Genomic DNA, 57,671 nt, shown 5'->3' on the forward strand with positions numbered 1-57,671 from the left:
GGTCTCATTCCGAACCCGGAAGCTAAGCTCTCCAGCGCCGATGGTACTGCACTCGAAGGGGTGTGGGAGAGTAGGACGCCGCCGGAATCTACGTGAGTAAGGGGCCCCACCCCGGTGGGGCCCCTTATTTTTTTATCCGGATTTATTTACCGTGGCGACCCCTGTTCACAGGGGTTCATGGCCACTGTCGGGTGCGCCGACTTCGTTCGTCATACGGGACAATGGTGGTCGAGCCACAGGCGACTGCGTACCCGTACGACGATCACGAGGAGCAAATCCCATGTCCAATCCCCCCTCCGAGGGACGGCCGAGTCGCCGTCCCAGTGGATCGCAGTACTCGGGGGGCGGTGGCGGTGGTGATCGCCGGCCGTTCAACCGTGACGATCGCGGTGGCCGTCCGGCTTCCGGTGGTCGTGATCAGGGCGGCCGTGACGACCGTGGCGGTTCGCGTCCTCCGTTCAATCGTGACGACCGCGGCGGTAGCCGTGGTGCGGGCGCCGGTCGCCCCCAGGCCGGTGGCCGGCCGCAGTCCGGTGGTCGGGACGACCGTGGCGGTTCGCGTCCCCCCTTCAACCGTGACGACCGTTCCGGCGGCGGTTCGCGTGCGCCGTACCGCTCGGATCGTCCGGAGCGTTCCGACCGGCCCGCTCGCGACGACCGTGGCGGTTCGCGCCCCTCGTTCGGCAACCGCGACGACCGTGGTGGGCGCCCGTCGTACGGCAACCGTGACGACCGTGGTGGCTCGCGTCCTGCGTTCAACCGTGACGACCGAGGCGCCGGGCGTCCGCAGTCCGGTGGTCGGGACGACCGTGGTGGTTCGCGTCCCCCCTTCAACCGTGACGACCGTTCCGGTGGCGGCTCGCGTGCGCCGTACCGCTCGGACCGTCCGGAGCGCTCCGACCGGCCCGCTCGCGACGACCGTGATGGCTCGCGTGCGCCCTTCCGGGCGGATGGTCCCGAGCGTGACCGCGGCCAGTCGCGTACGTCCTACGGGGCACGTGGCGACCACGCGATCTCGCGGCCGAGCCGCGAGGACCGCGACGGTGGCTCGCGTCCTTCCTTCAACCGGGACGACCGTGGTGGCTCGCGTCCGTCGTACGGCAACCGCGACGACCGTGGCGGTTCGCGTCCCGCGTTCAATCGTGACGACCGTGGTGGGGATCGTCGGCCTTCGGCCGGTCGTGACGACCGGCCCGGGTTCCGCGAGGAGCGGGGCGGGGACCGTCGTCCGTCGTTCAACCGGGACGACCGTGGTGGCTCGCGTCCCCCCTTCAACCGGGACGACCGCTCCGGCGGTGGCTCGCGTCCGCCGTACCGCTCGGACCGCCCGGAGCGCTCCGACCGGCCCGCTCGCGACGACCGTGGCGGCTCGCGGCCCTCGTTCGGCAACCGCGACGACCGTGGCGGCGCCGGTGGGCGGCTGCCGTTGCGTTCGGATCGTGGGGACCGGCCGGCTCGCGACGACCGCGGCGCCGGGCGTCCGTCGTTCAACCGGGACGACCGCGGTGGCTCGCGTCCTCCCTTCAACCGTGACGACCGTGGTGGGGATCGTCGGCCTTCGGCCGGTCGTGACGACCGGCCCGGGTTCCGCGAGGAGCGGGGCGGAGACCGTCGCCCGTCGTTCAACCGCGACGACCGTGGCGGCGCCGGTGGCTCGCGTCCGCCCTATCGCTCCGACCGGCCCGAGCGCTCCGACCGGCCCGAGCGCTCCGACCGGCCCGCTCGTGAGGAGCGGGAGTTCGGGGACCGTGACTACAAGGACGGCGCCAGCAGCCGGCCGACCTACAACGGTCAGCCCGGCGCGCGGCAGCCGTTCCACGAGCGTCGTCCGGCGCCGCGTCGGGACGACCGGGGTTCGGGTCGTCCGGCGAGTGGCGGTCGCGACGACCGTGGTGGTGCCGGGCGTCCGCCGTTCAACCGGGACGACCGTGGTGGCTCGCGTCCCGCGTTCAACCGGGACGACCGTTCCGGCGGTGGCTCGCGTGCACCGTTCCGCTCGGACCGTCCGGAGCGTTCGGACCGGCCGGCGCGCGATGACCGCGGTGGCTCGCGTCCGCCGTTCCGGTCGGATCGTCCGGAGCGCTCCGACCGGCCCGGCCGCGACGATCGTGGTGGGTCGCGTCCGTCGTACGGCGATCGTGGTGACCGTGGAGGCTCGCGTCCCCCGTTCAACCGGGACGACCGTGGTGGGCGTCCCTCGTTCGGGGACCGGGATCGGGGCAACAGCCGTCCGTCGTATGGCAACCGTGACGACCGCGGTGGGTCGCGTCCCTCGTACGATCGTCGGGACGAGCCCGGCTACGTGCCGGTCGAGCGGATGTTCATCCCCGAGGACGTGCAGGCCGAGGAGCTCGGTGCGGAAGCGCGCCAAGAGCTGCGTGGACTGCCCAAGACCCTCGCGGACGAGGTCGCGCGCAACCTGGTGATGATCGGCCGTACGGTCGACGAGGACCCGGAGCTGGCCTACAAGTACGCCAAGGTCGCGCTGCGGCTCGCGTCGCGCGTCGCCGCGGTGCGGGAGGCGGCCGGGATCGCGGCGTACATGGCCGGTGCGTATGCGGAGGCGCTGTCCGAGCTGCGTGCTGCGCGGCGGATGACCGGTTCGAGCGAGCACTGGGCCGTGATGGCCGACTGCGAGCGCGGGCTGGGCCGTCCGGAGCGGGCGCTGCAGATGGCGGGCGCGGACGAGGTCAAGGAACTGGACAAGGCCGCGCAGATCGAGCTGCGGATCGTCGCGGCCGGTGCGCGTCGCGACTTGGACCAACTCGACGCGGCCGTGGTCACGTTGCAGGTGCCGGAGCTGAACTCGGCGTCGACCAATCCCTGGGTGGCGCGCCTGCGGTTCGCGTATGCCGACGCGTTGGCGGCAGTGGGCCGGGACGACGAGGCGCGCGACTGGTTCGGTCGGGCCGCCGAGGCGGACACCACCGGTGAGACCGGCGCGGCCGAGCGAGTCGCCGAGCTCGACGGTCTCGACTTCACCGACGCGCTCGACCCGGACGCGGAGGACGACGAGGACGAGAACCACATCGAGGACTCGGCGGCGGACGCGGTTGCCGATGCCGAGGATGCCTCGGATGAGGACGAGGACTTCGACGGCGACGACGACCGGGTCGAAGACGACGCGGACGACGCGGACGACGACGCTCCCGAGGCCGTCGACGCCGCGGACGCCGAGGCGCACAGCGCCGACGAGGCCGAGCCCGTCGTCGACGCGAAGGACTGATTCGGCGCCGCCCCGAGGTCGGTGGCGGTGAGGCGATGTGGGGAAGGGCCCGGCACATTCGTGCCGGGCCCTTCCTGCGTTACGGGGGTGGGAGGCGAACGCCCGTGATCGCATGCGACCGGAAGAGGTCACCCTCCGGCCCGCCGTCGCCCCCGGCTCGTCACTACTCCTGGAGGTCCAGGCTCCGCAGCACCAGTCCCGTGGCCGGCTTCGGGCCGAAGGATGTGGACTTCCGGGGCATGCGGACGTCCTGCTCGGCGAGTTCGCGGACCACCCGTTCGTCGGTGGGGCGCAGCAGGATCGCGGTGCCGCCGGTCTGGTTGGCCTGGCGGACGGCGGCGGCCGCGTCGTGGACGTAGGTGATGTTGTCCCAGTTGTCGGGGACGTGCCAGACGTGGTCGAGCAGGGCCGCGTGCAGGACGGTGGCGTCGAGGCAGCGCCACGTGCGCGGGCGGTCGGCGCGGATCGCGATGTCGAGCAGGTCCGGGTCGGGGCCGGTGAGCAGGTGGAAGCGGCGGTCGCCGACGAGCAGGAAGGCCGGGCCGACGGCCTGGTCCAGTGCCCACAGGGCGGCGGGCAGGGTGCCGTCGAGGGGACGGGCCAGGAACGCGCCGGCGCCGGCGTCGCCGTAGGTGGCCAGGGCGTCGAGGGCGTCGGCCGGACGCAGCCTGGGCAGTACGCGGTGGATCGCGCCGACCCGCAGCGGGTGGCGCACGGTGTCCACGAGCAGGACCAGGCCGCGGTCCCAGGGGCCGTCGCCGCGGCCGTCCGCGTGGGCCCGCTCGCGCATCCTGGCGTAGGCGGCCCAGCGGTGGTGGCCGTCGGCGATCAGGGCCTTGCGATGCGCGAGGTCCGCGCGGATCCCGGCGAGCGCGTGACGATCGGTGAGCCCCCACAAGCGGTGGCGTATGCCGTCCGGCGTGCGCAGGCCGACCAGGGGCGGCTGGTGGGTGGTCTGTTCGACTATGTCCGAGGCGCGCCCGCCGCCGGTGTACACCAGCAGGATCGGCTCGGGGTTGGCCGACAGTTCGCTCATCAGCGCCGCCCGGTCGGCGACCGGGCCGGGCATCACGTCCTCGTGCGGCAGGACGGCGGAGTCGAGCGAGAGCGCGCCGATCAGACCGCGCTGGATCGAGTTGTGATCGCGCTGTTCGTATACGTACAACGAGGGCAGTGGGTCGGGGCGCAACGCGCCCTCGGCCAACCAGGTGCGCAGGGTGCTGCCCGCGTGCACGGCGCTGCGCGGGAGGACCAGTCGCACGATGTTGTGCGGGTCGGCGTCCTCCAGCGCGGGCACGCCGCCGGGCTCGACCACGTCGTACGGTGGCGAGGTCACCGACGCGACGTCCCCGACGCGTTCCGGGTCGTAGCGAAGCCCGCGGAAGGGGGCCAGATCGAGCCCGTTCGGCACTGCGTCGTCCATGGCCGAATGTTACGGGCCCGAGCCCGGGCAAGATCAGGACATCCGATGTCGGCGGTTGCCGGATTTTGGTGACCGGCGCGTGGTCGAGGTGCGGGAGGGCATCATGGCGATGGCTCAGGGAGCCGACGGGGTGAACGGTGCGCCCTCGGGCGATGTGTACGACTGGTATCGACGAGGGGTGCAGCTGCTCGCGTCGGGTAATCCGGCCGCCGCCGCGCAGTTGCTGGCGCGGGCGGCGGATGCGGCGCCGGAATCGCGCAGTGTGCGTGAGGCGTTGGCGCGGGCGTGGTTCGACTCGGGCAGACACGACGAGGCGCTGCGGCACTTTCGCGCGGTGGCCGAGTCGGATCCGGCGGACGACTACGCGCAGTTCGGTTGGGGACTGTCCGCCTCGCGGCTCGGTGACTTCGAGACCGCGGTGGAGCATCTGGCGCTCGCGGTGGCGATGCGGCCGGAGACCAAGCACTACCGGACGGCGCTGGTCCAGGCGCGGGCCACGTTGCGCGCGCGGGCGGGTGCGTACGGGACGATCGGCAAGGACGGCGGGGACATGGACGACAGGAGTGACGACGCGTGAGCGAGCAGACCTCGGCAGCCGGATCGGCGGACGGATCGCCGATCGGATCGGTATCGGCGGCGACGGGCGGTTCGGACGGGGCCGCGGATGCGGGGGAGTTGGCGCGGGCGTACGACGTCGCGCTGCTCGACCTGGACGGTGTCGTGTACACGGGTGCGCGGGCCGTTCCGCACGCGGTGGAGGTGCTGGGTGAGGCGCGCGGGCGCGGGATGGGGCTCGCGTTCGTCACGAACAACGCGTCGCGTCCGCCCAAGGCGGTGGCCGAGCATCTGGTCGAGCTGGGCATCGCGGCGCAGCCGGAGGACGTGGTGACCTCGGCGCAGGCCGCGGCGCGGGTGGTGGCCGAGCGGGTGCCCGAGGGCGCGGCGGTGCTGGTGGTCGGGGGTGAGGGACTGGAGGTCGCGTTGCGCGAGCACGGGCTGCGGCCGGTGCGTTCGGCGGACGAGGAGCCGGCCGCGGTGGTGCAGGGGTTCGCGGCCGACGTGGGGTGGCAGGCGTTGACGGAGGCTTCGTACGCGGTGGCGCGCGGGGTGTTCTGGGTGGCCTCGAATGCCGATCTGACGATTCCGACCGAGCGCGGGATCGCGCCGGGCAACGGTGCGCTCGTCGGTGTGGTGCGGGCGGCGACGGGGGTCGAGCCGGTGGTCGCGGGCAAGCCCGAGTTGCCGCTGCATCGGGAGACGATCCTGCGGACCGGTGCGCGTCGGCCGCTGGTGGTGGGCGATCGGTTGGACACCGACATCGAGGGTGCGTGCAACGGGGGTGTGGACAGTTTGTTGGTGCTCACCGGCGTGACCACGGCGCAGGCGCTGCTCGCGGCCGGGGCGGGGCAGCGGCCGACGTTCGTGGCGGAGGACCTGCGGGCGTTGTTGGCCGCGCCGGTGACGGCCCGGCACGAGGGTGACGCCTGGGTGTGCGGCGGCTGGTCGGCGCGGGTGGCCGAGGGTGCGTTGGCGGTGGAGGGTTCGGGCGACCGCATCGACGGGCTGCGGGCGGCGTGTGCGGCGGCGTGGGCGGCGGATGCGCCGGTGGACACCGAGGGTGTCGCGGCGCGCCTGGGCTGGTAGCCGGGGGCGGATGCGGGGCCGGCCGGGTCGGGCGGGTTGCTCGCGGTGCCGGCGCGTCCTGGGAGCGGGTGTGCTCAGAGCAGTTTGCGCAGGACCAGCAGGTCCTTGAGCGAGGCTTCCAGCTTGACCCGGCCCTTGGCCCACGCGGCGGCGAAGTTGAGGTCGCCGGCGACGAGTGCGACCAGGTCGTCGCCGGTCATGGTGAGGCGGATCTGCGCCTTGTCGGAGCGTGGTTCGGTGTCGATGTCGTGCAGTGCGCCGTCGCGCAGTCGCCCGGAGAAGGTGACGTCGAGGTCGGTGACGCGGCAGCTGAGGCTGCGGTCGAGTTGGGCGGCCTTGCGGGTGTCGCCCTCGGCGCGGCCCATTTTGGCGGACAGTTCCTCGAGGGCCTTGCGGCACTCTTCGACGGTGGCCATGCGCGGCGTTCCTTCCGTGGGATCCGGTTGGCGACCGTACCCCACCGGCGGTTGGGCGATGCCGGTGCCGGTCGCCCTCGCGTCGCCCGTCGCGGGTTCGGGCCGGGTCCGTGCCGGCGGCGGTCGCCGGTCACGGGTCGTGGGTTCGCCGTTGTTCGTGGGTGTGGCATGTCGTTGCTTCCGGCCCTGCGCCGGTGGAGAGGGTAGCGTCGGAGCAGACCGATCATCGCCGTTCGTATCGCCGCACAGGCACGCATACGGGCGGCCCGAGCAGGAAGGCGGGTGCCGTTTATGCGAGATGTCGTGCGCAGTTACCTTCAGATCGCCAGTGGCCTGACCGAGATGACCCGGCAGCGGGTCACCGAGGTGGCCAAGGCCCTGGTCGAGCGCAGCGGTCTGGACCTGGAGCAGGTGCCCGATCAGGCCCAGGCGTTGCCGCAGTACGTGCAGCAGGTCGCCGAGGAGCTGTACGAGACCGGCAAGGCGAACCGGGACCTGCTCGTGGGTGTGGTGCGCGGCGAGGTGGACAAGGCGTTGTCCCGGTCGAAGCCGTGGACCAAGGACCTGGTCAAGGCCGAGGAGGAGATCGCTCGGTTGAAGAGCCGGGTGACCGACCTGGAGCACCGCCTGGCGCGCGCGTCCACGCCGCGCACGGCGCGTCCGGCGGCGGGTCCGGGTGCGGGTGCGGGGTCGGCGGGTCGGCCGGCCACGCCCCCTGCCGCGTCGCGCGCCGGTGCGCCGGCGGATGCGCCGATCGCCCGGCCCGCCGTCGACGCCGAGGCGCCGGCCGCGAAGAAGGCTGCCGCGAAGCCGCCGGCCGCGAAGAAGGCCGCCGCGAAGAAGACCCCCGCGTCCCGGCCCGCTGCGGCGTCGACGCCTGCGGCCGCTGCGCGCAAGCCCGCGCGCAAGACGAACGGCACCGCCGCCACGAAGAAGGCGGCGCCGGCCAAGAAGGCCATCCGCAAGCCCACCGCGCCGACCGCGGACGCGGACGGGCAGTCGTGAGTTCGAGCGTGACCGAGGAGGCGGGCGAGGCGAGCGCGGATCCGGCGCCGAGCGCGGGCGGCGGTGCGCCCGAGGAGGTCGGCGTGCCGTCGGCGATCCCGGTGATCGGCCCGCTCGACGTCGAACCGCCCGCGCCCTCCGGCGACGCGCATGTGGACGCGGTACTCGCCACCCTGAGCCGTGTGGGTGACCTGCCCACCGAGGCGCACGGGTCGGTGTACGAGGATGTGCACCGAGGATTGCGGGACACCCTGGCGGAACTGGACCGGTAGGGCGAGACCGGACCGGTGGGTCCGGATCCACGACCCCGGGCGAGGGACGCACACACGCGGGGCGGGTCCTCGTCGACGACTTCGGCACAACCAAGGAACGGCAGGCACGACCGGTGGCACGACGCAGGCTCGACGCCGAGCTGGTGCGCAGGGGACTCGCTCGCTCCCGGGACCACGCGAGCGAACTGATCGCGGCCGGGCGGGTGACGGTGGGCGGCCAGACCGCGACCAAGGCGGCCACCCAGGTCGACGCGGGAGCGGCCGTGGTGGTCGCGGCCGACGAGGGTGATCCGGACTACGTCTCGCGCGGCGGGCACAAGCTCGCCGGCGCGCTCGCCGCGTTCACCCCGCTCGGCCTCACCGTCGAGGGGCGGCGCTGCATCGATGCGGGCGCCTCCACCGGCGGCTTCACCGACGTGCTGCTGCGCGCGGGTGCGGCGCATGTGGTCGCGGTGGACGTGGGCTACGGGCAGCTGGCCTGGGCGCTGCGCAGCGACGACCGGGTGACGGTGCGGGACCGGACCAACGTGCGTGAGCTGACGCCGGATCAGGTGGGGCCGGCGGCCGACCTCGTGGTGGGTGACCTGTCCTTCATCTCGCTCGGGCTGGTGCTGCCCGCGCTGGTGCGCTGTTCGGCGCCGGACGCGGATCTGGTGATGATGGTCAAGCCGCAGTTCGAGGTCGGGCGCGAGCGGCTCGGCGCGGGTGGGGTGGTGCGCGATCCCGCGCTGCGGGCCGAGGCGGTGCGTACGGTGGCGGAGCAGGCCGCCAAGACGGGCCTGGGTGTGCTCGGGGTGACCGCGTCGCCGCTGCCGGGGCCGTCGGGCAACGTCGAGTACTTCCTGTGGATGCGGGCCGGTGCGCCGGATCTGGACCCCGCCGACGTCGATCGGGCGGTCGCCGAGGGGCCTCGGTGAGCGGCGTGCACGATAGCGTCACGGCGTACGGGTACGGCTGCGGTCGATCTGATGCGGACGAGGGGATACGGGCATGAGCGATCGCACGGTACTGGTGGTGACGCACACCGGCCGACCTGCGGCACTGCGGAGCGCACGGCTGGTGGTGGAACGGCTGATCGCGGCCGGCCTGGGTGTGCGGGTGCTCGAACACGAGGCGGACGACCTGGCCCTGCCGGGCGCGGTCGTGGTGTCCGTGGAGCCGGACGCGGCCAAGGGTTGCGAGTTGGCGATCGTGCTCGGCGGCGACGGCACGCTGCTGCGCGGCGCGGAGTTGGTGCGCGATGCGGCGGTGCCGATGCTCGGGGTCAACCTGGGCCGGGTCGGCTTCCTGGCCGAGGCCGAGCGCGAGGACCTCAACGATGTGGTGGAGCGGGTCGTGACGCGCGACTACGACGTCGAGGAGCGGATGACGCTCGACGTGGTGGTCCGGGTCAACGGCGAGATCGTGCACACCAACTGGGCGCTGAACGAGGCCGCGATCGAGAAGGCCTCGCGCGAGCGCATGCTCGAACTGGTCGCCGAGGTGGACGGCCGGCCGCTGTCCCGCTGGGGCTGCGACGGGGTGGTGTGTGCGACGCCGACCGGCTCGACCGCGTACGCGTTCTCCGGTGGCGGGCCGATCGTGTGGCCCGAGGTGGAGGCGCTGATCATGGTGCCGATCAGCGCGCACGCGCTGTTCGCGCGCCCGGTGGTGGTCTCGCCGAACTCGGTGCTCGCGCTCGAACTGGCTGCGGAGACGCCGCCCGGTGCGCTGTGGTGCGACGGTCGGCGGACCGTACAGCTGCCCGCGGGCGCGCGGGTGGAGGTGCGGCGCGGCACCCAGCCGGTGCGGTTGGCGCGGTTGCACCGGGCGCCGTTCACGGATCGACTGGTGGCCAAGTTCGCGTTGCCGGTCAAGGGCTGGCGCGGGCGCAAGTAGGCCGCCGCACGGGCTCCGGATCGGCGTCGCGGTCGTGCGATGGTGTGCTGAACACATGGTGGACACACGCCGTTGAACTGCGTTCTTCGCGCGGAGTCCCCACGACCTCGTAGTGTCGTCCCGTGCTCGAAGAGATGCGGATACAGGGTCTGGGTGTCATCGAAGACGCCGTAGTCGAGCTCGCGCCGGGCTTCACCGTGGTCACGGGCGAGACCGGCGCCGGCAAGACGATGGTGGTGACCGGACTGGGCTTGCTGTTCGGTGGGCGAGCCGATGCCGGGCTGGTGCGCAACGGGACGGGGAAGGCCCTGGTGGAGGGTCGGCTCAGCGTGCCGGCGGACTCGCCCGCGGGGCGTCGCGCCGCCGAGGCGGGCGCCGAGGTGGACGACGGCGAACTGCTCCTGGCGCGGACCGTCTCGGCCGAGGGTCGCTCGCGCGCGCATGTGGGCGGGCGGGCGGCGCCGATCGGGCTGCTGACCGACCTGGCCGACGACCTGATCGCGGTGCACGGCCAGACCGACCAGCAGCGGCTGCTGCGCCCGGCCCGCCAGCGCGGCGCGCTGGACCGGTATGCCGGCGAGGCGGTGTCGGCGCCGTTGAAGGCGTACGGCGGGGTCTACCGACGGCTGCGCGAGGTGAGCGCGGAACTGACCGAGATCACCACCCGGGCGCGCGAACGCGCGCAGGAGGCCGATCTGTTGCGATTCGGCCTGACCGAGATCGAGCAGGTCGTGCCGCAGCCCGGCGAGGATGCCGAACTCGCCGCGGAAACCCTGCGACTGGGCCACGCCGACGCGCTGCGCACCGCGGCGACCACGGCGCACGAGGCGCTGCTGGGCGACCCGGAGACCGGTACGGACGCGGTGGACGCCTCGACGCTGCTGGGCGCCGCACACCGCGCGGTGGAGGCGGTACGCGCACACGACCCGGCGCTCGCGGCGTTGGCCGATCGGCTCGGCGAGGTCGGGTATCTGGTGTCCGACGTGGCGGGCGAGCTGGCGTCCTATGCGGCCGGCGTGGACGCGGACCCGGTCCGGCTCGCGGCGGCGGAGGAGCGGCGGGCGGCGCTGTCCGCGTTGACCCGCAAGTACGGCGAGTCGATCGACGAGGTGCTGGCCTGGGCCGAGCGCTCGGCCGCGCGCTTGGCCGAGCTGGACGGCGACGACGACCGCACCGAGGAGCTGACCGCCGAACGGGACGCGCTGCGGGGCGAGTTGGCAACGCTGGCGAGTGAGGTGTCGGCGGCCCGGCACGCCGCGGCGGAGCGCTTCGCGGCGGCGGTCACCGGCGAGCTGACCGCGCTGGCGATGCCGTACGCGCGCGTGGGCGTGGCGATCTCCGGCGTGGACGACCCGGACGGCCTGCCGGTGGGCGATCGTGTCCTGGCCTACGGCCCGATGGGGGTGGACGAGGTCGAACTGCAACTGTCCCCGCACCCGGGCGCACCGCCACGCCCCCTGGCCAAGGGCGCCTCCGGCGGTGAACTCTCCCGCGTGATGCTCGCGGTCGAGGTGGTCTTCGCCGGCGCCGACCCGGTCCCCACCTTCGTCTTCGACGAGGTCGACCAGGGCGTCGGCGGCAAGGCCGCGGTCGAGGTCGGCCGCCGCCTTGCCCGCCTGGCCCGGGTGGCCCAGGTGATCGTGGTGACCCACCTTCCCCAGGTCGCGGCCTTCGCCGACCGCCACCTGGTGGTCGAAAAGTCCAGCGACGGCACGGTCACCCGCTCCGGCGTGGTCTCCCTCGACGACGCCGCCCGGGTCCGTGAACTCTCCCGCATGTTGGCGGGCCTGGAGGACTCCGAACTGGGCCGAGCCCACGCGGAGGAACTCCTGGCCACGGCCGCGGGGGCCAAGCGCGAAGACTGACATGCTCGTGGCCGCATGGCCCTGATGGGATTCGGGGGTTGGGCGGGGGCGTCGGGGTCGCGTCTCGGTCGGCCGGGTTGTGCACCCACCCGCTCCACCCGTCGCGTTCGGCGCGGAGGCTGCGGTTTCACAGGCACCGAGACGACCTGCTCCGGCCCCGAGGCCCAGGTGTGGTGGGCCGGCGCCGAGCAGGTGAGTTGGCTGCGGTGTGGAGTCTGGCTTCGTCCGGGTCACGGGGTCGCGGGGTGGCCGCGCTCTCTGGCTGGGTCGTGGCGCGTCGGCGCCTGCGACGCGGCTGAGCTTTCGTAGCCGAGGCGGGTGTTCCGCCTTCGCGCCTTCGGTGTCGCCGCCTGCCGTTGGCCGGGTTGGCTGCGATGAGGGATCGGGCCTCGCCTGGGTCGCCGAGTCGGGCTGCGGTTCGGCGCGTCAGCGCCCACGACCCGCGTGGCCCCCGGTGATCGACGCGCGCAGCGCGGAGAGCGGCGGAGCCGCAAAGTGTGGACGGTGTGGCCCGGAGCGAAGCGGAGGGACACACCGTCCCGACGACGCCCGACAAGAAGCCCGACAAGAAGCAACGTTGCGCCCTCGACTCTGGTCCACCGCGTCGCCGCGCCCGCGACCCCGATCGGTCGGACTCTTCGTGCCGCGACCCCGGCCACCTGGGCCCGCAGCCCCTGCGACCCCGGCCACCCGGGCCTGCTGCGCCCGCGACCCGGCCGGGCCGGGCCCGCAGCCTCTGCGGCCCCGGTGGGCTGGGCCTGCCACGCCCCCGAGCCGGCCGCCCGGCCCCGCAGCCCCCGCGACCGCGGCCGATGATGAGCGCCCCACGTCGTGTGCCCCGACCGCCGCCCCACTTGCCAAATCGCGCCATGTCGTTCTGTCCGCTTGTCGGCAGGGGCTCGGGTTGCTCTACTGGGTCCCGCGTGTACTTCTGCTCCTCCGCACGGTTCGGGTCCAGCCCAGAAACCAACCCAGGAGACAGGTATGTCCAAACGCGCCAGGTCAGCCAAGTTCGCTGCGCTCGCCACCGCCGGCGCACTCGCCGCCCTGACCGCATTCGTCGGCAGCGCCTCCGCCGGCGGGCCGTCGACGTCCCCGTACAACTGCGTGGACACCAGGGGTGGAGCGTTCACCGCGAAGGTGACGTACTCCACCGGTGGCGGTGTGCTGAAGGTGAGCATCGCCCGGACGATCCCGGTCGGCTTCCCCGCCAACTCGATCAACACCACCGTGCTCTTCAACGGGCCCAGTGGCGGCGTCGTCTACGACGGCGCGATCAACCCGCCCTACCCGGCGTCCTCGCCGGTGCTCAACCTCGGCGCGATCCCGAAGGTCAGCGGCACCATCTCGCCCGGCCAACCGCTGAACGCGGTGCTCACCGGCACTCCGCCGTCCCCGAGCAACTGGAGCCTGCGGGTGCTGTTCCCGGGCGGGTCGTGGCCCAGCTGGTACTGCGTCACCCGCACCCCGCTCACCCCGCCCCTGACCTACAACTGACCGACCCCGGACCGGGGCGGCGGCCCCGAGTCCGCCGCCGCCCCGCTTCACCCGGCCGGGCCATCCGACGGGCGCCGATCGGCCCGGCCGGCAGGCGCGGCAGGCCGTGCCCGCCGGCTCAGCAGGTCGCGTCCGGGGTGTCCGTCAGGCCGTAGTAGATGCGAGGTGCGCCGTCCAGGCGCAGTTCCACTCGCCCATGCACCGGCGTCAACAACCGCTCGCGCCCGATGCAGTCCACCTCGCGGACCGTTGCCGCGGCGTTTCGTCCTCCGCCGTGATGCCCCCGCACCGGCCGCCTCGCCGTTGAGGCGTCGGTCGCGGGCGCCGCCGCAACCGTCAGCGATGTCTTCGTCCGCCACCCGTCCACCCACGGTTCCGGCGCGGCGAACCAGCCCGAGTCGCCCGGGTGGTCGGGGTTGAGCACGTAGCCGTCCTTGCGGCTCCACAGGATCGAGATCGGCCCCTGCGGCGAGGAGAACAGCAGGCCGTGCAGGTCCGGGTCGGCCATGGTCAACCGGCGGACGAACACCGCCCGATCCAACACTCGGGCCGCCGTCGCGTAGGCCAGCGCCGACGGCTTGGCGCCGAGGTCGCGGTGCATCAGGCCGTAGTGGTACTCGGAGTTGGCCGGGTCGGCCCACTGCGGCTTGCCCAGCACGCTGTCGTGCAGCTGGTACCAGTTCACGCAGCGCACCCCCTCGGCCTTGGCCAACGCCAGGGTCAGCAGCACGTTCTCCGCGGCATGCCGATAGGTGTCGTGCCACCAGCTGTTCGGCTTGGTGCACGCGTAGGCCTCGGTCAGCCACAGCTCCTTGGCCCCGTACTCGGCGATCACCTCGCGGGCCTTGTGCAGGCCGCCGAGGAAGTTCCAGTACGTGCCGTGATCACCCATCGTCCAGTCGGCGGGCGCCGGGGCGTAATCGGGGGTGAAGTTGCCCCGGCCCGGATGGAAGGCGAAGCCGTCGATCAGGTCCCAGCCGCCCGCGTCGCGGAAGTTCCTGGTCCACACGTGATCCATCCCGGCCAGGCCGGCATTGAGCACCTTGGTCCGGGCCCCGGCCGCCGTCAGCCGATCGCGCACCGGGTGCAGGCCGTCGCGCACGTAGGCGGACGCGGTCTGCCCGCTCATCCACGGCTTGTTGATCTCGTTGGCCACCTCGAACCAGTCCGCGTCGGCCGCGATCGCCTTGGCCGTATTGGTGTCCGCCCACGCGGCGACCTGGGCGGTGGTGCCGCCGAGCGGGATGCCGGCCAGTTCGATGTTGTGCGCGAGGCCGGCCGCGTCCAGCGTGGCCGGCGGCAGGCCCGGGCCGCCGTCGTAGGAGATCCGCACCCGCTTGATGCCGAGCCGCCGCATCAGGCCCAGTACGGCGGGGGTGTCCGGCTCGAGCAGCCACGGGTAGTTGGCGATGCCGAACATGCTGTCGGCGCCCGCCTGGTACGTGAACGGGGGCAACACCGCGAGGTTGGTCCGGGCGAACGCCTCGTCCGTCCCGGACGTCGCGCTCACCTCGGTGAACACGATGCCCTGCGGTGGCGAGGTGACGGTGAAGGTCTGGGTCCAGGTGCCGCCGGCCGCGATCGTGCCGGTGACCGCGCCGCTGCCCAGCACCCGGCCGTCGAAGTCGCGCGCCCACCAGGACACCCGTACGGTCCGTTCGGCGGTGCCGCCGTTGGCGACCTCGGCGTGCAGCGGCATCGGGACGCCGCCCTGGTCCCACAGGGAGAACGGCCGGTCGGTCCACACCTCGACGCCCAGCGGGCGGGACGATCCGGTGGTGCCGGCCGCCGCGGGCCGCATCGAGCCGAGCACGAGATCGGCCTCGGTCACCGCGCCGTCGGTGGTCGCGGTGCCGGGGGCGTGGATCCAGGTCGCGTTGGTCCAGGCGGGGGTGGTGCCGGCGAGCCGGAAGTACGCGTTCGTGTCGGCCCAGGTCTCCCGGTAGACCACGCCGGCGTTGGTCTCGTACGGGATGCCGCCGCCCGCGTCCCGGTTCCACGTGGTCAGCGCGACCAGGCGCTCCGGCGCGGTGGGCGCGAGCACGGTGCGCCCGAACATGAAGCCGGCCGGGATCAGCCCGGTCGAGCCGCCCACCTCCCAGCGCAGATGCGCGCGGTGCGGGGTGACGTCGAAGGTGCCTCGGACGGTGATCCCGTTCGCGGCGGCGGGCAGCGTGTACTCGACCCGGATCGCCGGTCTGCCGTCCGCGAGCGTGATCGCCGACGGCGTGCCGCCGGTGGTCTGCTGGATGCCGGCCACGGTGTCCTTGGCCATGAATCGGGTCAGCCGGATTCGTTCGACGCCGGCGCCGTCGCGGACCGAGACGTAGCCGTCGGCGCCCGCGGTCAGGCTGATGCCCGGTGCGGAGACGGTCACCGGGGCGGCCTGGCCGGCCGCGAAGGCGGTTCCGGACAGCGCCGCGCCGGCCGCGCCGACCGCGACCGCCCCGGCCAGGAAGCCGCGTCGACGCAGACCGGCGTCGGATCCGGGACGGCCCGGCCGGGTGGCGGCGGAGGCGGCGGCATGGGCGCCGCGCCGGCCGTCGGCGCGGTCCTCGGATCGGTGCGCGGTGTGGACGTCGGCCTGGTCACCCGGCTGGTCAACGGCCCGGTCGTCGGCGTGGTCGTCGGGCGTGCGGTGGGCGGACATGAGGATCCCTTTCCCGAGCGACAGGGTTCACCTAATGCGGATTAGAGCGAAGGTGTACTCCGATCCTCGACACGAGTCAAGGCCGCCGTATGTCTGATTCGCCGGGCCGCGAAACCTGTCGGCCACGCTCTTGACACATCTTCCTAATGCGAATTAGATACGACCTCATCGCACTCGGACGCAGATCGGCGTCCGGAATGGCAGGCACTTCCGGAGCACCTCCGGATCCACTGCCGACAGCCGTGGCAACAGCCGCGGCAACTTCCGCGACTTCCGTAGCAACGTCCGGACCGCAGCATCAGGATCCAGGGAGGTACCCGTGGCCGAGTCAGTCCCGGTCAGCACGCACCGGCGTCGGCGCCGTCGGGCGGTGGCAGGGGCCGGGGCGCTCGCGCTCGCCCTCGTCGCCGGCACGGCCGGTTGTTCGTCCGGCGAGTCCGGCAAGTCCGGCGGTGCCGGCTCCTCCGGCAGGACCACGATCACCGTCGCGGGCATGCCCGCGACCACGGCACCCAAGACGCGGCAACAATTCCTGGACGCGGTCGCGGCGTTCGAGAAGGCCAACCCGAACATCAAGCTCAAGCCGACCGACACCCAGTGGGACGCGCGCACGTTCGCCGCCCGGCTGGCCGGCGGCAGCGCCGAGACGGTGCTGACCGTGCCGCTGACCGAACCGCCCGGCCTGATCGCGCGCAAGCAGATCACCGACCTGAGTGCCGAGGTCAAGGGCCTGCCGCACTCGGGCGACCTGGATCCGCGCGCGCTGGCCCCGGCCACCGCCGCCGACGGCAAGGTCTACGGGCTGCCGGTCACCGAGTACGCGCTCGGCCTGGTCTACAACCGCGACCTGTTTACCAAGGCCGGCCTGGACCCGGACAAGCCGCCCGCCACGTGGGACGAGGTGCGCACCGCCGCCAAGAAGATCTCCGCCACCGGCGCCACCGGCTACACCCAGATGACGGTCAAGAACACCGGCGGCTGGATCCTGACCGCGATGACCTACGCCTACGGCGGCTCGATGGAGAAGAAGGTCGGCGACAAGTACGCGCCGTCACTGCTCGACGGCCCGGCCGAGAAAGCGCTCGGGCAACTGTCCGCGATGCGCTGGCAGGACGACTCGATGGGCAACAACCACCTGCGTACCCAGCAGGACGCCGAACGCGACTTCGCCGCGGGCAAGATCGGCATGATGATCAGCACTGTCAACAGCTACAACCGCTACATCACCCAGTACTCCGGCAAGCCCGCCGACTTCGGCATGGCCGCCCTCCCGCAGCAGAACGGTGGCCGCGCCACCCTGCTCGGCGGCCTGATGGCCGTGGTCAGCGCCAAGGCCACGCCGGCGCAGCGGGCCGCGGCGGTGAAGTGGATCGACTACTTCTACCTCAAGCCCGCCTACGACCCGGCCGCGGCCGAGGAACTCGCGCTCGCCCAGGCCGCGGACAAGCTCGCGGTCGGCCTGCCCACACTGCCGTTCTACTCCGCCGCGGTGTCCGACCCGGTCAACACGGCGATCAACAAGCACGCCAACATCCCGGCCGCGAATTTCGCGCCCTACGTCACCGGCGTGGGCAAGCTGGACTACCAGGTGGAGCCGCCCGTCGCCGCGCAGGACCTGTACGGGGCGCTGGACACCGTGGTGCAGGCCGTGTTGACCCGCAAGGACGCCGACCCGCACGACGAGTTGGCCAAGGCGGCCGACCGGCTGGGGCCGGTCTTCGAGAAGGCGCAGGCACAGTGAGCGGCCGGCGCCGCGGCGAGGTCGCGCCGTGAGTACGCCGACCATTCCCCGGGAGAGTTCGCCGGCCGTCGCACCGGCGCCCGCCGGGAAGCGCCCTCCGGGGGCGAACCGTCTGCGCGGCGGCTCCCGGCATGTGGTGCCGGCGCTGTTCCTGCTGCCGACCGTGCTGGTGTTCGGCCTGTTCTCCTGGTGGCCGATCATCCGCAGCCTGGTGCTCAGCTTCCAGCAGACCAACCTGGTCGAGCCGGCGACCTGGGTCGGCCTGCAGAACTACCGGACCCTGCTCGACGATCCGCTGCTCGGCACGGCGGTGTGGAACACGGTGGTGTTCACCGGCCTGGCACTGCTGATCGGTTTCCCGCTGCCGCTGTTCCTGGCCGTGCTGATGTCCGAACTGCGGCGCGGCGGCGGGCTGATGAGGGTGCTGGTCTACCTGCCGGTGGTGGTGCCGCCGGTGGTGGCGGTGCTGATGTGGAAGTGGTTCTACGACCCGGACACGGGATTGTTCAACGAGGTGCTCGGCAAGGTCGGCCTGGGCCCGTACCCGTGGTTGCAGTCCGCCGACACCGCGATGACGAGCCTGGTGGTGGAGGCGACCTGGGCGGGTGCGGGCGGTGCGGTGCTGATCTATCTGGCCGCGCTCGCGAGTGTGCCGACCGAGTTGTACGAGGCCGCCGAACTGGACGGAGCCTCGGTCCGGCGCCGGTTGTGGCACGTCACGTTGCCGCACATGCGCTCGATCCTGCTGATCATGATGCTGCTCCAGGTGATCAACACCTTCCAGGTCTTCACCGAGCCGTTCGTGCTCACCGACGGCGGCCCGGAGGATTCCACGGTCACCGTGCTGCTGCTCATCTACCGCTACGCGTTCGTCGGTGGCGACTACGGCAGCGCCGCCGCGCTGAGCGTGAGCCTGGCCGCGGTGCTCGCGGTCCTGTCGGCGATCTATCTGCGGCTCACCCGCACATGGGGGACCACATGAGTACCAGTGTCAGGGGGACGCGATGAGTACCGGCGTCAGGGAGAAGACATGAGTACCGGCCCCAGGGGCGTGATGTCCGAGGCGGAACGCCGCCGCCCGCTCACCCGGATCGGCCTGGGCACCACGCAACTGTTGCTGATCGCGGCGCTGGTGATCGAGGGCGCGGGGCCCATCTACTGGGTGTTCAAGGGCTCGATCTCCTCCACCCAGGAGTCCCTGCGGCACCCGCTGGCGCTGTGGCCGGAGGAGGCGCACTGGTCGAACATCTCCACCGCGTGGACGAGCCTGGACCTCGGCCGCTATCTGATGAACACCGTGGTGCTGGTGGGCGGTTCGTGGTTCGTGCAGTTGTTCGTCGCGGTGACCGGCGCCTACGCGCTGTCCGTGCTGCGGCCGTTCTACGGGAAGTACGTCTACGCCGCGGTGCTGGCCACGTTGTTCCTGCCGGGCACGGTGTCGATGGTCTCGCTCTACCTGACCATCCAGGACCTGCCGCCGACCGGGGGTTCGATCGCGAACACGCCGATGGCGGTCTGGCTCCCGGCCGGTGCGCACGCCTTCAACGTGCTGCTGATGAAGCAGTTCTTCGACGGCATTCCGAAGGAACTCCTGGAGGCGGCACGCCTGGACGGCGCCGGTCCGTGGCGGATCCTCACCCGTATCGTGCTGCCCATGTCCCGGCCGATCCTGGCCGTGGTGTCGCTGCTGGCGGTGATGAACGCCTGGAAGGACTTCCTCTGGCCGATGATCGCCATCACCGACACGGACAAGCAGCCGCTGGCGGTGGCGTTGCCGCGACTCGCGGACACCTCGGACCAGAGCCTGCTGATCGCGGGCATGCTGATCGCGATCATCCCGCCGGTCGTGGTGTTCCTGGTCTTCCAGCGGCAGATCGTGCGCGGGATCGCCTTCACGGGGCTCAAATGAGCGGGGTTCGCACGGACGACGAGGAGCGTGGCTTCGATGCCGTTGCCGCCGAGACTCGGATGACCCGGGTCCTGGTGACCGGGGCCGCGGGGCGGCTGGGGACCGCCGTGTCGGCCGAACTGGCCGATCGGGGCGTGCCGGTGACCGCCCTGGTCGTCGCGTCGGCGGCCGAGGATGTCGGGCGGTTGCGGGCCGACCGGGTGGTGGTCGGCGACGCGCGCGACCCCGAGGCCGTGGTGGATGCGCTCGACGGGGTCGATGCGGTGATCCACCTGGCCGCGCTCGCCTCGCCCGAAGTGGCCGCGCCCGAGGTGGTCTTCGCCACGAATACGCAGGCCACGTTCGTGGTGCTGAACGAGGCGGGGCGGGCGGGGGTGCGGCGTGCGGTGCTGGCGAGCAGCCTGTCGGTGACCGGCCTGCCGTTCGCCCGTTCCACGCCTCGGCCGCAGCCGGCGTACCTGCCCCTGGACACCGCGTTGCCGCCGTGCATCGAGGATCCGTACGCGCTGTCCAAGCAGGTCGACGAGGCCACCGCCGCGATGATGCACCGGCGGCACGGGATGACGGCGGTGGCGCTGCGCCTCCCGTTCCTCGGCGACCCGGACCGACTGGCCGGGCACGCCGCGCGGTTGGCCGGGAATCCGGCGCTCGGCGCGCCGGAGGTGTGGAGCTACCTCGACCTGCGCGACGCGGCACGGGCGTGCGTACTGGGCCTGACCGCGCCCGGGGTGACGGGTGCGCCGGTGTTGTTCGTGGCGGCGCCGGACACCCTGATGGCGGCATCCACCGGCGACCTGCTCGCCGGGCATCTCCCGGACGTGCCCTGCCGTGCGGTGTTCCCGGCCCGTTCGGTCCCGATCGACCTGACCCCCGCGCGGCGACTCCTCGGCTTCACCGCCCGGCATCCGTACCCCCAGGAGCGACCCTGATGACCACGTCCGAGAGGACTCCGGCCGATCGCGCGGCCCCGGCGGCGGCGCTCGCGCCACCGGCCGGTCCGGCCGCGCCCGCGGCGATGCCCGAGACGCAGGCTCCCTGGCCGGCCCGGGACGCCTTGCGCATCACCGCGGTGCGGGCGATCGTCACCGCGCCCGGGGGTGTTCCGCTCGTCGTGGTGCGGATCGACACGTCCGAGCCGGGGCTGTACGGGCTCGGCTGCGCCACCTTCACCCAGCGGTTCCACGCGGTCGTCTCGGCCGTCGAGGAGCACCTCGCGCCGATGGTGATCGGTCGGCATCCGGGTGACATCGAGGACATCTTCCGGATGTTGCACTTCTCCTCCTACTGGCGCGGCGGCCCGGTGCACAACAACGCGCTGTCCGGGATCGACCAGGCGCTGTGGGACATCGCCGGCAAACGACTGGGCGTGCCGGTCTACGAGTTGCTCGGCGGTCGGGTGCGCGGCGGCGCGGCGGTGTACACCGGCGCCCGCGGCGGCGACATCGAGGAGTCGATCGAGCGGGTGGCCGCGCTGGCCGAACAGGGCTATCGCTACGTGCGGTTGCAGAGCGGCGGGCCCGGCTTGGGCACCTATGGCGCCGACGGTACGCCGGGTGGCCACCCGGGCGCCCCCTACCCGGACGGCTGGGACGTCGGCCACTACCTGCGCACCGCGCCGCGCCTGTTCGAGCGCGCCCGCGAGGTGCTCGGCGAGGAACTCGGGCTGCTGCACGACGCGCACAACCGGCTCACCCCGAAGGAGGCGGTGGGACTGGCCCGTTCGCTGGAGCCGTACCGGCTGTTCTTCCTGGAGGACCCGCTGGCACCGGAGCACTTCGACCGGTTGCCCGAGGTGCGCGCCGCCGCGCCGATGCCGATTGCGTCGGGGGAGTTGCTCACCTCGATGACCGACGCGACGCGTCTGATCACCTCCGGCGGCGTCGACTACCTGCGGGTGCACGTCTCGGCGGTGGGCGGGCTGACGCCGGCCCGGAAGCTGGCCACGCTGTGCGAGCTGACCGGCGTACGGACCGCGTGGCACGGACCGCCGGACGTGTCGCCGGTGGGCGCGGCGGTCAACGTCACGCTGGATGTGACCAGCGCGGCGTTCGGCATCCAGGAACAGCACGTCTACCCCGAGCGGGTGCACGAGGTGTTTCCCGGCACACTGCGCACGGTGGGCGGCTACATCACCCCTTCGGATCGGCCCGGTTGGGGCGTCGATCTGGACGAGGCGATGGCGGCGAGGTACCCACCGCAGACCCACCTGCACGAGCGGTGGGCCGCCCGGGTACGGCGGCCGGACGGGGGGCTGGAGGCACCGTGAGGTGGGTGGGCGCGGTGGACTCGACGGGTGCGGGGCGTTCGGTGGATTCGGCGGGGGCGGTTGAGCCCGGTGGATTACGCACCGTGACCGGATATACTGGATCGATAGATCTGATGCGCATTAGGAACCTGTTGTCAGGTATTTGGAGGAGTACATGAAGCCGATCGGCGGGCCCGGGCGGCCGGCTGGTTCCCGGGCGAACCGGCCCCGCCAGGCGGACATCGCCCGCCTGGCCGGCGTCTCGCAGCCGACGGTGTCCCTGATCCTCAGCGGCGGTTCGGCGGCGGTCGGGATCGCCGACGAGACCCGGCGCAAGGTGATGGCCGCCGCCGAGCAACTCGGCTACATGCCCGACCCGATAGCGAAGCGCCTCGCGGCCGGCCAGAACAACCTGCTCGGCCTGTACACGTTCACCGCGACCTTCCCCACCGAAATGTCGCACGCCTACCACCCGTTCCTGGTCGGCATCGAGCAGGAGTCCGCTGCCCAGGGCTACGACCTGCTGATGTTCATCGCTTCGAGCGTGACCGGCGAACGGCCGCACGCCGAGGTGCTCAACCGGGTCCGGCTGGCGGACGGTTGCCTGTTCATGGGTCGGCATCTGCCGATCCGGGAGATGGACCGGCTGCTGGCCACCGACCTGCCGGTGGTCTATCTGGGCCGACACGACGACTTCGGCGACCGACTGCCGTACGTCGGCGCGGACTACGTGACGGCGACGGCGGAGGTCGTACGTCACCTGGCCGAGCTGGGCCACCACCGGATCCTCTACGTCCGCGAACTCGACGACGCGATCAGCGCGGTCGACCGCGAGGCGGGGTTCCGCCGCGGCATGGCCGAGTGCGGCCTGCCGGTCGAGCCGTCCACCGTGGTGCGCACGGACGGCTCGGACCTGACCGCCGAGCGGTTGCGGGGCTGGTACGAGCAGGGCGTCACCGCGATCGTCACCGAGGCGACCGACACCGACGCCGCGCATCGGGCGGTGCTGGCCGCTGCCTCGAAGGCCGGCTACCGGTTTCCCGAGGACCTGTCGCTGGCCACTTTGGGCGCACCCGAACACGCCGTGCCCGGGCCGGCGTTCCTGTCCGGCTTCTCGGTCCCGCGACGGGAGATGGGCGCGGCGGCGGTCCGCCTGCTCACCGGCCTGATCGCGGGGGATCCGAACCTGGCGAGGCACCAGTTGATGAGTTGCGAGGCGGTGCCGGGGCAGACGGCGGGGGCGGTGCGGTGAGACCGGCCTGACGGCCCGACCGGCGGGCGGCCGGGTGGTCGATCGATTCGCCGCCGGCTCCTGCTCTCCTGCCTCGATTCATTGTGCTTCGGCATGATTTGCGACGGACCGCAGCGACTTCCCAGTTTTCGGCGCGACTTGCCCGGCTTCGTGGCTCGCCATTGTTCCGGGGGCCACAGGCCGGATTCCGTTCCACCGGCTTCACCGCTTCGAACCGCGTCACCCGGCCGCGACCGAGGGTCGGGCTGCCTGTGCCGCTGTGCGGCCCGGCTCCGTAGTACGTCCCACCATCACCGCGTTCACGGAAGGCTTCACCATGTCCGAAATCAGCACCGAGGTCCTCATCGTCGGCGGCGGGCTCGGCGGAGTCGCCGCCGCGCTGGCCGCGTGCCGTGCGGGCCGAACGGTCGTACTGACGGAGGAGACCGACTGGATCGGCGGGCAACTCACCGCGCAGGCGGTGCCGCCGGACGAGCATCCCTGGATCGAGAGTTACGGCGCCCCGGCGAGCTATCGCGAACTGCGCACCGCGATCCGCGACCACTACCGGACCTGGTATCCGCTGACCGGAGCGGCCCGGGCCCGGCGCGAACTGAACCCCGGCGCCGGCTATGTGAGCAAGCTGTGCCACGAACCGCGGGCCGCGCTGGCCGTGTTGCAGGCGCTGCTCGCGCCGCACCTGGCGTCCGGGCGGCTGCGAATACTTCTGGAGCACGTGCCCGCCGAGGTGTTCGCGGACGGCGACCGGGTCCGCGCGGTCACCCTGTGGGGCGTGCGCACGGAGGAGTCGCACACGATCAGCGCGGCGTACGTGCTGGACGCGACCGAGACCGGCGAGTTGCTCCCGCTGGCCAAGGCCGAGTACGTCACCGGCGCCGAGTCCCGGGACGAGCACGACGAGCCGAACGCGCCCGCGTGGCCCGAGCCGTTGAACATGCAGGGCATCACCTACTGCTTCGCCGTGTCGTACCACGAGGGCGAGAACCACGTGATCGACAGGCCCGCCGACTACGAGTTCTGGCGGTCGTACCGGCCGGACTTCTGGCCCGGCCCGCTGCTCGGCTTCCTCGCGCCGGATCCGCGCACCCTGGAACCGGAGGTGCGTACGTTCGACCCGCGGCCGACCGGTGACCCGCTCGCGGTGAACGCCGACCAGAGCGCCAACGCGGGCGGCGACGATCTGTGGTTGTTCCGCCGGATCCTGGCCAAGGGGCTGTTCGAGCCGGGCGCGGTGGACTCGGACATCACGCTGGTGAATTGGCCGCTGAACGACTACTGGCTGCGACCGATCATCGAGGTGGGCGCGGACGAGGCCGCCGCCGCGCATCGCGAGGCCAAGCAGCTGTCGTTGTCGGTGCTGTACTGGCTCCAGACCGAGGCGCCGCGGCCGGACGGCGGCACCGGGTATCCGGGACTGCGGCTGCGGCACGACGTGGTCGGTACCGCGGACGGGCTGGCCAAGTCCGCGTACGTGCGCGAGTCGCGGCGGATCCGCGCGGTGACCACGGTGACCGAACACCACGTCTCCCGGGACATCCTGGGCACGCACGGGATCCACCACTTCCCGGACTCGGTGGGCGTGGGCGCCTATCGGATCGACCTGCACCCCTCGACCGGCGGCGACAACTACATCGACGTGGCCAGCGTGCCGTTCGAGATCCCGCTCGGCGCGCTCCTGCCGATCCGGATGCGCAACCTGCTGCCGGCGGCGAAGAACATCGGTACGACGCACATCTCCAACGGCTGCTACCGGCTGCACCCGGTGGAATGGAACATCGGCGAGGTGGTCGGCCACCTCGCGGCCTACTGCCTCGAGCGGGGCGTCGAGCCGCATGCGGTCCGGGAAGACGCGGCGTTGTTCGACGAGTTCGCCGCGGAGTTGGAGGCGATCGGGGTGGAGCGCCACTGGCCGGCGCCGGCGGGGTATTGATCGTTCGGGCGCCGAGCAGGCCGGGTCCGCCCCCGAGGCTCACCCCCGGGGCGGACCGGTCCGTCGGGACGCCCGGGCAGTGACCGGCTGCCCGGGTTCGGTGTGCCGGACGCGGCGGGTGTCGGGCGTCGGGTCGACCTCACGGAGGAAGGGTCAGCCGAGGTAGCCGAGTGCGCCGACGGCGCCCAGGCCGCCGGCGGCCATGAAGAGTGGCATCAGGACCTTGACCTCGACCTTGGCCCCGGCACGGAAGCGCATGGACTTGGGTGGGCCCAGGGGGTACCAGCGCTTGCGGCCGATCGGTATGGGCCACAGGATCGGGCAGCCGGAAACGGTGAGCGCGTCGCCGATGCAGTGGGTGAGCGCGCCGAGCGCGATCGGGAGGCCGACCCACCAGTACTCCCGACCCGGCTCGGTGAAGAACCAATTCGAGCCGTTCCCGGGCCGGTTCAGGATCTCGACGAGCATCCAGGTGCTCGTACCGCCGAGCAGCCAGACCAGGATGTCGCTGTGCAGGCGGGCCTGGCGCCACAGCAGGCCCTCGATGGCGAGCACCATGTGGACGAACAGCACGCCGAGTACGCCCCAACGGCCGCCGTAGGCGCAGATCGCGGACGCGCCCACGCCGACGAGCAGGGCCCACACCCAGGTGTGGGTGAGCGTGCGGTGGCCGCCGTTGCGGCGGGGGTCGCCCTTCTTGCGGGTGGCCCGGTAGGTGGCGGTGGCCAGGGCGTCGACCAGGCCGCAGAGGATCAGGGATATCGGCCCGAACGAGCGGGAGACGGTGGCCGCCTTGTGATCCAGGTCCGGGCCGAGCGCGGCGCCCGCGCAGATCAGTCCGCCGACCACCAGGACGGGCCAGGGCATCGGTCGGCCATAGGCCTCCGCGGCGGCACCGGCGGCCATCCACGCGCATGCTCCGGACAGGGAATGGGCCGGCCCCATCATGTGGTCGTGCTCCTCTGGTGAACCCGGGCGAACCCCGAGCCCGCACAGTGGCCGCAGCTTAGCGCCGATGATCACGGCAGCGGTGAACACCGCGGGGAACCGCGGCGTTTGCTGCGCCGAACCGTGAAGAGCACGACCTCTCGCTCGGATCGGCAGAGGCGCACCTGCGCGTTGACGGGTGTCGGTCGACCCCGCCTCGCCTTTCGCCCTATGTCACTTCCCCGACGACGGCCCTGCCCTCGGCCGCGGCGGCGACGTAGAAGCGGGCGATCTCCAGGAAGCGGGTCCAGCCTTCGTCGGCGAGACCTGCGGCGACGTGCGCAACCTCCTCCGGAGTCAGGACGAAGGGCGCCGCGCGGCCCGGGCCGGACGCCTCCACGGCCGCGCATCCGTTGCCGATCGCCCGGGCCAAGGCCGGATACACGTTCATCCATTCGGCCGTGCCCTCCTCGACTTCGGCCCGGCCCTCGGCGATGCCACAGAGGACGCGGTAGTCCTCGCCGTGCGCGTCGTCCCGCCTGCGGGCATCGCGCAACTCGCCCACCGGATCGGAACTTTCCCGTGCCTCGTTCGGCAGTGCGGGCTCGATCTTCACCAGCGTCAACCACATGGACACGGCTTCCACGCCTCTCGATTGCGGGTGCGTCCCTCGGCCCCGTTCAGGTGTACGGAAAGTACCGGCCGGCGCCGACAGGCCCCGCCCGCACCGGGCTTCGAAAGCGGTCCCGCCGGTGCCCGTCTCGGCTGTTCCGGCGCCGCCCGACACCCGGCTCGTCGCCCGGCCCGGGGTTGACCTCAAGCGCGCTTCACGTTGCAGGGTGGTGCGGATCCTGGCGTCGAGATCGAGGAGTTTCCGTGACCGCTTCCCCCTACCACCCGCTGCCCCGGGTCCGCCGATCCGATGTGGGCACGATCCTGGTCAGCCCCTGGATCGTGCATACGCCGGAACGTCAGCGCGCCGCAGTGGACGCGACCATCGCCGAGTGGGAGGGCGTTCCGTGGCCCACCGGGTTTCTCACCCTCAACTGTTTCGTGAGCACCGACGGTGAGCGCGTGCTGAACTACGCCCAGTGGACCGGTGACGACGAGCACCGGGCCTTCGTCCGGACCGCGCGCCCGAAGCTGGTTCGCGGCATCGACGAGGTGGTACCCGGCATCGAGCGTCCGGGCGTGATCCGCTATCGCCTGGCCGGCAGCGCGATCCACCCCGACCTCCCGGCACCGGCCGTCTTGATCGTGATCGACGACATCGAGGCGGACGACGCACGGGCCGCCCGCGAGTGGGCCGAACTCGTGCTCGGGACAGCGGTGCGCGAGCAGGTCCCGGGCCGCATCGCCACTCATGTGCACATCGACCTGGACGGCACCCGGGGAATGGCCTACACCGAGTGGACCGACGAACAGGCGTACACCGCGTACCCGGCCGCCGCCGAGCCGGTCGACGTCCTGCCCCCGGGCGTGCGGCACCTCGACACTCGTTCGTACCACCTCCGCAAGAGCCTGCGCCGCCCGTCCCGACCCGACGGGTGACTACCCCCAGCCGTCGGCCCGCCCCCGACCCGTCGTCGCGAATCCGCTCTCGTACGCCGCGATCACCGCCTGGGTGCGGTCGCGGACACCGAGCTTGGCGAGTACGCGGGCCACGTGCGTCTTGACCGTTTCCGGGCCCAGCGCGGTGCGTTCGGCGATCTCGGTGTTGGCCAGGCCTGCGGTGATCAGGCGCAGGATTTCCTGCTCGCGCGGGGTGAGTCGGGCGATTCGGGTGCGGAGTTCCGCGTTGTGGGTGCGTTCCGGGCAGTGGGCGAGAGCCAAGTCCCGGATCGCGGCGGGGAAGAGCAGCGAGTCGCCCCGGGCCACGGTACGGATCGCGTGGACCATGTCGTCCGCGCGTGCCCGCTTCAGCAGGAAGCCGTGTGCGCCCGCGCGCAGCGCGTCGTAGACGTACTCGTCGTTCTCGAAGGTGGTGACCACCAGCACCTTCGGCGGATCCGGCGAGTCGCGCAACACCCGCGCGGTGGCCTCGATGCCGTTCAAATCCGGCATCCTGACGTCCATCAGCACCACGTCGGGCCGCAGTTCGCGGACCCGCTCGACCGCCTCCGCGCCGGTGGCCGCCTCGCCGACCACGCTCAGGTCGGGTTCCGCGGCGACGATCGCGTGCAGGCCGGCCCGGACCAGGCTCTCGTCGTCGGCGATCAACACGCGGACCGGACGGGTGCTCACGAGTGTCCCTCCAGGGGTATGCGGGCGGCCAGCTGCCAGCGGCCGTCGTGCGGGCCGGCGGTGAAGGTGCCGCGCAGTACGGTGACGCGCTCGGCGGCGCCGCGCAGGCCGCGTCCGCCGCCGGGTCGGGTGGCCCGGGAAGCGCCGGTGGGATTGCTCAGGTCGATCGCCAATCGGCCGTCGACGACCGCGATGCGGAGCCGGATCGGGACCTCGCCGGCGTGCCGCAATACGTTCGCCAAGCCCTCCTGGACGATGCGGTACGCCTCGCGCGAGACCAGTCGCGGCAGGCCGTCGGGTCCGCCTACCGGGTCGAGTTCGAGGTCGAGGTCGACCTCGGCGCCGGCCGCGCGGGTGCGGGCGATCAGATCGGTCAGGTCGGTCAGGGACGGTACCGGTGCGCTGCCGGGGTCGGATTCCTCGCGCAACAGGCCCAGTACGTGGTCGAGTTCGGCGACCGCATCGCGGGCGGTGTCCTCGATCGCGGCCAACGCCCGGGCGGCGAAGACCGGATCACGGTCGAGGAGCCGACCCGCGGCGGCCGCCTGGATGCCCACCGCACTGAGCGCGTGGCCGACCGAGTCGTGCAGGTCCCGGGCGATCCGGGCGCGTTCGGCGAGGCGTTCGGCGCGTTGCTCGGCGAGGGCGAGGCGGTCGGCGGGGGTCGGGCCGAGCAGGGTCGGGGCGAGCCGGGCCAACCAGGAGCCCGCGGCGACGGATACGGGCAGCGGAAGCAGCAGCAGCGCCAGGCCGACCGGCATCCAGGCGATCGGGAGCGCGTTTGCCGGTTCGGCCCACGGAAACACCTCGGCGAGCGCCGGGGCCGACGGCAGTACCAGCAACACCACACCCGCGGGCGGCGCGGCGAGCGACGTACCGGCGACCACACCGCCCAGGAGCGCGTGCAACGTGAACCACGCGGAGGACCGCCGCCGTGCCGACGCACCGATCGCCGGAACGCCGAGCACCTCGCCGTCCGGTGCGCACAACACCCGCGCGGCGCCACCCTCCAGAGTGCGGACGAACGGAACCAGGCCGGCCACGGCCACGAACGGCAGCGCCAACGCCAGCGCGAGGAACTGCGAGGTGAGCGGCTCCGCCGGGGTGTCCCGAAGCAGCCCGGTAGCCGTGAGCACGGTGAGCGCGGCGAGATGAAAGGGCGTCAACAACGCACCCCCCAACACCAGGTGCACCCACCGCAACCGAGCCCGCCGCCCGAGCAGCCGCCCCCCGAGCCCGCCGATCACCCGGTCCACACACCGACCGCACACCCGCCCGAACGCGACCCGCGATCCCGTTCCGGCCGGTCGGCGGTGTGTTCGGCCGGCGGCGGAGTCAGGTCGCGAGGCGGGGTACCGGTGTGTCGGGCGTATTCGGACAGGAAGAACCAGCCGATGGTCAGAGCCAGTACGCCGGTGATCATTTCGGCAGTGTAGACAACATGGAGCAGCGCAGAGGTCCGCTCCGCCAACGTGCTCTCGGGCGCGGCTGCGGTGCTGATCAGCCCCATCCAGCCGCCCCACCCGAAGGCGCTGCCGGACCCGAACCAGGCCATCGCCAACGGACCCCGGACCCGCCCACCACCGATCCGGTACACCAGCACGATCAGGCCCACCGCGCCGATCAGGGCGAGCCCACCCTGTACGCCGTCCATGAACCGCCCGGTCGCGTTGCGCTCGGCGACCCAGCGGCCACTCATGCCGAGGTCCGAACCCAGCGCCCACGTCATCCGCAGCACGCCCGCGACGCCGAGGAGCACGGCGGCGGCCGTACCGAGGAACCGCTGCGCGTCGCGCGTCCCGGCCGGATCCGGCAGCGCCCGAACCCGGATTCGCAACAGCACACCCCAACGTTCGTGGACGTACAGCCCGAAGGCCCCCGACAACACCGCGCCTTCCACGATGAAGCCGCCGTAGACGATCGCGTACACCCAGGGCCGGAGAAGGTCGTCGCCCGCGAACGGATTGTCGGTGGCCCCGATCGCCGCGCCCAGCAGGTTGAGCGGCACGGCCGACATGATCACCACGAGCAGCCCCGAGGCCACCCACAGTGGCAGCGTGATCAACCAGGCCCGGATTCGGGTCTCGCGCGGCCGGCTGAGCAGGTACGCGATCAGCGCCGCGATCGCGTCCATCCCGAAGGTGAGCGCGTTCGCGACCACCCACTGCGTGCGATTCAACTCGTCGGGGTGCACGACCCCCACGTCGACCCCGACCACCCAGAGCAGCTTCAACAACAAATACGGCGAACAAGCGAGCAGCGCCACCCACGCCAACCGCCGCCGCAGCGCACCTGCGGCCGCCGCGTCCGGGGCATCCGCGTGCGAGTCGGTGGCCGCCGAGGGGTGTGGAGCGGGGAGGTCGGTGTCGGCGCGGGTCGGGTCGGTCGTCGAGGCGTGTGGATCGGCGGGGTTCCCGGGGTCGGTGGTTTCCATGCGGACCAGCCTTGCGGCGACCCGCCCCCGGGCGCGTCGCCGCAGACGCTGATTCCGATCCCCCGGATGGGGGACGTCCCCTCGCCGGCACCCCCGCCGGCTTCGGAACGGGTCGAGCATCCGGCCGGGCTCGCGGGTTGCCGCTGCGTCTTGGTCGACCGGGTTGTGTACCCCCCGCTCCACCCGTTGCGTTCGGTGCGTTCGGTACGGAGGTCGGGGTTTCAGGGGCGTCGAGTGGCCTGTCCCGGCCCCGCGGCCCCGGTGGGTTGGCGCCGGTGCGCGATCGGGCTTTTCCCTCTCGCCGCCCCCGTGGCTTCGGTTTCGCCGTTCCGCTCCGCTCGCGGCCCGTGCCGTGCGCGCCGTTGCGCCGCACCCCGCATGTAACAGCCGCGCTCCGGTTTCACCCCTCCTCGCCCCTCCGACACACCCCCACCCCACCCCCGCCCTCACGACCCGGCCCGGCCCCCGCCCCCGGCCGCTGCGCATTCGGCCGCCTCCCGGCGCGTCAGCGCCCACGACTTGATCGTCGACCAGTGATCGACGAGCGCGCGAGGAGAGCGGCCGGAGGCCGCCGAGAAATATCGCGCATGGCAGGATTGCGCCGGTGAGGATTCCCGCGCTTCGTCGTCGACGGCATACCGAGGTCACCGGTTCGTTTGCCCGGGTCGATCGGCGTACCAAGGACCTCACCAAGCGGCTTCGGCCCGGGGACATCGCCATCATCAACCACGGCGACCTCGACCGGGTCGCCGCCGAGGCGCTGGTCAAGTGCCGACCGGCCGCCGTCGTCAACGCCGCCGAGAGCATCAGCGGGCGCTACCCCAACATCGGGCCGCAGCTGCTCGTGGAGGCAGGCGTACCGCTCCTGGACGCCGTCGGCGGGAGCGTGCTCGACCGGATCCGCGAGGGTGAGCTGGTCCGGGTCGAGGACAACGTGCTCTATCGCGGCGACGACCCGATCGCCGTCGGCACCCTGCTCGACGCGGAATCGGTCGCGGCGGCGATGGAGAAGGCCCGGGCCGGGCTGTCCGAGCAGATCGAGGCGTTCGCCGAGAACACCCTCAAGTACATCCGCGAGGAGCGCGAACTGCTCCTCGACGGCGTCGGCGTCCCCGAGATCCGGACCCGGATCGACGGCCGTCAGGTGCTCATCGTGGTCCGCGGCTACCACTACCGCGAGGACATCGCCGCGCTGCGGCCGTACATCCGCGAGTACCGCCCGGTGATGATCGGCGTGGACGGCGGCGCCGACGCGCTGCTTCAGGCCGGCTACAAGCCCGACATGATCGTCGGCGACATGGACTCGGTGTCCGATCAGGCACTGCGCTGCGGCGCGGAGATCATCGTGCACGCGTACCGCGACGGGCGCGCCCCCGGGATGGAACGCCTCGACGAGCTCGGTGTGGACGGGATCGCCTTTCCCGCCACCGGGACCAGCGAGGACATCGCGATGCTGCTCGCCGACGACGGCGGGGCGAGCCTGATCGTCGCGGTCGGTACGCACCTCACGCTCGTCGAGTTCCTGGACAAGGGCCGGGCCGGCATGGCGAGCACCTTCCTCACGCGGCTGCGGGTGGGCGGCAAGCTCGTGGACGCCAAGGGCGTCAGCCGTCTGTACCGCAGCCGCATCTCCACGACTTCGCTGCTCATGTTGTGCCTCGCCGCGCTGGTCACCATCGCGGTCACCGTGCGGGTCACCCCGCTCGGGCGCGCGTACTTCCACGTGTTCGGGGCACAGTGGGACGCCTTCGTCTACTGGCTCCAGGGACTGTTCAGTTGATCGACTTCAGATATCACGTCGTCTCCATCATCGCGGTCTTCCTGGCCCTGTCGGTCGGGCTCGTACTCGGCGCGTCCTTCCTCAAGGAGGCAGCCGTCACCGGGCTCGACACGCAGGTCCAGGACCTGGCCCGGAACAACGAAGGGCTGCGTCGCGAACTGGATCGGGCAAACGCCGGTACCCGGTACCTGAACGGCATCATGAACACCGTCGGACCCGAGCTGGTCAAGGGCAAGCTCGCCGGCCACAAGGCGGTCGTGGTCGCGCTGCCCGGCGCGGACACCAAGCTGACCGACAGCATGGTCAAGCTGCTCGACAGCGCGTCCGCGACGGTCACCGGCCAGGTGGGGATCAAGGGCGCGTGGACCGACCCCAAGCGCGAGACCGAACTGGTCACCGCGCTCGGTGCCAACGCCGCCGCCTTCCCGACCGGGTCGGCGACCGATCGGGCGGCGCGGGTGCTGGCGGGCGCGATCACCGAGACGCTGCCGCCGGCGCAGACCGGTACGCCCGGCGGGTCCTCGACCCAGCCGCCCGCGAGCGGCACGCCGGCCGGCACGCCGCCCACCGGCACGCCCGCGTCGGGCACGCTGCCGACCGGTGCCGGGACCACGTCCGCGCCGCCGAGCGGCCAGACGCCGGGGCAGGGCACCCCGGGACAGGGCACACCCGGTCAGAACACCAACCAGAACAACGGCACCACCACCCCCGCGACGCACAACACGCAAGCCGCGACCGAGACCTTGACCAAGCTCAAGGAGGCCGGCTTCGTCGACGTCAAGGACAACCCCGCCACCGGCGCCGACCTGGTCGTGATCGTCGCGCCGTCCGGGGCCACCGGCGGGGAGGATCCGGGTCGGATCAACAACATCCATCTTTCGCTCGCGCGCGCCCTGGACACCGGCGACGACGGTACGGTCATGGCCGGTGCCGCGTCCGCCGCGCAGGAGAACGGCGTGATCTGGGCGCTGCGCCGTAACGATCAAACCGCCAAGGCCGTTTCCACCGTGGACACCGCCGACACGCCCGTGGGTCAGGTCGCGGTCGTGTGGTCCCTGGTGGTCGAGGACAAGCAGGGTACTTCCGGCCAATACGGGACGACGGGCACCACCGACGGTCCGTTGCCGGAGCTGCCGAAGAAGGAGACGTCGTGACGAAGGCCGCTGCCCCCGCCCGTGTCGCGGACCGTGCCGGGGCCCCGGTCGCGGCTCGGCGCTGCCGGCCGGGCCGCCTGGCGACCGCGCTGGCCGCGACAGGTGCGGCCCGAGCCGCGTATGCCGCGCTGACCCGCCGCCCGCCGGGCGAGGCCGCGCTGTGGGAGCGGCGCAACCACCGCGGCGAGGTGCTGACCCTGCTCGAAGGGCCCGCGACCGCGGTCGGCACGGCCGTCGCCGCCGCGTGCGCTCCGGGGGTGCCCGGTCGGTGGCGGGCGGCCGGCGTGCTGGCGGCGGTCGCGGGGGCCGGGTTCGGCACGTACGACGACATGGCCGGGTCGAGTGATCGGCGCGGGTTCAAGGGCCACCTCGGTGCGCTCGCGAAGGGCGAACTGACCAGCGGTGGCGTCAAGATCGTCGGACTCGGCGTGGCCGGCCTCGCGGCGGGCGCGCTCGTGCAGCGGCGGCCGCTGGACAAGCTGCTCGCGGGTGTGGTGGTCGCGGGTACGGCCAACCTGATCAACCTGTTCGACCTGCGGCCGGGTCGCGCGGCCAAGGCGGTCCTGATCGCGGGCGCGCCGCGGCTGCTCCGGGGCGGCCCGGCGGCGGCCCTCGCGGCGGCCCCGGTCGGCGCGGCGGCGGCGCTGCTGCCGGAGGACCTGGCCGAGAAGTCGATGCTCGGCGACGCGGGCGCGAACGCGCTGGGCGCGGCCCTGGGCGTGGCCCTCGCGGCCGGCTCCGGGCGCAAGGGGCTGTTGGCCAAGGTGCTCGTACTCGGCGCGTTCACCGCGGCCAGCGAGAAGGTCAGCTTCACCAAGGTCATCGCCGGCAACCGGCCGCTGAACACGATCGACATGCTCGGCCGCCGTCCGCCCGCCGCGACCCCGGCGCCCGGCCGGCCGGCCGCCGAGGGAGCCGTCGCACCGGCATGACCGGCAACGACCGATGGCCCGTGGGCGCGCGACGGGGTGGGCCGACGAGCGGTACGCGAGGCGTGCCGAGCCGGCGGGCCGCCCCGACCGACCCGATCGGCCCTTCGCTACCGACAGGTCCGGTCGACGGGTGACGGCCACACGAGGCGGCCCGCGCCGATCGAACGGCAGCGAGGCGGATGGCACGCCGGCCGAGACCGGGTCCGCGGGCGCGCCCCTCGACACCGGATCCGCCGCCGCGCCGGTCGGGACCGGCTCCCGTGCGTCCCGCGACGCCCTGCCCGCGGAGACCGGCCCCGACGCGGCGCCGGGCGCGACCGGGTCCCAGGGTGCGTCCCCCGACGCCGGGCCCGATGCCGCACCCCCCGGCGCCACCCGGGCCCGTGGTGTCGTCCGGGGCATCGCCGGTGCCGCCGCGTTGATGGCCGTGGTCACCGTGTTCGCCCGACTGGCCGGGTTCGGGCGGCAGTTGGTGTTCTCCGGGACGGTGGGCGACACCGTTCTGGGCACCGCGTACAGCACGGTGAACTCGGTGCCCAACATCGTCTTCGAGATCGTCGCCGGCGGGGCGCTGGCGAGCGTGGTGGTGCCGGTGCTGGCCGGGCCGGTGGCCAAGGGTGCGCGCGAGGACGCCGGGCGGATCGCGTCCGCGCTGCTGACCTGGGTCGTCCTGGTGCTGACCCCGATCGTGCTGCTCGGCGCGCTGCTCGCCCGCCCGATCGCCGAACTGCTTTTGGCCGGCAAGGCGGACGGCCCCGGCGTCGCGGACGTCGCGTCCCGGATGTTGCTCGTGTTCGTGCCGCAGGTGCTGCTGTACGGGATCGCCGTGGTCGCCGGCGGCATCCTCCAGGCCCATCACCGGTTCCTGGCCGGGACGCTCGCGCCGCTCGTGTCCAGCCTGGTCGTGGCCGGCAGCTACCTGCTCTTCGCGAACCGGTACGACGTCGATCTGGACGACATGGCCACCCTGCCGCGCGGCGCCGAACTGACCCTGTCGCTCGGCACCACCGCCGGCGTCCTGGCCCTCGCGCTGGTCACCGTCGTGCCGCTGCGCTCGACCGGCCTGCGGCTGCGCCCCGCGCTGCGCTTCCCGGACGGTGTGGCCCACCGGGTACGCACCCTCGCGCTGGCCGGCGTCGCGACGCTGATCGCCCAGCAGGCCGCGACGATCGCGGTGATCCTGCTCGCCAACGGGCGCGGCACGCACGGATCACTGGTCGTCTACCAGACCACGTGGATGGTCTACCTGCTCCCGTACGCGGTGCTCGCGGTGCCGATCGCCACCGCCGCCTTCCCGCGCCTGAGCGCGCACGCGCACGACGGCGACCGGGACGCGTTCGCGGACGCGGTCGCCGCAACCACCCGCACCGTGCTCCTGGTCGGCGCGGCGGGCACCGCGCTGCTGCTGGCCGCCGCCGCGCCGCTGGGGCGGTTCTTCGCGCTGTTCATGGCCGGCTCCACCGAGCCCGAACAGATGGCCTGGGCGCTGGCCGCGTTCGCGCCGGGACTGATCGGGTACGCGCTGATCGCGCACCTGGGCCGCGCGCTGAACGCCTCCGGCCACGGTCGCGCCGCCGCCGGTTGTGTGGTGGCCGGATGGGGGGTGGTCGTGGTCGCCGACGTCGCGCTCGCCTTCGCGCTGCCCGCCCGCTGGACGGTGGCCGCGCTCGGCCTGGGCAACTCGATCGGGATGACCGTGGCCGGGGCGCTGCTGGCCTACGCCGTGGTCCGGACGGCCGGCCCGCGGGCACTGGCCGGCGCGACGATGGCCAAGCCGGCGGCCTGGGCGGTGGTGGCCGCGTTCGCCGGCGGGGCGGCCGGGTTCGGGGCGTCGCGGGCATTCGGGACCGGCGGCATCGTCTTCACGTTGATCATCGCGGCGGTTGCCGCCATCGTGGGCACCCTGGTGTTCGCGGGAGTCGTATCCGTGACCGTCGGCGAGGCTGTCAGGGCCACGCTGCGCGGGCGGCGGGCGGCCGAATCGGAAGGGGAGCAGCGACGTGGACACGACGACTGAGTCGCGAGAGCGCACCGAGCCGGCCCGGCTGCGGGCCGTCCTTGTCCTGGCCACGTCCACCGGCGGGATCGGCGCGCACGTGCGCTCGCTGGCCGCCGGCCTGGTCGGGCGCGGGGTCGCGGTGACCGTGTGCGGACCGGCCTCGACCGAGGAGCACTTCGACTTCGCGGGCACCGGCGCGCGATTTCGGGCGGTCGAGATCGGCTCGGCCCCCCGGCCCACCGATCGGGCGGCGCTGCGTGAACTGCGCGCGGCCTGCGCGCCCGCGCACGTGGTGCACGCGCACGGACTGCGCGCCGGATTGGCGGCGGGCAACGCCCTCGGCCGACATCGGGTACGGCGCAGGCCGCTGGTGCTCACCCTGCACAACGCGGTCCTGGTCGGCGGTGCGAAGGGTGCGCTGACCCGGGTGCTGGAGGGCCGGGCGGTGCGGGCCGCCGACGTCGTCCTGGGCGCCTCGACCGATCTGGTCGACCGGGCCAGGCGGATCGGCGCGCGGGATGCCCGGCTCGGGCCGGTATCGGCCCCGCCGCTGCCGCCGGCCGAGCGGGACCGGGCCGCGGTGCGGGCGGAGTTCGACGCGGGCGACCGGCCGCTGCTGGTGGCCGTGGGCAGGTTGGCCCCGCAGAAGGACTACCCGGTGCTCCTGGACGCCGCGCGGCAGTGGCTGGACGAACAACCGGTGCCGCTGCTCGTGATCGCCGGAGACGGGCCGCTGCGGGAAGCGCTCCGGGACCGGATCGACGCCGAGTCGTTGCCGGTTCGCCTGCTGGGCCATCGTTCGGACGTGGCCGACCTGCTCGGTGCGGCCGATCTCGCGGTCCTGCCCAGCCGTTGGGAGGCCCGGGCGCTGGTCGCCCAGGAGGCACTGCGCACCGGCGTGGCACTGGTCGCCACACACGTCGGCGGCATCCCGGAACTGGTCGGCGACGCGGCCGTACTGGTCCCGCCCGGTCGGCCGGACGAGCTCGCCGCGGCGGTCCGCGACCTGCTCGCCGACCCCGACCGGCGCGCCGAACTCGTGGAGGCGGGCCGGGTCCAGGCCGCGACCTGGCCCGACGAGCGGGAGACCATCGCCCAGGTCCTGAGCATCTACGAGGAACTCGGCCCGGTGTGACGCCGGGCCCCTCGTGGGGCCAGCACGCGCCACCACACCCGCTCCCGCACCCGGCCGGTCGTGGCCCGCCGGGTAGCCCGGGGCCCGGCGGCCCCGCGCGAGCGTGACCGCGGGGGCCGCGTGCCGGACGCCGGGCCGATCGGCGGCGCGAACCACCGACCGTCCCGCAGTTGCTCGCGCCCGGGGTGAGCGGGCGCCGCCGCCGACCCGGACGGGAACCCCACGTCCGGGAGGAACGCCCCGGCGGTGGCGTAGGTGAACGGGCGCCTCGCCGGCCCGCGGCGGCAGCGGCAGACGACGCGACGGGCGGCGAGCCGATCTGCTCGCCGCCCGTCGCCGTGGTCGTGGAACGTTCGCGGTTCACGGTGTCGGGAGACACCACCCGGAACCGGTGCGCACACCTGCACAGCGCGCCCACCGAACCCGCCCCGTCCGCGCCTCCCGCCCGCGCGATGTCCCGTCGCCGCGACGCCGCCCGTTGCCGCGAGACCCGGTCCGCGCCGCGTCGCCGTGATCAGTCCTGCTCGGCCGCCTCGGTGCGCATCGTCGCGGTCAGCCGCAGGGCCGTGTCGATCAACGGCACGTGGCTGAACGCCTGCGGGAAGTTGCCCACCTGGCGCTGGAGCCGCGGATCCCACTCCTCGGCGAGCAGGCCCAGGTCGTTGCGCAGCGCGAGGAGGCGTTCGAACAGCTCGCGGGCCTCCTCCACCCGGCCGATCATCGCCAGGTCGTCGGCGAGCCAGAACGAGCAGGCCAGGAAGGCGCCTTCGTCGCCCGGCAGGCCGTCCAGGCCGACGCTGGTGCCGTTGGTGGGGTAGCGGCGGACGAAGCCGTCCTCGGTCAACTCGCGCTGGATCGCCTCGATCGTGCCGATCACCCGCTTGTCCTCCGGCGGCAGGAAGCCCACCTGCGGGATCAGCAGCAGCGACGCGTCCAACTCGGTCGAGCCGTAGTACTGGGTGAAGGTGTTGCGGTCCGCGTCGTACCCGTACGCGCACACCTCGCGGTGGATCTCCTCGCGCACCCCCTTGAGGTGTTCGAGCATCTTCCCGGTGTCCGAGTCCATCGGCTCGTCCACCAGCATCTTGATGGTGCGGTCCACCGCGACCCAGGCCATCACCTTGGAGTGCACGAAGTGCCGGCGCGGCCCGCGGACCTCCCAGATGCCCTCGTCCGGGTCGCGCCAGTGCTGCTCCATGTAGTCCATCAGCTTGAGCTGGAGCGCGTGTGCGTGGTCGTTGCCCTCCATACCGGAGACCCGGCCCAGGTGCAGCGCGTCGACCACCTCGCCGTAGACGTCGAGCTGGAACTGCTCGGCGGCGGCGTTGCCGATCCGGACCGGGTGCGAGCCCTCGTAGCCCGGCAGCCAGGTCGCCTCGTACTCGGTCAGTCGGCGCTCGCCGCCCACGCCGTACATGATCTGCAGGTTCTCCGGGTCGCCCGCGACCGCCCGCAGCAGCCACTCGCGCCAGGCCTTCGCCTCGTCCACGAAGCCGGTCTTGAGCAGCGCGCCCAGCGTCATCGCCGCGTCCCGCAGCCACGTGTAGCGGTAGTCCCAGTTACGCACCCCGCCCACGTCCTCGGGCAGCGACGTGGTGGGCGCCGCGACGATCCCGCCGGTCGGCGCGTAGGTGAGCGCCTTGAGCGTGATCAGCGAGCGCACCACCGGCTCGCGCCACGGGCCCCGGTAGGTGCAGCGGGTCATCCAGTCGGTCCAGAACGCCTCGGTGTCCGCCAGCGCCGCGAGCGCGTCGGTGGGCAGCGGGCCCTCGACGTGCGAGGGGTGCCACGTGAGGGTGAAGGTGACCCGGTCGCCCTCGCCGAGGGTGACGTCCGAGTAGGTGGTCAATCCGCGCCCGTAGGTCTCGGTGTCACTGGCGAACCACACCGCGTCCGGGCCGGCCACCGCGACGGTGCGCCCGTCCGCCTCGCGGCGCACCCACGGCACGACCTTGCCGTAGTGGAACCGCATGCGCAGCTCCGAGCGGACCGGAACCCGGCCCGATACGCCCTCCACGATCCGCACCACGACCGGCGCGCCGACCAGTGCGTCCGCCGGAGGCATGAAATCGATCACTCGAACGGTCCCCCGCGGGGTCTCCCATTCCGATTCGAGGATCAGCGAGTCGCCGCGATACCGGCGGCGTGTCGCGGGACCGCCGGAGAGCGGCGCGACCCGCCATGAGCCGTGTTCCTCGCTGCCGAGCAGGCCCGCGAACACGGCGGGGGAATCGAAGCGGGGGAGGCAGAGCCAATCCATGGAACCGTCGCGGCCCACGAGAGCGGCGGTCTGCATGTCCCCGATGAGGGCGTAGTCCTCGATGCGGCTGGTCACGGGCAACGCTTTCCGTTCCTGGTCGTCCTGATGATGCCGGTCGTCCCGTCGTGCGTACCGGGTTCGGCTGAGGGGCCGGCCCGCACGAGCCTTGGCTCGCACGTGCTGTGTTCGTGTGCGTACCGCGCTCGCCGATCGACGTGTTCTGATCGACGGTTGATCGATTCATTCCAGAGTGCACCACGCGCGCGTGATCGACCGCCCAATCGGTGGTCGAATCGACCGGTGCTCCCGAAATGTCGTCCCGTCGGGATCCGGGGGACGCGCACCCGTCGCGCGCGTGGTTTCCGCTGCGCGCAGGTGTCGGCGAACGGAGAGAGGCTCGTGCACCGCCTGCGTAGCATAGTGCGCCGCGGGCGCTGAAACGTGCCTGCTTTCGCCGACCCGATCGTTGACTCTGCGTCGAATCCGACTCGGCCGATCCGACGGCATGTGCCCGGAATCTCCCGTGCGTTGTCACTCTGGGCAATCGCCGTATGGTGTCGCAGTTGTTCCGCACCGGGTGCGGGACCTCGACCCCGGACGCTGTTAGGCTGGTATCCCGTGGACTTGGTGGGACTGTTCCGGGCCCGCATCGGCCCAGCAGCGTCCCCTTCGAAATCCCCTCGATCGCAACCACGGGAGCCCCTCCTTGGCAGTGCCTCAGACGCCCAGTCGCACCCGGCAGGCGAAGCACCTTTTCGTCACCGGAGGCGTCGCCTCCTCGCTCGGCAAGGGGCTCACCGCGTCGAGCCTCGGAGCGCTCCTCAAGGCGCGCGGCCTGCGGGTCACGATGCAAAAGCTCGACCCCTACCTGAACGTCGACCCCGGGACGATGAACCCGTTCCAGCACGGCGAGGTGTTCGTCACCAACGACGGCGCCGAGACCGACCTGGACGTCGGCCACTACGAGCGCTTCCTCGACGTCGACCTGCACGGCTCGGCCAACGTGACGACCGGTCAGGTCTACTCGACGGTCATCGCCAAGGAGCGTCGCGGCGAGTACCTCGGTGACACCGTGCAGGTCATCCCGCACATCACCAACGAGATCAAGTCGCGGATCCGGGCCATGGCCGTGGACGACGTGGACATCGTGATCACCGAGGTCGGCGGCACCGTCGGCGACATCGAGTCGCTGCCCTTCCTCGAATCGATCCGCCAGGTCCGGCACGAGGTCGGCCGGGACAACGTGTTCTTCCTGCACGTCTCGCTGCTGCCGTACATCGGCCCCTCGGGCGAGCTGAAGACCAAGCCGACCCAGCACTCGGTCGCCGCGCTGCGCAGCATCGGCATCCAGCCGGACGCGATCGTGCTGCGGGCGGACCGGGCCGTGCCGCAGGACATCAAGCGCAAGATCTCGCTGATGTGCGACGTGGACGAGGAGGCCGTGGTCGCGGCCATCGACGCCCCGTCGATCTACGACATCCCCAAGGTCCTGCACTCCGAGGGCCTGGACGCGTACGTGGTGCGCCGGCTCGGGCTGAACTTCCGGGACGTGGACTGGACCCAGTGGGACGACCTGCTGCGCCGGGTGCACCAGCCCGAGCGCGAGGTCACCGTCGCGCTGGTCGGCAAGTACATCGACCTGCCCGACGCCTACCTCTCGGTCACCGAGGCGATTCGCGCGGGCGGCTTCGCGAACAACGTGCGGACCCGGATCAAGTGGGTGACGTCGGACAACACCGCGACGCCCGAGGGCGCCGCGCGCGAGCTCGGCGACTGTGACGCGGTGCTGATTCCCGGCGGATTCGGCGACCGCGGCGTCGAGGGCAAGGTGCAGGCGATCGCGTACGCCCGCGAGCACCGGATCCCGACCCTGGGCATCTGTCTGGGCCTGCAGTGCATGGTGATCGAGGCCGCGCGCAACCTGGCGGGCCTGGCCGGGGCGAACTCGCTCGAATTCGACCCCGAGGCCGCGCACCCGGTGGTGGCGACCATGGCCGACCAGCTCGACATCGTCGCGGGCCAGGGCGACCTGGGCGGCACGATGCGGCTCGGCCTGTACACGGCCGACCTGGCCGAGGGCTCGATCGCCCGCGAGGTGTACGGCGCGGCGCAGTCCGAGGAGCGGCACCGGCACCGCTACGAGGTCAACAACGCGTACCGCGGGCAGTTGGAGCAGACCGGCCTGGTCTTCTCCGGCCTCTCGCCCGACGGCCGTCTGGTGGAGTACGTGGAACTGCCGCGCGAGCAGCACCCGTACTTCATCGCCACCCAGGCCCACCCGGAACTGAAGTCCCGCCCGACCCGCCCGCACCCGCTCTTCGCGGGCCTGGTCGCGGCCGCGGTCAGCCGCATCAAGGGCGAGCACCGCGTCCCGGAGACCACCTCCTGACGCATCGCCGGCACCCGACCGACAAGCCGCCGGTCCGATAGACCGACACCTTCGAGGAGCCACCCACCCGATCATCCGGGCGGGTGGCTCCTCGGCGTCGGGTCGGGACGGCCGCTACTTCAATGCACTCACGAAGCGCGCCCAGGGAGCCTCACCGAAGCCCAGCACCGGGCCCGCGCCCACCTTCGAGTCCCGCGCGCGAACGACCTCGCGATCGGGCGCGACCTCGACGCAGTCACTGTCCTGGGTGCTGTGGCGGCTCTTCCTCCACGCCGGACGTGCTTCAGAACTCACGGCCACTCCACTTCGTGACGTATTGCCGGATCATGGCGACGGATTCTCCCGGGGCCAGTCCCGCGCCCATCAGTCTGTCGATCAGTGGTTGGCCGCGCCGAATATGGGACGGCTCGTCGGTTGCCGGAAAGGGGCCTGCGGCACCGGCGTTGATGATCACGCTCGGCTCTTCGTCGGGGTAGTCGAACTTCGTGAACCCGGATCCCAGGATGGCGACGGCAGCGGATCCGAACGGGATCACGACGAGGTGGACGTTGGGCAACTCGGCCAGTACCAGAAGGTGTTGAAGCTGTTCGCGCATCACCCGCTCGCCGCCGACGTCGATTCGGAGAGCCGGTTCGGTGATGAACGCGGTCATCCGCAAGGGCGGTCGCGGCGCGGCTCCGGGTGCCTTTGGCCGCGGAGGGCGTGGGTGATGGTGGGCTGTTCGGTGCCGCGTTCGATGTGTGTGCTGCGCTGGTCGAAGGGCCTTCGGAGGCATCGTGACGACACCCGTGGCGACGGATGGGTGCAGGGCGATGCACCGACCGATCCGGAGGGGCCCGGAAACCATCGGCACGCGTCCGGGTGCGGGCTGTGCCCAGGCTTCGGCTTGTCGGAGCCGGGTGGGGTGATCCGGGAGCATTAGGCTGACGGATGGGGACGGCGGTATCCGGCCGGCGGCTGTTGAAGGGGAGCGCATCGTGAACGACCCGGGCACTCGGGCGAGGATCGTCGACACCGCCGAGGCGTGGCCCGTCGCGGAGAGCGAGACGCCGTTCAAGGGGCGGGTCTGGTCGATGCGCAGCGACATGGTCGAGATGCCGGACGGCAGCAGTGCGCGGCGCGACTACCTGGACCATCCCGGGTCGGTGGGTGTGCTCGCGCTGGACGAGCAGGGCCGGCTGTTGGTGCTGCGCCAGTATCGCCACCCGGTGCGGCACAAGTTGTGGGAGATCCCGGCCGGACTGTTGGACGTGCCGGGGGAGAACCCGCTGCACGCCGCCCAACGGGAGTTGTTCGAGGAGGCCCACCACGAGGCCGGCACCTGGAACGTGCTGGTGGACCTCTATACGACGCCCGGTTCGTCGGACGAGGCGATCCGGGTGTTCCTCGCCCGCGGGTTGGCCGAGTCGCAGGCCGAGCGGTTCGCGGTCGAGCACGAGGAGGTCGGGATGGAACTGGCCTGGTTGCCGCTGGACGAGGCGCTCGCCGGGATCCTCGCGGGCGAACTGCACAACCCGATACTGGTTTCGGGCGCCCTCGCGCTCTCGGCCGCGTTGGCCGGCGACGGGCTGGACGCGCTCCGGCCGGCGGATGCGCCCTGGCCCGCTCGGCCCTACTGACGGGCTGCGGTCGCGTCGGGGCCGTGTCCGGCGGATCCCGGTGGGCCGGGGACTCCTGTGCCCACCCCCTCGTCGCCTCGGGGGCGCATGGCTGCGGAATTGGCGCTTCGGGGTTGGCGAGTCGGACCTCCCGAGCCGGTGCGTGGCCGTAATCTGCGCGATGGGTGTGGGTGAGACAGGGGGCGTCTGCGGTGGCGGTGACCGGGGAGTCCGGGGTCGGGTGCGCGACGGCCGAGGGGTTGGTCCCCGGAATGCGCGCGCCGGCCGAGGCGTTGCCCGCGATCGTGGACCAACTGCCGCCCGGAGGGCCCGACTTCGTCGGGCGCGCCGACGAACTCGACACCCTTTACGGCTGGGTGACCGGACCCGGCGCGGCGATCCCGGCGCAGCTCGCGCCGACCGACCCCGAGCATCCGGGCACCACCCGCACGGTGTGGCTGCCCCGGGACCGGGTGGTCGCGATCACCGGACCGGTCGGCGTGGGCCGTACCGAGTTCGCCGTCCGGCTCGCCCACCGACTGGCCCCGCACTTCCCGGACGGCCGGCTGTACGCCCGGCTCACCGGGCCGCGCGGTGAGCTGATCCCGCCCGGCGACGTGCTCGAGTCGTTGTTGTACGCGCTGGGCACGGTGGCCATACCCTCCGCGCACGAGGAGCGGATCCGGCTCTTTCGGGAGCATCTGGACGGGAAACGTTTCCTGATCCTGCTGGAGGACGTGACCGGGACCGCACAGCTGCGTCCGCTGCTCCCGGAAAGCCCCACCACGCTCGTGGTGATCACCTCGGTGTCCCCGCTCACCGGCCTGGGCCGGGCCGCGGCCGTGCGCACCTGTGCGCTGGACATGCTGGACGGGCGCGCCTCGGCCGAACTGCTCGGCAACCTGGCCGGACACACCCGGGTCGCGTGCGATCCACGCGCCGCGGACGAGCTGGCCGCCCTGTGCGACTTCCACCCGGCCGCGCTGCGGATGGCCGGCGCCTGGTTGCGGGCCCGGCCGCGCTACGCGATGGCCGACGTGGGTCGCCGGTTGCGGGCCGAGCGGTTGCGGTTGCGCGAGCAGGCCGGCGACGACCTCGCGGTGCGGGCGTGCTTCTCGCTGATCCACCGCGAACTGGTGCCCTCCGCCGCGCGGCTGCTGCGGCTGCTCGCGCTGGTGCCCGGGCGCGAGTTCGGCGCGGACGCCGCCGCCGCGCTCGCCGACTGCGGACCCGACGCGGCCACCCGGTCGCTGATCGAGCTGCGCGAGCTGCACCTGTTGGAACAGGGCTCGGTGCCCGGCCGTTTCCGCTTCCACGACCTGGTGCGCGGTTATGTACAGGAACGCCTGGACGCGGAGGAGCGGCCCGGCGAGCGGCGCAACGCACGGGTGCGCCTGCTCGACCGGTACGTGCGGCTGGCCCGCTCGGCCGAGCGGATCATCGTCGGCGCGGACGGCCCGGACCCGGGTGCCGATGTGCGCTTCGAGTCCGCCGACGAGGCCCGCGCGTGGTTGCGCGACGAGCGGCCGGAACTGCTGGCCGCCGCCCGGGTCGCCGCGGCCGCCGGCCTGGACGCGGCCACCCGCCGGCTGGTCTCGGTGCTGACCCGGCTGCTGGATCGCCGGGCGCACTGGAGCGACGTGCGCGAACTGCACGAACTCGCGCTGACCACCGCCCGCCGGGCCGGCTCCGGCCGGCAGGAGGCGGTCGCCCTGCTCAACCTGGGCAACCTGCACGTCGCGCGCCAGGAACTGGAGGAGGCGCTGTCCTGCTACCGCGCGGCCCTGGAGGTCTCCCGCGGACTGGGCGACCCGGCGGGCGAGGGCCGGGCGATGGTCAACCTCGGCAACGCCTACGCCGACCTGGGCGACCTGCAGCGTGCCGCGGACTGGTACGACCGCTCGCTGCTGCTGCGCCGCACCATCGGCGACGCGGCGGGCCAGGCGCGGGTGTTGTCCCACCTGGGCCGGCTGCACGCGCGGATGGGCCGATTCGAACAGTCGGTCCGCGACCACCGGGCGGCTCTGGGGGTGCGCCGCCGGATCGGCAACCCCGCCGACATCGGCCGGGTGCTGACCGACATCGCCGCCGTGCTCGGCGAGGCGGGGCGTGCGCAGGAGGCGCTCGCGGTCTACCGGGACGCGATGGAGGCGTTTCGGGCGGCGGGCGACGAGCGCCTGGAGGCACTCGCCCTGTTGCAGAGCGCCGAGCTGGCGCTCGAAGCCGGCGACGTGCGGGACGCCCGCTCGCGCCGCCGGGAGGCATTGGCCCTGCTCGTGGACGCGGGCGCGCCGGAAGCGGACGAGGTTCGCCGCTTTCTGGGTGACGAATAGCGCTGCCGCGGGTACTCGCTCTCGCCCCTTATCTCGGGCGCAACCTACGAAATAGACAAGCGGTAGCCCACTCACTGCCACTTTGTAAGGTTGGCGGGGCGTTCCAACCGCACTAAGCTAGGGACACCACGAGGTACGGCGTGCATTCGCATGCTCGGGCTCGCTGGTGCCCAACCCTCTGTCGACAGGACTTGATAGCCGTGAAGGTCGGTATCCCCCGCGAGGTCAAGAACCACGAGTACCGCGTGGCGATCACGCCCGCCGGCGTGCACGAGCTCGTGCGCAACGGTCACGAGGTCTACATCGAGCACGACGCGGGCGTCGGCTCCTCCATCCCGAACGAGGAGTACGTGGCCGCGGGGGCGACCATACTCCCCACGGCGGACGACGTCTGGGCGACCGGCGACCTGATCCTGAAGGTCAAGGAGCCGATCGCGTCGGAGTTCGGACGGCTGCGCAAGGACCAGACGCTCTTCACCTACCTGCACCTCGCCGCGGGTAAGGAGTGCACCGAGGCCCTGCTCAACGCCGGTACCACGTCCATCGCGTACGAGACGGTGCAGCTGCCCAACGGCGCGCTGCCGCTGCTCGCTCCGATGTCCGAGGTGGCCGGTCGGCTCGCGCCGCAGGTCGGCTCGTACCACCTGATGGCGCAGGGCGGCGGTCGCGGCACCCTGATGGGTGGCGTCTCCGGTGTCTACGCCGCGAAGGTCGTCGTGATCGGCGCCGGCGTCTCGGGCATGAACGCGGCGGCGATCGCCCTGGGCATGCAGGCCGAGGTGCTGCTGCTGGACCGCAACATCCAGGCGCTGCGCGACGCGGACCGGATCTACCAGGGTCACCTGCAGACCGTCGCGTCGAACACGTACGAGATCGAGAAGGCCGTGCTGGACGCGGACCTGGTCATCGGCGCGGTGCTGATCCCGGGCGCCAAGGCCCCGAAGCTGATCACCAACGAGCTGGTGTCGCGGATGAAGCCGGGCTCCGTGCTCGTCGACATCGCGATCGACCAGGGCGGCTGCTTCGAGGACTCGCACGCCACGACGCACGACGACCCGGTGTACAAGGTGCACAACTCGATCTTCTACTGCGTCGCGAACATGCCGGGCGCGGTGCCGCACACCTCGACCTACGCGCTCACCAACGCGACGCTGCCGTACATCGTGCAGCTTGCGAACCGGGGCTGGCGCGATGCGGCCAAGGCCGACCGGGCGCTGGCGCTCGGTCTGTCGACGCACGAGGGTCTGCTCACCAACGCCGCGGTCGGCGAGGCACTTGGCCTGCCGGCTGTGTCGTTGGACGACATCCTGGGCTGACGCCTGGCCTCACGTGCTTGGCCTCACGCGCCGGCCGGGCTGGAGCGGTTGGCCTGAGCTACTTGGCCTCAAGCGCCGGCCGGGCTGGATTTGCTCGGCTGGTGCTTGAGGGCTGCGGGTCTCGGGTGTCCTCAAGCGCCGGACGGGCTGGATTGGTTCGCTCGGACTTGGGGGGTTGCGGGTCTCGCTCGGGTGTCCTCAAGCGCCGGGCGGGCTGGGTTGGCTCGGCCGGTGCTTGGGGGTTGCGGGTCTCGGGTGTCCTCAAGCGCCGGACGGGCTGGGTTGGCTTGCGCGGGCGTGAGGGCTGTGGCTCTCGGGTGTCCTCAAGCGCCGGACGGGCTGGGTTGGTTCGCTCGGACTTGGGGGTTGCGGGTCTCGCTGAGGTTGCGGGTCTCGTTCGGGTCTCCTCAAGCGCCGGACGGGCCGGGTTGGCTTGGCCGGGTGTGAGGGCTGCGGGGCTCGGGTTTTCTCGGGCGCGGGCGGGCCGGGTCGGCTTGGTCGGGCGTGATGGTCGGCGTTTGCGTAGGGCGTTGCATGCCGTACACCCCCAATGGCGTGGGTGTGCGGCATGTGGTGTTTTGGGGGGCAGAATGGGGCCGTGGATGCGGTGGTCGGGGCCTATCTGGCCCATGTGACGGGTGAGCGTGGGGTGGCGCGGAACACGCTGCTTGCCTATCGGCGGGATCTTCGACGTTACCTCTCTTATCTGCATGCGCGCGGGGTGCGCGCACTCGCGGAGGTGCGGGGCGAGGACGTGACCGCGTTCGTGGACGGGTTGCGGGCCGCGGGGCCGGCCGAGGCGTCGGTCGCCCGGGCCGTGGTCGCGGTGCGCGGGCTGCACCGGTTCGCGCTGCGCGAGGGGTTCGTCGCGGTCGACGTCGCGCACGACGTGCGTCCGGGCGCGCCGCCGCCGCGCCGCGCCGACGCGCTGTCGGTCGAGCGGGTCGAGGCGCTGTTCGCCGCCGCCTCGACGGGTGCCGGACCGTACGGGCCACGTGACCGGGCGCTGCTCGAACTGCTGTACGGCACCGGCGCGCGGGTGTCGGAGGCCGTCGGCGCGGACCTGGACGACCTGGACCTGGCCGCCCGGACCATCCGCCTGGCCGGCCCGGGTGGTCGCCGGCGGGTGGTGCCGCTCGGTGCGTCCGTCCTGGACGCGCTCGATGTGTATCTGGTCCGGGCCCGCCCCGAACTCGCCGCCGCCGGGTGCGGCGGCACCGCCGTCTTTCTCAACGCGCGAGGCGGCGGATTGTCACGGCAGAGCGGCTGGGTCGTGCTCAGGAAGGCCGCCGCGCGGGCGGCGCTGCCGGACCCCATCTCCCCGCATACGCTGCGGCGTTCGTTCGCCACGCATTTGCTCGACGGTGGGGCCGATGTCCGGGTCGTCCAGGAACTCCTGGGTCATTCCTCGGTGTCCACGACCCGGGTCTACGGGCGCGAAACCCCCGACGGACCTCGTCAGGTGTACGCAGGATCCCACCCTCGGGCGCTTGACTAGATCGCCTCACATGTTGCATGCGTCGGGCGGTTCGCCTTGCTGCGACCGTCCGCAACGCCATAGAGTCGCGATCCGTCGGCAAGGATTCAGGCTGACGAAGCAAGAAATGACCTGGTCGGCAAGGAGGTAAGACGACTTGTGAACGAGTCGACATTTGCTCCCGGGGGTGCCCAGCCAGGGGCGGCGCCGGGCCGTGCAGCGCCGACTACCTCTTCCTACGGGCCCGCCGACGGCCCGCAGGACCAGCAGGGGACGCGCACGGAAAGCGCCGTCCAGGCGGGCCAGACGGCCCCGGCCGGTCAGGCCGGGCAAGACGGGCTCGATGGTCCGGACGCGCACGAGTACGCCTACGATATGTACTACTACGACGACGAGTTGCGCTACGCCGAGGAACTGCGTGGCGGACCGTTCGACCCCGACGCGGACTACGAACCGGATCCGGAGTACGCCGCGACTCTCGCCCCCGACGCCGCCACGCAACGGCGTGAGCGGGTCGGCCCCACCGGCCGCGCCCTCCCGTACTTCCCGATTCCGGCGCCCGTGAGCGAACACGGCCCGGCGAAGATCATCGCGATGTGCAACCAGAAGGGCGGCGTCGGCAAGACCACGTCGACCATCAACCTGGGTGCCGCGCTTGCCGAGTACGGTCGACGAGTGCTGCTCGTGGACTTCGACCCCCAGGGCGCACTGTCGGTGGGCCTGGGCGTCAACCCCATGGAACTCGAACTCACGGTCTACAACCTGCTGATGGAAAGTCATCTCAGCGCGGACGACGTCCTGCTGAAGACGATCATCCCCGGCATGGACCTGCTGCCCAGCAACATCGACTTGTCGGCGGCGGAGGTGCAGCTGGTCACCGAGGTGGCCCGGGAGACCACGCTCTCGCGCGCGATCCGGCCGCTGGTCAACGACTACGACTACATCATCATCGACTGCCAGCCCTCGCTCGGTCTGCTCACGGTCAACGCGCTCACCGCGGCGAACAGCGTCATCGTGCCGCTGGAGTGCGAGTTCTTCGCACTGCGCGGGGTCGCGCTGCTGACCGAGACGATCGAGAAGGTGCACGAGCGGCTCAACCCCGACCTCGTGCTCGACGGCATCCTGGCGACGATGTACGACGTGCGCACCGTGCACGGCCGGGAGGTGCTGGCCCGCGTCACCGAGGCGTTCGGCGACCAGGTCTTCCACACCGTGATCGGACGCACCGTCAGGTTCCCCGAGACCACCGTCGCGGGCGAACCGATCACCACGTACGCCTCCAACTCGGTGGGCGCAGCCGCCTATCGCCAACTGGCCAGGGAGGTGCTCGCCCGGTGTCGCGCCGAGTGAGTCTCCCGGGTGCCGACGAGCTGTTCCGGACCACCGGTGGTGCCATGCTGCGGCAACAGCAGCAGAGCGCCGGCGGGGATTCGGCAGAGCCGCGCGGCACCGTACCCGCGCAGGTACCGCCGGTCGGAGCAGGTTCCGACAGCACCGAACGACACGAGTCGTCCGGTGCGGACGGCGGTCCCGGCGAGGCCGAACAGCACGCCGTGCAACATCCCGTGCCCGGCCGCCGCGAGGCGCCCACGCCGTCGGGGGCGTCCTCGATGTCCGCCGCCGCCGCGGGTGTCGACCCGAACGCGCGCCCGGCACACCGCCGTACCCGTGCGCAGCGCCGCCCGAGCGGGCGCGAGCGACACGACGAGAAGATCACGGTCTACGTGTCCGCCGAGGAACTGATGGACCTCGAACACGCACGCCTCAGCCTGCGCGGCGACTACGGCCTGGCCGTGGACCGCGGTCGGATAGTGCGCGAGGCGGTCGCGGTGGTCCTGGCCGACCTGGAGGCGCGCGGTGAGGCGAGCATTCTCGTCCGTCGCCTGCGTGGCTCTTAAGCGACATTCGAGCGAACCCCGCTTCGCGAAGTCTCGACGGACCCGCCGGTCCCCTGAGTGGCCCAATTCGGACCACCGCCCGGCGGGTCCGTGCCGTTTCCCGCAGTCGCGGCCCGCACCATTGAGCGCACCATGTCCAACACCAACGGTCCCGCCCCCTCCCGACGCACACTCGGGCGCGGCCCGGGTCGGCCCGCCGCTGTCGAGGGGCCGCCCGCATCGGCTGAGCAGGCGGTGCCGGAGCCGGTTTCGCAGCCCGACCCGCGGGCCGCTCCCGCGCCCGGCCCCGGCCCGAGCCCGGTGCCCGCTTCCGACCCGGCTCCCGGCCCCGGGCTCCCGGCGGACGACGGCACCGGCTTCCGGGTCAACCTGGCCAACTTCGAGGGCCCGTTCGATCTGCTCCTGGGCCTGATCGCCAAACACAAGCTGGATGTCACCGAGGTTGCGCTGTCCCGGGTCACCGACGAGTTCATCGCCCACATCCGGGCCCAGGGCCCGGACTGGGACCTGGGTCAGGCCACCGAGTTCCTGCTGATCGCGGCGACCCTGCTCGACCTGAAGACGGCCCGGCTGCTGCCGGTCGCCGAGGTCGAGGACGAGGAGGACCTGGCCCTGCTGGAGGCCCGGGACATACTGTTCGCGCGGCTGCTCCAGTACCGGGCGTACAAGCAGATCGCGGGCATCCTGGAGGACCGCTGGGCCGAGGAGTCCCGCCGTCACCCGCGCGAGGTGCCGCTGGAGCCGCGCTACCAGGGGCTGCTGCCCGAGGTGGTGATCACCACGTCCCTGGACCGGTTCGCCCGGCTGGCGGCCAGGGCGATGACCCCCAAGGCGCCGCGGATCGTCTCGATCGAGCACATCCACGTGCAGCGGGTGAGCGTGCGCGAGCAGGCGGCGATAGTGGTCGAGCGGCTGCGGCGCACCGGCAGCGCGACGTTCGCCGAGCTGGCCGAGGACGCGCCGGACACGCTGCACGTGATCGCCCGGTTCCTGGTGCTGCTCGAACTCTTTCGCGAGTTGGCGGTGGGGTTCGACCAGGTCGAGGCGCTGGGTGAGCTGACCGTGCGCTGGACGGCCGGGACGGACGAGGACGTGGTGGTCGGTGTCGAGTTCGACGAGTTCGACACGGTGCCGCGCGAGGGCGAGGAGGACGCGTGAGCGGCGACGAGGGATTCTGGATCGAGCCGGCCGACGAGACCGGGCCGGAGCCGGCGGCCGGGCCCGCCCCGACGCCGCGGTCCGAGCGGGCGACGCCCGTCGAGGCCGCCGTGCCCGCTCCGCGGGCCGCCCGGGGCAAGACCCCACCGCCCGCCCTGCCGGTGTCGGACAGTCCGCTCCCGGCCGCGCTGGAGGCCATCCTGATGGTGGTCCAGGAGCCGGTCTCCGAACATCTGCTCGCCGAGGTGCTCGATCACCCGCTTCCCGACGTGCTGGCCACGCTGCGCACGCTGGCGCTGGAGTACACCGCCCAGGGGCGCGGCTTCGACCTGCGCGAGGTGGCCGGCGGCTGGCGGTTCTACAGCCGCCCAGAGCACGCCGCCGCCGTCGAGCGCTTCGTGCTGGACGGGCAGCAGTCCAAGCTGACCCAGGCCGCGCTGGAGACGCTCGCCGTGGTCGCCTACCGCCAGCCGGTCAGCCGCGGTCGGATCTCCTCGGTGCGCGGCGTCAACTGCGACGGCGTGATGCGCACGCTGCTGGCCCGCGGGCTGGTGGAGGAGTACGGCATCGAATACGAGACCCAGGCCACGCTCTACCGCACCACCGAGTTCTTCCTGGAGCGGATGGGCCTGCGCTCGCTCGACGAGTTGCCGGAATTGGCCCCTTTCCTGCCCGAGATCGAGGCACTGGAGGCGGAGGGCGAGGGGCCTTTGGACGGCTTCCCGCACCGCGCGGCGTCCCCGGTTGCGCGGACCGGGGATACTGGGAGGGATACCGGGGCGGTGCACGCCGACCCCGACGACGGCGAGACGACAACGGAAGTTTGATGGCACCCACCAACAGGCAAGGCTCCGGCGGCAACGACCGAGGCAACGAACGCTCGGTGAACAAGCGCGGGGGCACCGGGCGCGGCAGCAACACTCCGCAGCCCCGCCGGGTCGCCGACGACAATCGTCGAGGCGGCGCGGGTGGGCAGCCGAAGTCGGGCGCGGCGGGTGGCAAGGACCGCCGCCCGTCGGCGAGCACCGGTCGCCCGGACCGCCGTCCGACCACGATGCGCTCCACCGAGCGCAACGAGCGCGAGAAGCAGGAGGGCGTCCGCCTGCAGAAGGTGATGGCGGACGCGGGCATCGGCAGCCGCCGGCACTGCGAGAACCTGATCGAGGCGGGCCGGGTCCAGGTCAACGACGAGCGGGTCACCGAGCAGGGCAAGCGGGTCGACCCGGACACGGTGGAGATCAAGGTCGACGGGATGCGCATCCCGACCCGCCCGGCGGAGACCTACATCGCGTTCAACAAGCCGACCGGCGTGGTGTCCACCATGTTCGACCCGGACGGCCGGTTCACCATCGCGGACTACATCACCGAGTTCGAGCAGCGCCTGTTCCACGTCGGCCGGCTGGACACCGAGACCGAGGGCCTGATCCTGCTCACCAACCACGGTGAACTCTCCAACCGGCTCACCCACCCCCGGTACGAGGTGCGCAAGACCTACCTCGCCTCGATCCAGGGCCCGATCCCGCGCGACCTGGGCAAGAAGCTCAAGGCCGGGGTCGAACTGGAGGACGGCGTCGCGCGCGCCGACAGCTTCCGGATCGTGGACAGCGTCGGCAACAACTTCCTCGTCGAGGTGGTGTTGCACGAGGGCCGCAAGCACATCGTCCGGCGGATGCTGGCCGAGCTGGGCTTCCCGGTCGAGCGGCTGGTGCGCACGCAGTTCGGTCCGATCCAGCTGGGCGACCAGAAGCCGGGCCGCACCCGCCGGTTGTCCAACGACGAGATCGGCCTGCTCTTCCGCCAGGTCGACCTGTAGGCCGGACACGGCCAGGGGCGTACTCGGGGGCAACCCCGTCGCATTCGGCATCGGCAGCCAACTGCCTTGACGGCCGCAGTGGTTCCACTTACGGGTGGAACCGTTGCGGCCGTTGTTCGTATCCGGCCGATTCGGTTCCGTCGGACTGCCCGATGGTGCATCGTGGAAGCCCGCACGGGGGTGCCCGGGCCCAGGCCGCATAACGGTTCGGAACCGAGCGTGTGCCAGTGATCGCGATCGGTGCCCACAACCCCCCACGTTGCTGCTAGAACGTTGCCGAATACCCGAGGTGTGCCTCGCGCCCGCGGGGCCGACAGCAGGGGGGACACCACTTTGGTGCTGCCTGTCCGCCGGGGAGCGCCACGGCCGGCGCCCTCCACACGGCGTCCACGACGGTTGGCCACCGCGGCTCTGCTCGGCGCGCTCGCACTGGCGCTGACGCCCGGCACGGCCGGGGCGGCGGACCCGACGGTGGGCGATCCGAGCCTCAAGGTCGCGCCGATCTCCTACGCGATCCTGGTCGACGAGTCCGGCAGCCTCAAGGGTGCCGACCTGGACCGGGAGAAGGACGCCGCGGCGCTGGCCGCGATCGGCGAACTCTCGCCCGACTCGCGCGTGGGGGTGGTCGGCTTCGGCAGCGGCGCCGGCGTGAAACCGGCGGTGGACGTGGTCTGCCCGATGACCGCGGTGTCCGATCCGGCGGCGGCCAAGTGTGCCGAGAGGCTGCACGCGCGCACCGACCAGGAGGGCAACAACACCGACATCCCGGCCGCGATCCGGCAGGGCGTGAGCATGCTGGCGGCGAGTCCCGCCGGGCAGCCCAGGGTCCTGTTCGTGCTGACCGACGGCGCGATGGCGGTCTCGCCCGGCGAGGGCTACGGCAACGACGCCGCACGGATCCCGGGCGAGCTGGACAAGAGCCTGACCGCCGCGTTGGCCCAGGCCAAGGCGGCGGGCGTGCAGATCTGGCCCCTGGGTTTCGGCAGCGCGATCGACGCGGCGCAACTGTCCCGGATGGCGGACGGCGGCGCGCCGTCGATGTGCTCGCAACGGCCCGAGGACAAGCCCGCGGCGGTCACGGTCAAGGACTCCGGCGAGGTCGTGCAGACCCTGCGCAAGGCGTTCGGGACCGCGCGCTGCGCCGGTGTCACCCAGACCGACTCGACCGAGGTGAACGGCGAGGCCGACCTGAACGTGACGATCCCGGCGATCGCCACCGACGTGGTCATCCAGGTGCAGAAGGCCAACGAGCGGATCGAGACCACGTTCTTCGATCCGGACGGCAAGCGGGTCGACAACGCGCCCGGCACCGAACAGCGCGGGCAGGGCTCGCGGACCGAGACGTTGCGGATCACCGATCCCGTGGCGGGCAAGTGGCGGATCCACCTCAAGGCGCCGGACGGCTTCTCCGGGCCGGTCAGCGCGGCCGCGCTGTGGCAGGGCGTGGTCAAGTCCTACGTCCAGCTCAACCCGCCCCAGCCGAGCGCGGGCGAGCCGGTCAAGTTCAGCGTCTTCCTGCAGTCCCGGGAGAAGAACCTGACCGATCCGGCCGCGCTCAAGGGCGTCACCGTCTCCGGACACGTCGAGGGCCCCGGCCTCAAGGCGGACATCCCGCTCCGGCCCGGCGCCAAGGGCGAGTTCTTCAGCGACTACCGGATCCCGGGCGGCATCACCGGCCAGGTCAGCTTCACCGGCACCATCAGCGCACCGGGCGTGGCCGGCACCCGGGAGGTCAAGACGGTCACCCTCGGCGGGGGACCGGCCGCGGTCTCGGCCGAGATCAAGTGGGGCGACGCCACCATCGAACCCGGCGGCAGCGTCGCGGGCACCGTGTCCTGGAAGGTGAACGACACCAGGCCGCACACCCTGCGGGTGGTCGCCGACTTCCCGGCCGGCACCGGGCTGCGGATCACCGGCGCCGAGCAGCGGGTGACGGCCGGGTCCGACGAGTTCGGGTTCGAGCTCGCGTTCGGCAAGGACATCGCCAAGGGCGACCACACCGGCCGGGTCCGGGTGCTGGACACCGGTGACGGCGACAAGGTGCTCTTCGAGACCACCCGCACCGTCACCGTCGAACCGCCGCCCGGGTTCTGGGACGAGTACCTGTGGCTGGTGATCGGGGGCATCGTGCTGATCGCACTGCTGCTCGGGCTGCTCGGCTACCTCGCCAAGCGGCGCAAGCGGGCACGCCGGATCGGACCGATCGCGCTGCGCCTGTACCGCGACGGGCAGCCGATCGGCGTGGAGACCCGGCCACTGGACGAGCGCGCCGAGGCGATGTGGTTCCGGTTGGACACCACCGGCTTCCCGCCCCAGTTGATTCCGCTGTACCAGCACGAGCCCGGAACCGCGTGGATCGTGCGGCGGACCGCGGCGACCGGCACGATGGACGTGGAGACGCCGCTCGGCGCACACCTGCACCTGGACACGGGTCGGCCGACCGAGATCGAGCCCGGGCTCGCGCTCGGCTTCACGGACGACCGGGTCCGGAACGGGCCGCCCGACGGGGCGAGTTCCGGGTCGGGTGAGCCCTACGGCCCGTACGGCTCCGCCGCGCCCGCGACCGCGCCCCCGCGGCCGTACGGCGAGGATGCCTACGGATCCGACCGGCCGTACAACCCGTACGGCCCGTACGGTTCGGGACCCGCCGCGGATCCCGGGCCGGGCGCGGGCCCCGACGACACCACGTTCGGCTACGGCCCCCCGCGCTAGTGCTGTTGCGGTACCGGCCGGGATGCGGGGTCCCGGCACCTGAACTCGCACGTCACGCACTTTTCGAGGAGGGCCCGTGGCAGCGCAAGGCCGCAGGGGCATGTCCATCCACCAGTCCATGCTGTTCGTGGGGCTGGGCGGTACCGGATGTCTGATCGGAGCCGAACTCGAACGACGGCTGCGCGAGGAACTGTGCGGTGCCGACGGCACCGGCCTGATGCAGCGGCTCGGCGGCCAACTGGCTCCGTACCAACTGCCCAACTGCATCCAGTTCGTCTACGCCGACCTGAACGAGAACGAGTTGCAGCGCCAGCGGCTGCGGGCCGCGCCGCCCGCGCACCGGGCCGCCGCGGACCGCAACGCACACCTGACCACCCAGCTGGTGCCGCCGCTGAACACCTATCCCGAGGTGGCCCGTTCGCTGCGGATCAACGCGGCGGAGGAGACCATCCCGTGGTTGCCCGCCCGGGAGGGCGAGCCGCGGGTGACGCCGCTGCGGCGCGGCGCGGGGCAGTTGCCCACCGTCGGGCGCGCGGCCCTGTTCGAGACCTTCCGGCACGGACTCGCGCCCGCGATGGACCCGTTGCGTCGCGCGGTCGGCCTGATCAGCAACGGCAACGACCACCTGATGGCGCTCAGCGGCAGCCAGAACAACCGCAACACGTGCGACGTGTTCGTCGCCTTCTCGATCGCCGGCGGCACCGGGTGCGGGATCTTCTACGACTACCTGCACCTGATCGGCGAGGCCTTCTCGCAGGGCTACGACGGCATCAAGATCTACCCGCTGGTGCTGATGCCGTCCGCCTTCGACGAGGAACGCGGCGGCGGACGCCCCGCGGTGCTCAACGCCGGCCGGGCGCTCCTGGACCTGTTCCAACTGGTCGACGACCAGAACGGGCAGTACGCCCAGGAGGAACTCGACACCGGCCTCGGCGCGCCGGCGGGCAACCTGGCCGTGCGCTATCCCGGCCTGGAGTCCACCCGGCTCAAGGCGGGCACCGTCCAGACCGGCTTCCTGTTCAGCCGCACCAGCGGAATCGAGCGCGAGGACCTGCACCGCTCGGTGGTCTCCCTGGTCATGTCGCTGATCGGCACCGGACTCAACCCGGGCGGGCCCGAGTTGGAGAACGCGGTCATCCAGGGCGACCTGTACCAGTCG

At 72.3% G+C, this 57,671-nt stretch carries 45 protein-coding genes and 1 rRNA gene (1 of these 46 running past the window's edge); 35 read left to right on the plus strand and 11 right to left on the minus strand.

Annotated elements, in window-relative coordinates:
• Both rrf and ACIBM5_RS43010 read left to right on the plus strand, forming a co-directional pair.
• A 5S ribosomal RNA gene (gene rrf, locus ACIBM5_RS43005) occupies nucleotides 1-87 on the plus strand; the annotation flags it as partial.
• 2,230 nt (nucleotides 88-2,317) lie between these two features.
• Nucleotides 2,318-3,226: a hypothetical protein gene (locus tag ACIBM5_RS43010; RefSeq protein ID WP_396012140.1), complete on the plus strand. Its 909-nt coding sequence runs from the start codon at nucleotides 2,318-2,320 to the stop codon at nucleotides 3,224-3,226.
• Between the two features lie 163 nt (nucleotides 3,227-3,389).
• Here ACIBM5_RS43010 and ACIBM5_RS43015 read toward each other — a convergent pair whose 3' ends face one another.
• Nucleotides 3,390-4,649 carry a DUF1015 family protein gene (locus ACIBM5_RS43015; RefSeq protein ID WP_396012141.1) on the minus strand — a complete coding sequence of 420 codons (1,260 nt, stop codon included), beginning with the start codon at nucleotides 4,647-4,649 and terminating at the stop codon, nucleotides 3,390-3,392.
• A gap of 103 nt (nucleotides 4,650-4,752) precedes the next feature.
• Here ACIBM5_RS43015 and ACIBM5_RS43020 point away from each other — a divergent pair, with 103 nt between their 5' ends.
• Both ACIBM5_RS43020 and ACIBM5_RS43025 read left to right on the plus strand, forming a co-directional pair.
• Nucleotides 4,753-5,226, plus strand: a complete 474-nt coding sequence (locus ACIBM5_RS43020; RefSeq protein ID WP_391586880.1) for a tetratricopeptide repeat protein — start codon at nucleotides 4,753-4,755, stop codon at nucleotides 5,224-5,226.
• Nucleotides 5,227-5,267: 41 nt separating this feature from the next.
• Nucleotides 5,268-6,293, plus strand: a complete 1,026-nt coding sequence (locus tag ACIBM5_RS43025) for an HAD-IIA family hydrolase (protein WP_396012183.1) — start codon at nucleotides 5,268-5,270, stop codon at nucleotides 6,291-6,293.
• A gap of 74 nt (nucleotides 6,294-6,367) precedes the next feature.
• On the opposite strand, the gene ACIBM5_RS43030 is transcribed toward ACIBM5_RS43025, so the two are convergent.
• Nucleotides 6,368-6,709: an alkyl sulfatase C-terminal domain-containing protein gene (locus ACIBM5_RS43030; RefSeq protein ID WP_396012142.1), complete on the minus strand. Its 342-nt coding sequence runs from the start codon at nucleotides 6,707-6,709 to the stop codon at nucleotides 6,368-6,370.
• Nucleotides 6,710-7,012: 303 nt separating this feature from the next.
• Here ACIBM5_RS43030 and ACIBM5_RS43035 point away from each other — a divergent pair, with 303 nt between their 5' ends.
• The 6 genes from ACIBM5_RS43035 (at nucleotide 7,013) to ACIBM5_RS43060 (ending at nucleotide 13,226) form a co-directional block, all read left to right on the plus strand.
• A complete protein-coding gene (locus tag ACIBM5_RS43035; protein WP_396012143.1) occupies nucleotides 7,013-7,714 on the plus strand; it encodes a histone in 702 nt (233 codons plus the stop codon).
• A complete protein-coding gene (locus ACIBM5_RS43040) occupies nucleotides 7,711-7,986 on the plus strand; it encodes a hypothetical protein (protein WP_391586883.1) in 276 nt (91 codons plus the stop codon). The genes ACIBM5_RS43035 and ACIBM5_RS43040 overlap by 4 nt, the downstream gene beginning before the upstream one ends.
• 113 nt (nucleotides 7,987-8,099) lie before the next feature.
• Complete coding sequence (locus ACIBM5_RS43045) at nucleotides 8,100-8,903, plus strand: TlyA family RNA methyltransferase (protein ID WP_396012144.1); 804 nt, start codon at nucleotides 8,100-8,102, stop codon at nucleotides 8,901-8,903.
• A 73-nt stretch (nucleotides 8,904-8,976) separates the two neighbouring features.
• A complete protein-coding gene (locus tag ACIBM5_RS43050; protein WP_020549773.1) occupies nucleotides 8,977-9,864 on the plus strand; it encodes an NAD kinase in 888 nt (295 codons plus the stop codon).
• 134 nt (nucleotides 9,865-9,998) lie between these two features.
• Entirely contained in the window at nucleotides 9,999-11,729 is a 1,731-nt protein-coding gene (recN, locus tag ACIBM5_RS43055; RefSeq protein ID WP_396012184.1) for a DNA repair protein RecN, read from the plus strand.
• Between the two features lie 984 nt (nucleotides 11,730-12,713).
• Nucleotides 12,714-13,226 carry a hypothetical protein gene (locus ACIBM5_RS43060; protein WP_396012145.1) on the plus strand — a complete coding sequence of 171 codons (513 nt, stop codon included), beginning with the start codon at nucleotides 12,714-12,716 and terminating at the stop codon, nucleotides 13,224-13,226.
• Nucleotides 13,227-13,344: 118 nt separating this feature from the next.
• Here the strand turns inward: ACIBM5_RS43060 and ACIBM5_RS43065 are convergent, their stop codons facing one another.
• The gene (locus ACIBM5_RS43065) at nucleotides 13,345-15,876 is read right to left on the minus strand and encodes a hypothetical protein (protein WP_396012146.1); all 2,532 of its coding nucleotides are present in this window, start codon (nucleotides 15,874-15,876) and stop codon (nucleotides 13,345-13,347) included.
• 319 nt (nucleotides 15,877-16,195) lie between these two features.
• Here ACIBM5_RS43065 and ACIBM5_RS43070 point away from each other — a divergent pair, with 319 nt between their 5' ends.
• From ACIBM5_RS43070 to ACIBM5_RS43100, 7 genes are all read left to right on the plus strand, one after another.
• Complete coding sequence (locus ACIBM5_RS43070; RefSeq protein ID WP_396012147.1) at nucleotides 16,196-17,617, plus strand: extracellular solute-binding protein; 1,422 nt, start codon at nucleotides 16,196-16,198, stop codon at nucleotides 17,615-17,617.
• Between the two features lie 28 nt (nucleotides 17,618-17,645).
• On the plus strand, nucleotides 17,646-18,599 hold the full coding sequence (locus ACIBM5_RS43075; protein WP_396012148.1) for a carbohydrate ABC transporter permease: 954 nt from the start codon (nucleotides 17,646-17,648) through the stop codon (nucleotides 18,597-18,599).
• Nucleotides 18,600-18,647: 48 nt separating this feature from the next.
• Nucleotides 18,648-19,526, plus strand: a complete 879-nt coding sequence (locus ACIBM5_RS43080) for a carbohydrate ABC transporter permease (RefSeq protein WP_396012149.1) — start codon at nucleotides 18,648-18,650, stop codon at nucleotides 19,524-19,526.
• Entirely contained in the window at nucleotides 19,523-20,455 is a 933-nt protein-coding gene (locus ACIBM5_RS43085; protein ID WP_396012150.1) for an NAD-dependent epimerase/dehydratase family protein, read from the plus strand. Before ACIBM5_RS43080 ends, ACIBM5_RS43085 begins: the two co-directional genes overlap by 4 nt.
• On the plus strand, nucleotides 20,455-21,792 hold the full coding sequence (locus tag ACIBM5_RS43090) for an enolase C-terminal domain-like protein (protein ID WP_396012151.1): 1,338 nt from the start codon (nucleotides 20,455-20,457) through the stop codon (nucleotides 21,790-21,792). The genes ACIBM5_RS43085 and ACIBM5_RS43090 overlap by 1 nt, the downstream gene beginning before the upstream one ends.
• 154 nt (nucleotides 21,793-21,946) lie before the next feature.
• On the plus strand, nucleotides 21,947-23,023 hold the full coding sequence (locus ACIBM5_RS43095) for a LacI family DNA-binding transcriptional regulator (protein ID WP_391586892.1): 1,077 nt from the start codon (nucleotides 21,947-21,949) through the stop codon (nucleotides 23,021-23,023).
• 316 nt (nucleotides 23,024-23,339) lie between these two features.
• On the plus strand, nucleotides 23,340-24,953 hold the full coding sequence (locus tag ACIBM5_RS43100) for an FAD-dependent oxidoreductase (protein ID WP_396012152.1): 1,614 nt from the start codon (nucleotides 23,340-23,342) through the stop codon (nucleotides 24,951-24,953).
• Between the two features lie 153 nt (nucleotides 24,954-25,106).
• On the opposite strand, the gene ACIBM5_RS43105 is transcribed toward ACIBM5_RS43100, so the two are convergent.
• Together ACIBM5_RS43105 and ACIBM5_RS43110 are read right to left on the minus strand one after the other, a co-directional pair.
• Nucleotides 25,107-25,901 carry a metal-dependent hydrolase gene (locus ACIBM5_RS43105; protein WP_396012153.1) on the minus strand — a complete coding sequence of 265 codons (795 nt, stop codon included), beginning with the start codon at nucleotides 25,899-25,901 and terminating at the stop codon, nucleotides 25,107-25,109.
• A 208-nt stretch (nucleotides 25,902-26,109) separates the two neighbouring features.
• On the minus strand, nucleotides 26,110-26,517 hold the full coding sequence (locus ACIBM5_RS43110; protein ID WP_396012154.1) for a hypothetical protein: 408 nt from the start codon (nucleotides 26,515-26,517) through the stop codon (nucleotides 26,110-26,112).
• A 239-nt stretch (nucleotides 26,518-26,756) separates the two neighbouring features.
• Here ACIBM5_RS43110 and ACIBM5_RS43115 point away from each other — a divergent pair, with 239 nt between their 5' ends.
• A complete protein-coding gene (locus ACIBM5_RS43115; protein ID WP_396012155.1) occupies nucleotides 26,757-27,431 on the plus strand; it encodes an antibiotic biosynthesis monooxygenase in 675 nt (224 codons plus the stop codon).
• Here the strand turns inward: ACIBM5_RS43115 and ACIBM5_RS43120 are convergent, their stop codons facing one another.
• The 3 genes from ACIBM5_RS43120 to ACIBM5_RS43130 are packed head-to-tail and all read right to left on the minus strand — an operon-like array spanning nucleotide 27,432 to nucleotide 30,558.
• Entirely contained in the window at nucleotides 27,432-28,124 is a 693-nt protein-coding gene (locus tag ACIBM5_RS43120) for a response regulator (RefSeq protein ID WP_396012156.1), read from the minus strand. It lies immediately after the preceding gene.
• On the minus strand, nucleotides 28,121-29,380 hold the full coding sequence (locus ACIBM5_RS43125; RefSeq protein ID WP_396012157.1) for a sensor histidine kinase: 1,260 nt from the start codon (nucleotides 29,378-29,380) through the stop codon (nucleotides 28,121-28,123). Before ACIBM5_RS43125 ends, ACIBM5_RS43120 begins: the two co-directional genes overlap by 4 nt.
• A complete protein-coding gene (locus ACIBM5_RS43130) occupies nucleotides 29,368-30,558 on the minus strand; it encodes a hypothetical protein (protein WP_396012158.1) in 1,191 nt (396 codons plus the stop codon). The genes ACIBM5_RS43125 and ACIBM5_RS43130 overlap by 13 nt, the downstream gene beginning before the upstream one ends.
• 604 nt (nucleotides 30,559-31,162) lie before the next feature.
• On the opposite strand from ACIBM5_RS43130, the gene steA reads away from it, so the two are divergent.
• From steA to ACIBM5_RS43155, 5 genes are all read left to right on the plus strand, one after another.
• Entirely contained in the window at nucleotides 31,163-32,338 is a 1,176-nt protein-coding gene (gene steA / locus ACIBM5_RS43135; RefSeq protein ID WP_391586897.1) for a putative cytokinetic ring protein SteA, read from the plus strand.
• A complete protein-coding gene (locus ACIBM5_RS43140; protein ID WP_396012159.1) occupies nucleotides 32,335-33,492 on the plus strand; it encodes a copper transporter in 1,158 nt (385 codons plus the stop codon). The genes steA and ACIBM5_RS43140 overlap by 4 nt, the downstream gene beginning before the upstream one ends.
• Nucleotides 33,489-34,424: a hypothetical protein gene (locus tag ACIBM5_RS43145; RefSeq protein ID WP_396012160.1), complete on the plus strand. Its 936-nt coding sequence runs from the start codon at nucleotides 33,489-33,491 to the stop codon at nucleotides 34,422-34,424. Before ACIBM5_RS43140 ends, ACIBM5_RS43145 begins: the two co-directional genes overlap by 4 nt.
• A gap of 130 nt (nucleotides 34,425-34,554) precedes the next feature.
• Nucleotides 34,555-36,441, plus strand: coding sequence for a lipid II flippase MurJ (locus ACIBM5_RS43150; protein ID WP_396012161.1), 1,887 nt, complete (start codon nucleotides 34,555-34,557; stop codon nucleotides 36,439-36,441).
• The gene (locus ACIBM5_RS43155) at nucleotides 36,425-37,558 is read left to right on the plus strand and encodes a glycosyltransferase family 4 protein (RefSeq protein ID WP_396012162.1); all 1,134 of its coding nucleotides are present in this window, start codon (nucleotides 36,425-36,427) and stop codon (nucleotides 37,556-37,558) included. The genes ACIBM5_RS43150 and ACIBM5_RS43155 overlap by 17 nt, the downstream gene beginning before the upstream one ends.
• Before the next feature lie 514 nt (nucleotides 37,559-38,072).
• On the opposite strand, the gene ACIBM5_RS43160 is transcribed toward ACIBM5_RS43155, so the two are convergent.
• Nucleotides 38,073-39,893 carry a glycoside hydrolase family 15 protein gene (locus tag ACIBM5_RS43160; RefSeq protein ID WP_391586902.1) on the minus strand — a complete coding sequence of 607 codons (1,821 nt, stop codon included), beginning with the start codon at nucleotides 39,891-39,893 and terminating at the stop codon, nucleotides 38,073-38,075.
• A gap of 637 nt (nucleotides 39,894-40,530) precedes the next feature.
• On the opposite strand from ACIBM5_RS43160, the gene ACIBM5_RS43165 reads away from it, so the two are divergent.
• Nucleotides 40,531-42,207 carry a CTP synthase gene (locus ACIBM5_RS43165; protein WP_391587152.1) on the plus strand — a complete coding sequence of 559 codons (1,677 nt, stop codon included), beginning with the start codon at nucleotides 40,531-40,533 and terminating at the stop codon, nucleotides 42,205-42,207.
• Between the two features lie 114 nt (nucleotides 42,208-42,321).
• Here the strand turns inward: ACIBM5_RS43165 and ACIBM5_RS43170 are convergent, their stop codons facing one another.
• Both ACIBM5_RS43170 and ACIBM5_RS43175 read right to left on the minus strand, forming a co-directional pair.
• Nucleotides 42,322-42,507 (minus strand): DUF397 domain-containing protein, encoded by a 186-nt coding sequence (locus ACIBM5_RS43170; RefSeq protein ID WP_396012163.1) that lies wholly within the window; start codon nucleotides 42,505-42,507, stop codon nucleotides 42,322-42,324.
• Entirely contained in the window at nucleotides 42,491-43,294 is an 804-nt protein-coding gene (locus ACIBM5_RS43175; RefSeq protein ID WP_396012164.1) for a Scr1 family TA system antitoxin-like transcriptional regulator, read from the minus strand. The genes ACIBM5_RS43170 and ACIBM5_RS43175 overlap by 17 nt, the downstream gene beginning before the upstream one ends.
• Between ACIBM5_RS43175 and ACIBM5_RS43180 the strand changes: the two genes are divergently transcribed.
• The 11 genes from ACIBM5_RS43180 to ACIBM5_RS43230 form a co-directional block, all read left to right on the plus strand.
• Nucleotides 43,185-43,826, plus strand: coding sequence for an NUDIX domain-containing protein (locus tag ACIBM5_RS43180; protein ID WP_396012165.1), 642 nt, complete (start codon nucleotides 43,185-43,187; stop codon nucleotides 43,824-43,826). The genes ACIBM5_RS43175 and ACIBM5_RS43180 overlap by 110 nt on opposite strands.
• Before the next feature lie 191 nt (nucleotides 43,827-44,017).
• The gene (locus ACIBM5_RS43185) at nucleotides 44,018-46,138 is read left to right on the plus strand and encodes a tetratricopeptide repeat protein (RefSeq protein WP_396012166.1); all 2,121 of its coding nucleotides are present in this window, start codon (nucleotides 44,018-44,020) and stop codon (nucleotides 46,136-46,138) included.
• Nucleotides 46,139-46,338: 200 nt separating this feature from the next.
• A complete protein-coding gene (gene ald / locus ACIBM5_RS43190; RefSeq protein ID WP_391586910.1) occupies nucleotides 46,339-47,454 on the plus strand; it encodes an alanine dehydrogenase in 1,116 nt (371 codons plus the stop codon).
• 598 nt (nucleotides 47,455-48,052) lie between these two features.
• Nucleotides 48,053-48,952, plus strand: coding sequence for a tyrosine recombinase (locus ACIBM5_RS43195; protein ID WP_396012168.1), 900 nt, complete (start codon nucleotides 48,053-48,055; stop codon nucleotides 48,950-48,952).
• A 354-nt stretch (nucleotides 48,953-49,306) separates the two neighbouring features.
• Entirely contained in the window at nucleotides 49,307-50,281 is a 975-nt protein-coding gene (locus ACIBM5_RS43200; protein ID WP_020555592.1) for a ParA family protein, read from the plus strand.
• The gene (locus ACIBM5_RS43205) at nucleotides 50,266-50,829 is read left to right on the plus strand and encodes a hypothetical protein (protein ID WP_396012169.1); all 564 of its coding nucleotides are present in this window, start codon (nucleotides 50,266-50,268) and stop codon (nucleotides 50,827-50,829) included. The genes ACIBM5_RS43200 and ACIBM5_RS43205 overlap by 16 nt, the downstream gene beginning before the upstream one ends.
• Nucleotides 50,830-50,961: 132 nt before the next feature.
• On the plus strand, nucleotides 50,962-51,987 hold the full coding sequence (locus ACIBM5_RS43210; RefSeq protein ID WP_396012170.1) for a segregation and condensation protein A: 1,026 nt from the start codon (nucleotides 50,962-50,964) through the stop codon (nucleotides 51,985-51,987).
• Entirely contained in the window at nucleotides 51,984-52,814 is an 831-nt protein-coding gene (gene scpB, locus ACIBM5_RS43215) for an SMC-Scp complex subunit ScpB (protein ID WP_396012171.1), read from the plus strand. The genes ACIBM5_RS43210 and scpB overlap by 4 nt, the downstream gene beginning before the upstream one ends.
• Nucleotides 52,814-53,800 (plus strand): pseudouridine synthase, encoded by a 987-nt coding sequence (locus ACIBM5_RS43220; RefSeq protein ID WP_391586915.1) that lies wholly within the window; start codon nucleotides 52,814-52,816, stop codon nucleotides 53,798-53,800. The genes scpB and ACIBM5_RS43220 overlap by 1 nt, the downstream gene beginning before the upstream one ends.
• 396 nt (nucleotides 53,801-54,196) lie before the next feature.
• Entirely contained in the window at nucleotides 54,197-56,512 is a 2,316-nt protein-coding gene (locus ACIBM5_RS43225) for a VWA domain-containing protein (RefSeq protein ID WP_396012172.1), read from the plus strand.
• A gap of 76 nt (nucleotides 56,513-56,588) precedes the next feature.
• Nucleotides 56,589-57,671, plus strand: partial view of a tubulin-like doman-containing protein gene (locus ACIBM5_RS43230; RefSeq protein ID WP_396012173.1) — the 5' portion only. The gene runs 2,859 nt beyond the window's last position; the window shows 1,083 of its 3,942 coding nt (coding positions 1-1,083); its start codon is at nucleotides 56,589-56,591; its stop codon lies off the right edge, out of view.

This window comes from Embleya sp. NPDC050493, from assembly GCF_044458105.1.
Taxonomy (GTDB): Bacteria; Actinomycetota; Actinomycetes; order Streptomycetales; family Streptomycetaceae; genus Embleya.

Excerpts from the sequence above, each read along its gene's own strand:
- ACIBM5_RS43050 (WP_020549773.1), top strand. The coding sequence starts at position 8,977 with ATGAGCGATCGCACGGTACTGGTGGTGACGCACACCGGCCGACCTGCG.
- recN (WP_396012184.1), top strand. The coding sequence starts at position 9,999 with ATGCGGATACAGGGTCTGGGTGTCATCGAAGACGCCGTAGTCGAGCTC.
- ACIBM5_RS43080 (WP_396012149.1), top strand. The coding sequence starts at position 18,648 with ATGAGTACCGGCCCCAGGGGCGTGATGTCCGAGGCGGAACGCCGCCGC.
- ACIBM5_RS43210 (WP_396012170.1), top strand. The coding sequence starts at position 50,962 with ATGTCCAACACCAACGGTCCCGCCCCCTCCCGACGCACACTCGGGCGC.
- ACIBM5_RS43010 (WP_396012140.1), top strand. The coding sequence starts at position 2,318 with ATGTTCATCCCCGAGGACGTGCAGGCCGAGGAGCTCGGTGCGGAAGCG.
- ACIBM5_RS43105 (WP_396012153.1), bottom strand. The coding sequence starts at position 25,901 with ATGATGGGGCCGGCCCATTCCCTGTCCGGAGCATGCGCGTGGATGGCC.
- ACIBM5_RS43175 (WP_396012164.1), bottom strand. The coding sequence starts at position 43,294 with ATGTCGCTGCGCATCGACCAGACCCGCCCCTTGAACGGCGTCTCGCTC.
- ACIBM5_RS43095 (WP_391586892.1), top strand. The coding sequence starts at position 21,947 with ATGAAGCCGATCGGCGGGCCCGGGCGGCCGGCTGGTTCCCGGGCGAAC.
- ACIBM5_RS43100 (WP_396012152.1), top strand. The coding sequence starts at position 23,340 with ATGTCCGAAATCAGCACCGAGGTCCTCATCGTCGGCGGCGGGCTCGGC.
- ACIBM5_RS43130 (WP_396012158.1), bottom strand. The coding sequence starts at position 30,558 with ATGGAAACCACCGACCCCGGGAACCCCGCCGATCCACACGCCTCGACG.
- ACIBM5_RS43030 (WP_396012142.1), bottom strand. The coding sequence starts at position 6,709 with ATGGCCACCGTCGAAGAGTGCCGCAAGGCCCTCGAGGAACTGTCCGCC.
- ACIBM5_RS43090 (WP_396012151.1), top strand. The coding sequence starts at position 20,455 with ATGACCACGTCCGAGAGGACTCCGGCCGATCGCGCGGCCCCGGCGGCG.
- ACIBM5_RS43085 (WP_396012150.1), top strand. The coding sequence starts at position 19,523 with ATGAGCGGGGTTCGCACGGACGACGAGGAGCGTGGCTTCGATGCCGTT.
- ACIBM5_RS43220 (WP_391586915.1), top strand. The coding sequence starts at position 52,814 with ATGGCACCCACCAACAGGCAAGGCTCCGGCGGCAACGACCGAGGCAAC.
- ACIBM5_RS43060 (WP_396012145.1), top strand. The coding sequence starts at position 12,714 with ATGTCCAAACGCGCCAGGTCAGCCAAGTTCGCTGCGCTCGCCACCGCC.
- ACIBM5_RS43015 (WP_396012141.1), bottom strand. The coding sequence starts at position 4,649 with ATGGACGACGCAGTGCCGAACGGGCTCGATCTGGCCCCCTTCCGCGGG.
- ACIBM5_RS43020 (WP_391586880.1), top strand. The coding sequence starts at position 4,753 with ATGGCGATGGCTCAGGGAGCCGACGGGGTGAACGGTGCGCCCTCGGGC.
- ACIBM5_RS43065 (WP_396012146.1), bottom strand. The coding sequence starts at position 15,876 with ATGTCCGCCCACCGCACGCCCGACGACCACGCCGACGACCGGGCCGTT.
- ACIBM5_RS43200 (WP_020555592.1), top strand. The coding sequence starts at position 49,307 with ATGTACTACTACGACGACGAGTTGCGCTACGCCGAGGAACTGCGTGGC.